Source organism: Streptomyces sp. SYSU D01066-1 (assembly GCF_054956795.1).
The window spans coordinates 249,666-305,139 of record NZ_JBUDHV010000003.1 but is presented as its reverse complement, the minus strand read 5'-3'; the positions used below and the strand labels follow the sequence as shown (position 1 = coordinate 305,139).

Below are 55,474 nucleotides of genomic sequence, written 5' to 3'. Positions count from 1 at the left end.
GACGGGCCCGCCCCCCCCCCGGGACACCCACCAACCCCGGCGCGGGGGGCCCCCGCCCGGGGGGGGGCCCCCCCCCCCCGACGGCATGTGCGGTGCTACTTGTCCACGCGGGTGAGGGCAGCTTCCCAGGGGCGCGGGGAACTGCGCGAGCGACCGCGTGCTGCCCGCACGTCACTCGAATGACGCAGCCCCACGGCGCCCCTTGCCGGTCAAGCTCGCCGCAGCGTCGGCTTCAGCTCCTTGAGCCGGCCGAGCAGGCCGTTCACGAACGACGGCGACTCGTCGGTCGAGAACTCCTTCGCCAGCTGCACCGCCTCGTCGAGCACGACGGCGTCCGGTGTCCCGTCGACCCAGATCAGCTCGTACGCGCCGAGGCGCAGGATGTTGCGGTCGACGACCGGCATGCGGTCGAGCGTCCAGCCCACCGCGTACTGGGCGATCAGCTCGTCGATACGCGTCGCGTGCTCCGCGTACCCCTCGACCAGCTCCATCGTGTACTCGCTCACCGGCGGCTGCCGGGTGTCGGACCGGGAGTGCCGTACCCAGTCCGCGAGGACGGTCAGGACGTCGGCGCCGCGCTGGTCGCCCTCGAAGAGGATCTGGAAGGCGCGCTTGCGGGCCGTGTTGCGGGCGGCCACGGTTAGCTGTTCACCCGGCCGAGGTAGTCGCTGCTGCGGGTGTCGACCTTGATCTTCTCACCGGTGGTGATGAAGAGCGGGACCTGGATCTGGTGGCCGGTCTCCAGCGTGGCGGGCTTGGTGCCGCCGGTGGAGCGGTCGCCCTGGACGCCGGGCTCGGTCTCCTGGACGGTCAGCTCGACGGCGGCGGGCAGCTCGACGAAGAGCACCTCGCCCTCGTGCTGGGCGACGGTGGCGGTGAAGCCCTCGATCAGGAAGTTGGCGGCGTCGCCGACGGCCTTGCGGTCGACGTGGAGCTGGTCATAGGTCTCCATGTCCATGAAGACGAAGTAGTCGCCGTCCATGTACGAGAACTGCATGTCGCGCTTGTCGACAGTGGCCGTCTCGACCTTGACACCGGCGTTGAAGGTCTTGTCGACGACCTTGCCGGAAAGCACGTTCTTGAGCTTGGTGCGCACGAAGGCCGGGCCCTTGCCGGGCTTGACGTGCTGGAACTCGACGACGGACCAGAGCTGGCCGCCTTCGAGCTTGAGCACCATGCCGTTCTTGAGGTCGTTCGTGGAAGCCACGGTTGCGGAATCTCCTGGACTGGACTGTGACGTGGACGACCCCGGGGCGAGCGCACAGCGCGAGGCTAGAGCGCGAGCAGCTCCTTGGTCGTGATGGTGAGTAGCTCGGGTCCGCCGTCCGCCTCGGGGCGTACGACGAGCGTGTCATCGATCCGGACACCGCCCCGGCCGGGGAGGTGGACCCCCGGTTCGACGGTGACCGGCACGCAAGCGTCCAGTTTACCCATGGCCGCCGGGGTCAATTGAGGGTCCTCGTCGATTTCGAGTCCGACGCCGTGGCCGGTGCGCACGGGGAGGTTCTCGGTGTACCCGGCGGAGTCCAGCACCTGGCGGGCGGCGCGGTCCACGTCACGGTGGGCGGCGCCGGGCACCAGGGCCTCCCGGCCGGCCCGTTGCGCGGCGAAGACGAGGTCGTACAGCTCGATCTGCCAGTCGGCGGGAGAGGTGCCGATGACGAACGTGCGGCCGATCTCGCAGCGGTAGCCGCGGTAGCCGGCGCCGAGGCAGACGGAGAGGAAGTCTCCCTCCTCCACCCGCCGGTCGGTGGGCCGGTGACCGGGGCGCCCGGAGTTCGGGCCGGTCCCCACCGAGGTCGGGAAGGCCGGGCCGTCGGCGCCGTGGTCGAGCAGGCGGCGCTCCAGCTCCAGGGCGAGGTGTCGCTCGGTACGGCCGACCAGGATCGATTCCAGCAGCTCGCCGAGGGCCTGGTCGGCGATCTCGGCGCCGATGCGCAGACAGGAGATCTCCTCCTCGTCCTTGACCACCCTCAGTTGTTCGACGGCCTGGCCCAGGTCGGCCAGGCGGAGCCGGGGAGCGACGGAGCCCATCGCGCGGTGCCGGGCCACGGTGAGGTGGTGTTCCTCCACGGCGAGGGAGTCGGCGCCCTGGGTCGCGGCGAGGCCGCCGGCGGCGACGGCGGGGTCGGCGCCGGGACCCGGCAGGACCCGCAGCCGCAGGCTCTCGTCGGGCCGCCCGTCGGCGGGACGGTCCTCCGGGGGCTCGCCGCACAGCAGCAGGTCCTCGGTGACCCCCAGCAGCAGGACGGCGCCGCGCGGGGCGGCACCGGCGAGATAGCGCACGTTGGCGGGCCGGGAGACCAGCGCCGCCGCGCTGCCGCCCGCGATGCAGCGTTCACGTAGGCGCGTCCGGCGGGCCGCGTACACCTCTGACATGAGCCGAGCCTAAGAGTTCCGCTCGGCGGACGCCGCTCAGGAGAGGCCGAGTGGGCGGTTTGCGCGCCGGCTGTCCGGAGAGAGGGGCGGGACGGGTGGGCGCTGTGCGGCGGCTGCCGGCCGGCGGGGGCCGAGTGCGCGGTTTTCCGCTTGCCCCGCGTGCGGGCGCGCTCCCGCGTCGCCGAGGCGACGCTCCCCTCGGCGATCGGCCCGTCGGGGGCCGGCCGCTCGCCGGTGGGGCCGGGCTCGCGGCCGGCCGCGCCCCCTGGGCCGGGACGGTTCCCCGCGCCGCCGGGGCCGCGGGCCCGGCGGCGGCCGACGTGGTGTGTGCCGGTCGGCGGGGGCCGGGCTCGCGGTCCCCCGGGGCCCCTTCCGTCAGGACGCGCCCCGTGTCACCAGCTCGGTGGGCTCGCCATCGAACGGGCCAGCACGTCGTCCAGGACGCGGGCGGTCTCGGGGACGTCGATCTGGGAGTTGTCGATGATCGGCAGGCCGGATCCGTACCAGCCGGCCATCCGGCCGTGGATGCGGGCGACCTCCTCGTCGGTGAGGCGGCGGTTGCCCGCCCGCTCGGCGTTGCGCTCCAGGACGACGTCCAGGCCGGGCAGCAGGACGACCGGGAGCAGGCCGGGTCCGACGTGCCGCTTCCAGCCGCCGAGGCCGACGACCGGGCGGTCGGGGAAGACGGCGTCGTCGAGGATGCAGGAGATGCCGTTGGCCAGGAAGTTGCGCGCGGCGAAGCCGCAGGTGCGGCGGGCCAGGCGGTACTGCGTCTCGGAGTGGTCGTTCCACCCGGACTGCGGGTCGGCGAAGCCGGAGCGGACCCACTCGCGCACGTCGTCGAGGCTGATGTGGGCGGTGGGCACCCGGCGGTGGTCCGCCCAGTACTTGGCGACGCTGGTCTTGCCGGCACCGGCCGGGCCGATCAGCAGCACGGCGAGGACGGTGGTCGCCGGGTCCGGGGCGGCGGCCGGGACGGGCGGCGCGCTGGGCGCGGACGCCGGCCGGCCGGGGGACGGCTGGACGTGCCCGGTGGTGTCCGGCGGGGGCGGGGCGGGCTGGGCGACGGGAGCGTGCTGGGGCGGCGGCGCGTGCGGTGGAACCGGCGGGGGCGGGACCGGCGGGGCCGCCGGGGGCGGTGGGGCCGCCGGGGGCGGCGGCACGGGGGCGGACGTCCGGTGCGCTCCGGGCGGAGGCTCCGGGTGATGTGCGGCCGGTGACCAGCCGGTGGCCGGTCCGTGCCCCGGCTGGTGGGGCGGCGGCAGCGGAGAACCCACTGCGTGCTGCATCCGGTGCCACTCCGTCTCGTTCTCGGGCTCGGTCCGCCGCCGGGACGCCGCGGCCGGTGCCGAAGGTCGGCACCGGCGCGGCCCCCTTCGGCTCACTCACCACGGGCGATGGGCGCTGACAGCGGGGCCGGCCCCGCCGCTGTCGCAGAACGGTACCGCCCCCGGCCGTCGTTTGGTGAACGGCCGGGGGCGGCCCCTGGTGCCCGGCGCGCGGAACGGATCGGGCGGCCGGCGCGCCGCGGTGCCTACTGCCCCACTTCACCGTAGGCGGCGAGGAGGACGGCGGGGTCGGGGCCCTCCAGGACGGTGGGCTTGGCCAGACCGTCCAGGACGATGAAGCGCAGCAGGTCGCCGCGGGACTTCTTGTCGATCTTCATGTTCTCCACCAGCTTGGGCCACTGGTCGTACCGGTAGTGCAGGGGCAGACCCACCGCTTCGAGGATGCTGCGGTGCCGGTCGGCGGTGGCGTCGTCCAGGCGGCCGGCGAGGCGGCCCAGTTCCGCGGCGAAGTGCATGCCGACCGCGACGGCGGCGCCGTGCCGCCACTTGTAGCGCTCGTTCTTCTCGATGGCGTGGCCGAGGGTGTGGCCGTAGTTCAGGATCTCCCGGCGGCCCGCCTCCTTCAGGTCGCAGGAGACGACCTCGGCCTTGACCCGGATGGCCCGCTCGATCAGCTCGGCGGTGTGCGGACCGGCCGGGGTGCGGGCGGCCTCGGGGTCGGACTCGATCAGGTCCAGGATCGCCGGGTCGGCGATGAAGCCGGCCTTGATGACCTCGGCGAGCCCGGAGACGTAGTCGTTGACCGGGAGCGAGTCCAGCGCGGCGAGGTCGCACAGGACACCGGCCGGCGGGTGGAAGGAACCGACGAGGTTCTTGCCCTCGGCGGTGTTGATGCCGGTCTTGCCGCCGACGGCCGCGTCGACCATGGCCAGCACCGTGGTCGGTACGGCGATCCAGCGCACGCCGCGCAGCCAGGTCGCGGCGACGAACCCGGCCACGTCCGTGGTGGCGCCGCCGCCCACCCCGACGACGACGTCGGTGCGGGTGAACCCGGACTGGCCGAGCGCCTTCCAGCAGTAGGCCGCGACCTCGGCGGTCTTGGCCTCCTCCGCGTTGGGCACCTGGATGGCGATCGCGTCGTACCCCTGGCCCGCGAGGTCGGCGCGCAGCGCGTCGCCCGTCTCGGCGAGCGCCTCGGGGTGGATGACGGCGACCCGCTTGGCCCTGGGCCCGACGAGTGCGGGCAGCTCGCCCAGGAGCTGCCGGCCCACCAGGACCTCGTACGCCTCGCTGCCCGCGGTGGCGCCGACCTGGATCCTTGTCACATGGTTCGCCACAACGTCCTCCGGCCGAGGGTCCGGGGCTTGTCCCCCGGGGGATACGGTCTTCAACTCCAGTGCGTCCAGGGCGGCTTCGGCGACCTCTTCGGGGGTGCGGCCGTCGGTCGGCACGGCGGCCGTGGCGACGGCCTCGTACAGGTGCCGTCTGGCCTCCATCAGCTCGCGCCACTGCTTGCGCGGGTTGACCGCGAGCAGCGGCCGGGCCGCGTTGAGGCCGGTGCGCTTGACCGCTTCCTCGACGTCCATCGAGAGGTAGACCACCCGGTGCCCGGCGAGCAGGGCGCGCGTCTCCTCGTCCAGGATCGCGCCGCCGCCCAGGGCGAGGACCCCGTCGTGCTCGGCGAGCGCCCGTCGCACGGCCGCCTTCTCGACGGCCCGGAAGGCGGCCTCGCCCTCGTCCACGAAGATCTCGGCGATGGCGCGGCCCTCGGCGGCGACGATGTCCTCGTCGGTGTCCCGGTAGCCCGTGCCGAGCCGCTCGGCGAGCAGCGCGCCCACGGTGGACTTGCCGACCCCCATCGGGCCGACCAGGACGATCAGCGGTGCGCTCATCGGATGGTCAGGGCGTCGAGGTAGGAGGTGACGTTGCGCCGGGTCTCGGGCACGCTGTCGCCGCCGAACTTCTCCGCGACCGCGTCCGCCAGCACCAGCGCGACCATGGCCTCGGCGACGATGCCGGCCGCCGGGACGGCGCAGACGTCGGAGCGCTGGTGGTGGGCGGCGGCGGCCTCGCCGGTGGCGACGTCCACGGTCTTCAGGGCGCGCGGCACGGTCGCGATCGGCTTCATCGCCGCCCGCACCCGCAGCAGCTCACCCGTGGTCAGCCCGCCCTCGGTGCCGCCGGAACGGCCCGAGGCGCGCTTGATGCCCTCAGGGGTGGTGAGGATCTCGTCGTGCGCCTTCGAGCCGGGCACCCGGGCCAGGTCGAAGCCGTCCCCGACCTCGACGCCCTTGATCGCCTGGATGCCCATGAGCGCGGCGGCCAGACGGGCGTCCAGCCGTCGGTCCCAGTGCACGTGCGAGCCGAGGCCGACCGGAACCCCGTACGCCAGCACCTCCACGACGCCACCGAGGGTGTCGCCGTCCTTGTGGGCCTGGTCGATCTCCTCGACCATCGCCCTGGAGGCGTCCGCGTCCAGGCAGCGCACCGGGTCGGCGTCCAGCTTCTCCACATCGGCCGGGGTCGGCAGCACACCGTAGGGCGCCTTGGCGGCGGCCAGCTCGACGACATGGCTGACGATCTCGATGCCGGCCGTCTCCTTCAGGTACGACCGCGCCACCGCGCCGAGCGCGACCCGGGCGGCGGTCTCCCGCGCGGAGGCGCGCTCCAGGACCGGCCGGGCCTCGTCGAAGCCGTACTTCTGCATGCCCGCGAGGTCGGCGTGGCCGGGCCTCGGCCGGGTCAGCGGGGCGTTGCGGGCGAGGCCGGCGAGGACCTCCGGGTCGACCGGGTCACCGGCCATGACCTGCTCCCACTTGGGCCACTCGGTGTTGCCCACCATGATCGCGACCGGGGAGCCCAGGGTCAGGCCGTGCCGGACACCGCCGAGGAAGGTGACCTCGTCCCGCTCGAATTTCATCCGAGCGCCGCGCCCGTAGCCGAGCCGCCGCCGCGCCAGGTGGTCCGCCACCATCTCCGTGGTGATCGGCACGCCGGCGGGAAGGCCCTCCAGCGTCGCGACGAGTGCGGGGCCGTGCGACTCCCCCGCGGTCAGCCAGCGCAACCTGCTCAACAGTGCTCCTCGGTGTTCGCGCCCTGTCCATCACGGCGCGACCGGGTGCGCGGCCCTGATCCGCCGGTCCCAATCCTCCCATGTCCCCCGATGTGACCTGGGCGGCGGTCCACCAACCGGACAGCGGACCGCCCGCGGACGCCTAACGGTCCGCCAGCGCCCGCTCGCCCGCGGTGCGCATGGCGGCCAGCGGGGCCGGGCCGCGCCCCGTCATCTGCTCCACCTGCAGCACCGCCTGGTGCACCAGCAGGTCGAGGCCGCTGACGACGGCCCCGCCGTGGGCCGACCAGCGGGCGGCCAGCGCGGTGGGCCAGGGCTCGTAGAGCACGTCGAAGAGGGTCGTGGGCATCTCCGGCACGGCGGCGGCCAGCGCGTCGGTGGTGCCGGCCGGGGTGGTGGCCACCACCAGCGGGGCACGCAGTGCCTGCTCGGCCCGCGACCAGTCCACGACGCGCACGTCGACGTCGAGCCGCTCGGCCCACTCGCGCATCTCGGCGGCCCGGGCCGCGCTGCGCACGTAGACGGCGACCTCACCCGTGCAGATCCGGGCCAGCGCGGCCAGCGCGGAGGAGGCGGTGGCGCCCGCGCCCAGGATCGCGGCGGACTCCACCTTCTCGACGCCGTGCTCGCGCAGGGCGGCGACCATGCCGGGGATGTCGGTGTTGTCACCGGTGCGGCGGCCGTCCTCGGTGAGGACGACGGTGTTCACCGCGTCCACGGAGGCCGCCGTGTCGCTGATCTCGTCGAGCAGCGGGATCACGGCCCGCTTCAGCGGCATGGTCAGCGACAGCCCGGCCCACTCGGGCCCCAGCTTCTCGACGAACCCCGGCAGGGCCGCCTCGTCCACCTCGAAACGCTCGTACGTCCACCCCTCCAGGCCCAGCGCGGCGTACGCGGCGCGGTGCAGCACCGGGGAGAGGGAGTGGGCGATCGGGGAGCCGAGGACGGCGGCCCGGCGGGCGTCAGTCGCCGGTGTTGGCATTGAACTCGTCCTTCAGTTTCTCGAACTCGGCGTTGGTCTTGGCGAACTCCGTGTTGCTCACGCCATCGGTGGCCACGAAGTAGATCCAGCCGTCGTCCGTGGGTTTGAGCGCGGCCTCCAGCGCCTCGGCACCCGGGTTGTCGATGGGGCCGGGCGGCAGGCCCTTGTGGTAGTAGGTGTTGTACGGGTCCGAGTTGCTGTTGATCTCGGACTCGCTGATGTGGATCTCACTCTGACCCATCAGGTAGTTGAAGGTCGAGTCGAACTGGAGCTTCTGGTTGGTCTCGTAGTTGTCGGGCTTGAGGCGGTTGTAGATGACCTCGGCCATCTTGCGGAAGTCCTCGTGGGTCTTGCCCTCGGCCTGCACCAGGCTGGCCACCGTCACGAGCTGCCAGGGCCCGTCGAGCCCCAGTTCCTTCGACTTCTTCTCGAAGCCGAGCTCCTCGTACTTGTCGGTGGCCCGCGCCACCATCTCCTTGAGCACCGCCTCGGGCTTCTGGCCCTTGGCCACGGAGTAGCTGGACGGGTAGAGGAAGCCCTCCAGCGGGTCCTTGACGTCGGCGTGGTTCATCGCCCAGTCGGGCAGGCCGAGGTCCTTCCACTCGGTCTCGGCGACCTTGGCGGTGGTGCCCTTGTCGACCTCGAGGCGTTCGTCGATGAGTTCGTAGACGGCGGCGCTGCGCTTGCCCTCGGCGATGATCAGCGTGTTGCGGCTCTCGGGGCTGAGCATCAGCTTCACGGCGCTCTCGGCGGACATCTCCTTCTGCATCGTGTAGACGCCGTCCTGGATGCCCTTGGCGTTCGGGTTGCTCTGCAGCGCCGCGATGAACGCGTCGACGCTCTTCACCACACCCTGGCGCTTCAGCACCTGGCCGATGACCGAGCCGCCCGCGCCCTTGGGGACCGTGACGGTCACCTGCGTGCCGTTGCCGTCCCCCGCGTAGTCGGGGGCCGCGCCGAAACGATCCTGGTAGAACTGGTAGCCGAAGTATCCGAATCCCGCCACGCCGCCGCCCAGCACCAGGCAGACCACGAGGCACGCACAACCGTTCCGCCGCTTCTTCGGCTTGCCCCCGCGGTTCCTGCGGTCACCGCGTCCGGGAGCGTCGTCCTCGGCCTCGTCGTCCCCGTCGCCGCCCGCGAAGAAGGCGTGTTCCCCCTGGTCGGGGCCCGGGTCCCAGTCGGTCTTCGCCGGCTCCGGCTCGCTGCGCCGCCGGCTCGGCGGCTCGGGGGGCGGATACGCCTCCGGGGTGCCGTAGTGGTCGGGCTGCTCCGTGCCGTAGGAGGCGGCGGCCTGCTGGGCGTACGGGTCGGCGGGGTCGGCCGGGTACACGGGCTGCTGCTGTCCGGCGGGCCAGCCCTCGGTGCCGTACTGCTGCTGGTCCTGTTGCTGCTGCGCCGGGTACTGCTGCTGGTCCTGTTGCTGCTGCGCCGGGTACTGCTGCCCTCCGTACTGCGGGTCGTACTGCTGCTGGCTGTACTGCCCGCCCTGCCCGCCGTCGTACTGCTGTCCGTCGTGCGGGTACTGCTGCTGGGCCTGGCCGTATCCGGCCTGGCCTCCGTTCTCGCCCCAGTCACCGTGCTGCTGATGCTGCGGGTGGTGCTGCGGCTGGCCGCCGTCGAAGGGCTGCTGTCCCGTGTGGGCCTGCTGCCCTCCCCACCCGCCGTCCCCGTACAACGGGTCCTCCGGGTGCCACGGTTCGGAGCCCTGGCCCCGGCCATACTCAGTCATGGATCCCCTAGAGCCGCGAGGCGGCGGTCACGCGGCTTCACGGACCGCTTGCCGTTCCGCCTCTCTCTGTGCGGAGGCTGTTCGAAGACCGCCGCATCGCGCGGAACGTTACCGTACAGCGATCAGATGACCACTTCGACGCCCTCGCCAGGAGGATTACCTGACACCCGTTCGGATTCAAGCGCCTGCTGAAGGATGATCACAGCGGCGGCCTGGTCGATGACCGAACGGCCCTTCCTGGAGTTCACCCCGGAGGCGCGCAGCCCCTGGCTCGCCGTCACGGTCGTCATCCGCTCGTCGACGAGCCGGACCGGGACGGGGGCGATGCCCCGGGCCAGCTCCTGGGCGAAACGGCGGACCTTGGCCGCCGCCGGGCCCTCGCCCCCCTTGAGGGAGCGGGGCAGGCCGGCGACGACCTCGATCGGCTCGTACTCCTCGACCAGCGCGCGCAGCCGCCGGTGGGCCGCCGGGAGGTCCCGGCCCGGGACCGTCTCGACGGGGGTGGCGAGGATCCCGTCGGGGTCGCACGAGGCGACCCCGATCCGGGCGTCCCCGACGTCGATGGCGAGCCGACGTCCTGTGCGCATTACTTCGCCGTCTCCGCGACCAGGCGCTCCACGGCGGCCACGGCGTCACCGATGGCGGCCGGGTTCTGGCCACCGCCCTGGGCGACGTCCGGCTTGCCGCCACCGCCGCCGCCGAGGGTCTTGGCGGCGGTGCGGACCAGGTCACCGGCCTTGAGACCGCGGTCGCGGGCGGCGTCGTTGGTGGCGATGACGGTGAGGGGCTTGCCGTTCACCGTCGTGAACAGGGCGACCACGGCGGCCCGGCCGCCCTGGATGCGGCCGCGCACGTCGAGGACCAGCTTGCGCAGGTCGTCGGCGGTGGTGCCGTCCGGGACCCGGCCGGTGACCAGGGCGACGCCCCGTACGTCCTGGGCGGACTCGGCGAGACCGGCGGCGGCCTGGAGGACCTTCTCGGCGCGGAACTTCTCGATCTCCTTCTCGGCGTCCTTCAGCTTGCCGAGCATGGCGGAGACCTTCTCCGGGAGCTCCTCCGGACGGCCCTTGATCAGCTCCTGGAGCTGGGCGACGACCGTGTGCTCACGGGCGAGGAAGTGGTAGGCGTCGACGCCCACCAGGGCCTCGATGCGGCGCACGCCGGAGCCGATGGACGACTCGCCCAGCAGCTTGACCAGGCCCAGCTGGGCGGTGTTGTGCACGTGGGTGCCGCCGCACAGCTCCTTGGAGAAGTCGCCGATGGTGACGACGCGCACCCGTTCGCCGTACTTCTCGCCGAACTCGGCGATGGCACCCTGCTTCTTGGCCTCGTCGATGCCCATGACGTCGGCACGCACGTCCAGGTCGCGGGCGAGCACCTCGTTGATCTTCTGCTCGACGTCGGTCATCACGGCCGTGGGAACGGCCGACGGGGAACCGAAGTCGAAGCGGAAGCGGCCGGGCTGGTTCTCGGAACCGGCCTGGGCGGCCGTCGGGCCCAGCGCGTCGCGCAGCGCCTGGTGGGTGAGGTGGGTGGCCGAGTGGGCGCGGGCGATGGCCTTGCGGCGCCGGTCGTCGATGGCGGCGTGCGCCTTGGCGCCCACGGTGATCTCACCGACCTGGACGACGCCCTTGTGGACGTAGACGCCCGGGACCGGCTTCTGGCAGTCGCGGACCTCGATGACGGCACCGGAGTCGGTCCTGATCCGGCCGGTGTCGCCGATCTGGCCGCCGCCCTCGGCGTAGAAGGGCGTGCGGTCCAGGACGATCTCGACCTCGTCGCCCTCGGTGGCGGCCGGCGAGGAGGCGCCGTCGACGAGGATGCCGACGACGGTGGACTCTCCCTCGGTGTCGGTGTAGCCGATGAAGTCGGTCTGCCCGGCGCGGTCGGCGATCTCCCGGTAGGCGCCGAGGTCGGCGTGGCCGGTCTTCTTGGCCTGGGCGTCGGCCTTGGCGCGCTCCCGCTGCTCCTTCATCAGGCGCCGGAAGCCGTCCTCGTCCACGGACAGGCCCTGCTCGGCGGCCATCTCCAGGGTGAGGTCGATCGGGAAGCCCCAGGTGTCGTGGAGCAGGAACGCCTTGTCGCCGGCCAGGACCGAGCCGCCGGCGGCCTTGGTGTCGGCGACGGCGGTGTCGAGGATGTTGGTGCCGGCCTTCAGCGTCTTGAGGAAGGCGTTCTCCTCGGCGACGGCGACCTTCTCGATCCGCTCCCGGTCGGTGATCAGCTCGGGGTACTGCTGCCCCATCATCTCGATCACCGTGTCGATCAGGTCCTTGACGACCGGACCGGTGGCGCCGAGCAGGCGCATGTTGCGGATGGCGCGGCGCATGATGCGGCGCAGCACGTAGCCGCGGCCCTCGTTGCCCGGCGTGACGCCGTCGCCGATGAGCATCACGGAGGTGCGCATGTGGTCGGTGACCACGCGCAGCGAGACGTCCGAGTCGTGGGCGTCGCCGTAGGAGACACCGGTCAGGTCGGTGGCCTTCTTGATGACGGCCATGGAGGTGTCGATCTCGTACATGTTCTGCACGCCCTGCAGAATCATGGCGAGCCGCTCCAGCCCGAGGCCGGTGTCGATGTTCTTGCTCGGCAGGTCCCCGAGGATCTCGAAGTCCTCCTTGGAGGTGCCCTCGCCCCGCTCGTACTGCATGAAGACGAGGTTCCAGATCTCCACGTACCGCTCGTCGTTGACGGCCGGGCCGCCCTCGGCGCCGAACTCGGGGCCGCGGTCGTAGTTGATCTCGGAGCAGGGGCCGCAGGGGCCGGGGACGCCCATGGACCAGTAGTTGTCCTTCTTGCCCAGGCGCTGGATGCGCTCGGACGGGACGCCGACGACGTCGTGCCAGATGCGCTCGGCCTCGTCGTCGTCCTGGTAGACGGTGATCCACAGGCGCTCGGGGTCCAGGCCGTAGCCACCCTTGTCCTGGGGGCTGGTGAGCAGCTCCCAGGCGTACTTGATGGCGCCTTCCTTGAAGTAGTCGCCGAAGGAGAAGTTGCCGCACATCTGGAAGAACGTGCCGTGCCGGGTGGTCTTGCCGACCTCTTCGATGTCCGGCGTGCGCACGCACTTCTGCACGCTGGTGGCGCGGTCGAAGGGCGGCTTGACCTCGCCGAGGAAGTACGGCTTGAAGGGCACCATGCCGGCCGGGACCAGCAGCAGAGTCGGGTCGTCCGCGATGAGCGACGCCGACGGGACGACGGTGTGCCCGCGCTCCTCGAAGAAGCTCAGCCAGCGGCGGCGGATCTCGGCCGACTCCATCAGTGGTCCTCATTCCGGTTGTACGAGTACGTCGTCCTGTCGATGTACTTCGAGGTGGTCGGGTCGTTGCGGTTCTCGATGGCGGCGTACCGCCGGGGCGCCGGGAGCTCCCGGGCGGCGGGGGCGCCGAGACCGAGCGCGTCGCCCAGTTCGGCCTCCCGCTGGGCCATGTTGTCGCGCACCTCGAGCGCGAAGCCCACGGCGCGGTCCTTGAGCCGGCCGCCGGCCTCGATCGCCTTGTTCGCCGCGCTCACGGCGAGATTCTCGGGGGTGAGCTGCTTGAGCTTCCGGTTGACCTTGGTGGTGGCCCACACTCCGGCGGCGACGCCGGTGGTGAACCAGAACGTACGGCGGAACATCGCTGGGTCAGTCCTTCTTCCGCTTGGCCCGCCGCGTCGCCGGGACGGTACGGCCGACCACGACGGTGCGCCTGGCTGTCCTGTCCGGCACGTCCTCCTTGCGGCCGCCCATCGCCCGGCGCACGCCGTAGCCGAAGGCCGCGACCTTGACCAGGGGGCCGCCGAAGGTGGAGGCGACGGTGGTGGACAGCGCCGAGGCGTTGGACGTGACCTCCTGGACGTCGGAGGCGATCGCGTCGACCCGTTCGATCTGGGTCTGCGCCGAGCGCACCGCCGCGGAGGCGTCGGCCAGCAGCGGGACGGCCTGGTCGGTCACGTCCGCCACGAGCTTGGTGGTCGCCTTGAGCGTCTGGGCCAGCCTCACCAGTGCGACGGCGAGGAAGGAGACCAGGATCGCCCAGAAGACGGCCACCAGGATCCCGGCCACCTCGCCACCGGACACTGTGTGCACCCGCTCCCTGAAACGTGCCAGAACTTCACGTACGTCGTGAACATCGAGATCATCGAGAACACGAAAAGTCGTGCACCGAGCCTATCGCGCCGGGGATGGGGGTCCGTACCGCATTACCGTCCTCCTGCGGCGCAGCGGCACGGGACGTTTGTACGCAGTGCGCACGCTTCAGTACGCTGCGTCTCCTATGCGTGATCAACGGCATGACGGGACGTCCCCGGCCGGGAACCTGCCGCTGGAACTGGACGCCTTCGTGGGACGCGCGGCGGAACTCTCCGAGCTGGACGACGCGCTGCGCGGCGCGCGGCTGGTGACGGTCACCGGGGTGGGCGGGGTGGGCAAGTCGCGGCTGGCGGAGCGGGCCGCCGCGCGGTCGGCGCCCCGGGACGGGGTCTGGCGGGTGGACCTGGCGCCCGTGCGCGACGCGGAGTTCGTCGACTACGCGGTGGTGGAGGCGCTCGGCCTGACCGACCACACCACCCGGACGCCCCGCGAGACCCTGCTCGCCCACCTCGCCGAGCGCGAGGTGCTGCTGCTGCTCGACGGAACCGAGCACCTGGTGGACCCGTGCGCCCGGCTGGTGACGGAGCTGCTGGGCCGGGCCGCCGGGCTGCGGGTGCTGGCGGTGGGGCGCCGGCCGCTGGCCGTCTCCGGCGAGCGGCTGTTCCCGCTGGCGCCGCTGACCGGGGAGGAGGCGGTGTCCCTGCTGACGGTGCGCGCCGCGCAGCACGGGGTGGAGATCGGCGGCGGGGACGGCGCCGAGGTGCGGGAGCTGTGCCGGCGGCTGGACGGCATCCCGCTGGCGATCGAGCTGGCCGCGGGACGGCTGGGCGTGCTGACGCCGCGGCAGGTGCTCGGCCGGCTGGACGACCGGTTCCGGCTGCTGGCCGGGGGGAACCGGGCGGCGCTGCCCCGGCACCGGGCGCTGCGCACGGCGATCGGCTGGAGCCATGAGCTGTGCACGCCCGGGGAGCGGCTGCTGTGGGCGCGTCTTTCGGTGTTCGCGGGGCGGTTCGACCTGGAAGCCGCGGAGTACGTGTGCGGCGGCGACGGGCTGCCCGCCGACGAGGTGCTGGACGTGCTCTCCGCGCTGCTCGCCCAGTCCGTGCTGACCCGCGAGGAGACACCGGCCGGGGTGCGCTACCGGATGCTCGGCACGGTGCGGGCGTACGGCGCGGAGTGGCTGGAGGCGACCGGCGACGCGGCGCGGCTGCGGCGGCGGCACCGCGACTGGTACGTGGGCCTGGCGACCTGGTGCGAGCTGGAGTGGTTCTCGCCGCGCCAGCCGGAGGTCGCCGCGCGGATCGAGGCGGAGCTGCCGAATCTGCGCGCCGCCCTGGACCACTGCCTGTCCGATCCGGACGGAGCGCACCTGGGCCAGTACCTGGCGGGTTCCCTGTGGTTCCACTGGGTGGGCTGCGGGCGGCTCGCGGAGGGGCGGCACTGGCTGGAGCAGGCGGTGCGGCTGGACGCGGAGCGGACCGCGCGTGAGCAGTCCCGGCTCAAGGCCCTGTGGGTGCTGGCGTACGTGACGGTCCTGCAGGGCGACACGGCGTCCGCGCGGGCGACGCTCGAGGAGTGCCACCGGGAGGCGGAGCGGGCCCGCAACCCGACGGCGCTGGCGTACGCGGTGCACCGCTCGGGCTGCCTGGCGCTGATCACCGACGACATGACGGGCGCCGAGGCGCTGCTGCGTTCCGCGCTGGCGCGGTACCGGGAGATCGGCGAGCTGAACAGCAATGTGCTGATGGCCCAGGTCGAGCTGGCGATGACCCGGGCCTTCCAGGGCGATCTGGCGGACGCGGTGCGGCTGTGCGAGGACGTGCGCCGGGTGTGCGACGACCACGGCGAGCGCTGGGCGCGCGCCTACGCGCTGTACGTGCTGGCGTACGCGGCCTGGAGCGACGGCGACGCGGGCGGGGCCCGGCGGCTGCTGACCGTCTGCCTGGGCGATGCCCACGGCTTCCGTGACCTGCTGGGTTCGGTGCTGTCGCTGGAACTGCTGGCCCTGGTCACGGTGACGGAGGGGGACGCGGCGGAGGCGGCGGTGCTCCAGGGGGCGGCGGGGCGGCTGTGGCCCGCGGTGGGCCTGCAGTTGTTCGGCTCGGCGCACTACAACGCGCCGCGCGAGCTGTGCGAGGCGGCGGCCCGCGACCGGCTGGGCGACGGGGCGTACGAGGAGTGCCTGCGCCGGGGGGCCCGGCTGGGCCGGGAGGAGGCGGTGGCCCGGGTGCTGCGGCGGTCCGAGGCACCGGCGGAGCCGCCGGGGCCGCGGCGTCCCGCGCGGCCGACGAGGGCACCGGGGACATGACGAGGCCCGCCGTCCCGCCCGCCCACGGGGGGCTGGCGGGACGGCGGGCCCGAGTACCGCGGCCGGCCGGGATCAGCGGGCGTAGTACTCGACGACGAGCTGCTCGTCGCAGATCACCGGGATCTCCTTGCGGTTCGGCTCACGGTCCAGGCGGAACGCCAGGGCCTTGAGGTTCACCTGGAGGTAGCGCGGGGTCTCGCCGTCGGGGGCGAAGCCGCCCTCGCGCGCGACCTGGAACAGCGTCTTCTCCTTGGAGCGGTCGCGGACCTGCACGACGTCGTCGGGGCGGACGCGGAAGGACGGCTTGTCGACCTTCTGGCCGTTGACCGCGATGTGGCCGTGGACGACCATCTGGCGGGCCTGGTAGATCGTGCGGGCGATGCCCGAGCGCAGGACCAGCGCGTCGAGGCGGCGCTCCAGCTCCACGATCAGGGCCTCACCGGTCTTGCCCTGGACCTTGGAGGCACGCTCGTAGGCGCGGACGAGCTGACGCTCGGAGACGTCGTACTGGGCACGCAGACGCTGCTTCTCCAGCAGACGGACCTTGTAGTCCGAGTTCTGCTTGCGGCCGCGGCCGTGCTCACCCGGCGGGTAGGGGCGGGCCTCGAAGTACTTGACGGCCTTCGGCGTCAGCGCGATGCCGAGGGCACGCGACTTCTTGACCTTGGGGCGGGACTGGTTCGCCACTGTCTCTCATTTCCTAGTGTTCGGCTTGCCAGGGTTGAGGGAGGTCGCATCCGCAGCCGGGGAAACCCGCCGGGTCCGCGGGGGACCTGTCGGGCAGCCGCTCCCTGGTCTGGGCACATACGTGCAGCACGCGAGTGGCCCACCGACCGGTCCCGTCCTGCGACGGGGGGTGGTGGGCTGCCCGCGACACCTTCGACGGTGCGCGACGCTCCTGGAACCCGCTGGGGGTTCCGGCCGGTTGTCCCGCTCTGACGGCACGGGACTCGGCACTCCGATCGAGTCTACAGGGCGCTCAGGGCCTCTTTCGACCGAGGTGCCTCCTGGTCCACTCCACGGCGTCCGCGTACCGCGCCTCGCCGCCGTGCCGGGTCGGGGTGTAGTACTCGCGGTCCTTCAGGGCGTCCGGGGCGTACTGCTGGGGCGCGATGCCCTCGGGCAGGTCGTGCGGGTAGACGTACCCCTGTCCGTGGCCGAGCCTGCCCGCGCCCTGGTAGTGGCTGTCGCGCAGATGGGCGGGGACGGCCCCCGCGTGTCCCTTGCGCACGTCCTCCAGGGCGGCGCCGATCGCGGTGGTCGCGGCGTTGGACTTGGGCGCCAGGGCGAGGGCGATGGTGGCGTGGCTGAGGGTGAGGGCCGCCTCGGGGAAGCCGATCATGGCGACGGCCTGAGCCGCCGCGACCGCGATCGGCAGCGCGTTCGGGTCGGCGAGGCCGATGTCCTCGCTGGCGGAGATCATCAGGCGGCGGGCGATGAAGCGGGGGTCCTCGCCGGCCTCGATCATGCGGGCCAGGTAGTGCAGGGCGGCGTCGACGTCGGAGCCGCGGATGGACTTGATCAGGGCGCTGGCGATGTCGTAGTGCTGGTCGCCGTCGCGGTCGTAGGCGACCGCCGCCCGGTCGACGGTCGCCTCCAGCGTGGCCAGGGTGATCTCCGGCTCGCCCTTGTCCAGCGCGGCCCCGGCGGCCGCTTCGAGGGCGGTGAGGGCGCGGCGGGCGTCGCCGCCGGCGATGCGCAGCAGGTGGTCCTCGGTGTCCCCGGGCAGGGTGACGGCGCCCTTGAGGCCCCGGTCGTCGGTGAGGGCGCGGCGCAGCAGGCCGCGGACGTCGTCGTCGGTGAGGGGTTCGAGGGTGAGCAGGAGGGAGCGGGAGAGGAGGGGGGAGATCACCGAGAAGTACGGGTTCTCCGTGGTCGCGGCGATCAGCGTCACCCAGCGGTTCTCCACGGCGGGCAGGAGGGAGTCCTGCTGGGCCTTGCTGAAGCGGTGGATCTCGTCGAGGAAGAGGACGGTCTCCTTGCCGTACCCGCCGACCGCGCGCCGGGCGCCGTCGATGACCGCGCGGACCTCCTTGACGCCCGCGGTGATCGCCGACAGCTCCACGAAGCGCTTGTCGGTGGCCTTGGAGACGACGTACGCCAGGGTCGTCTTGCCGGTGCCGGGCGGGCCCCAGAGGATCACCGAGGAGGGGCCCGCGGGGCCGGACGCCCCCTCGCCGACCAGGCGGCGCAGCGGGGAGCCGGGCTTCAGCAGGTGCCGCTGGCCCACGACCTCGTCGAGGGTGCGCGGACGCATCCGGACGGCCAGGGGGCTGCCTGCCGGGTCCTTCTCCTGGCGTTCTTCTGCGGCGGCGGTGAACAGATCGGGCTCCACGCCCGAAACCCTAAATCACCGCGCCGACAACGCGACAGGCGCCGCCGGCCGGGCCCGTGGGGCCCGGCCGGCGGCGCCCGGGGGCGGTGCGGGTCAGCTGGTCCAGAAGTCCCACCAGCGGGTCAGGACCAGCATGCCGATGACGCCGATGTGCAGGACCGGCAGCACCCAGGTGAACTCGCCGAAGAAGCCGCGCAGCCAGTTCGGCGCGGGCAGGAAGCCCTTGCGCACGTTGAACGAGGTCACGTACCAGAACATGACGATCGTGGCGACCCAGGCCAGCGAGCACCACAGGCACAGCGCGTTGATCCGGTACAGGGACTGGAACTGCAGCCAGGTGCAGAAGCCCACCCCGAACAGGGTGCCCGCGTTGAAGGTGAGCCAGTACCAGCGCGGGAAGCGGGCCCGCGCCAGCAGGCTCATGCCGACGCAGATCACGACGGCGTAGGCGGCCAGGCCCAGCATCGGGTTCGGGAAGCCGAAGGCGGACGCCTGGTCGCTCTCCATGACGCTGCCGCAGGAGACCACCGGGTTCAGGCTGCACCCGGGGACGAAGGTGGTGCCGGCGACCTTGGCCTCCAGCAGCTTGAACTTGTCGATCGTGATGACCCACGCGGCGAGCAGTCCGGCGGCGCCGGTGATCACCAGCATCACGGCGAACGCGCGGCTGCCGCCCGCCGCACCCGGCGCGACGGCACCGGCTCCGGACGCGGGCTCGGGGTCCGTGGAGACGTCTCTGACTGTCGTCTTGCTCATCACGCCGATTCCGTCACTTGAGGTCTCGTCTTCTTCGGGCACGGTCATTGTGCCGCACCCGCGCGCGTGTCCACCGTTCGACGGGGACAAGGGAGGACGCCCCGTCGTCCCCGGGGGTGCGGTTCCGGACAACGCTTGAACCACGAGCGCACAGGCGGACGAACCGCCGTGGACGTGCCGGGGCCGCGCGAGCGGTACGGCGGCGTCACCGCGGTGGGCGGCGTGGACCCCGGTGTCCGCGCGGATGAGGTGTCGTCCGGCCCGCCCGGGCCCGGTCCGGGGGCGGGAGCGCGACGGTGGGATCCCCCGAGGCGGCCCGTCCGGGGAAGGCGGCGAGGTCCGGGGGCTGGGTGCGGACCCGGCGCACGGCACGCGCGCGCGGCGGTCCCGGGCCGGGTTCGTCCGGCAGGACGAACCCGGCATCCGCGGAGTTGACGGTCCGGCGCTTCGCCCGGTACCGCTCCCGGCCGCGCGGCCCCGAGGAGGCCGTCGGCCCGGAGGCCGGGGCGGCCGGACCGGGGGGCTCTCGGGCGGCCGGCGCCGCCGCCTCGGCGTGGCGCCCGGTGTCCCGGCGGTGCGCACCGGCTGCTCCCGGGCGGGCCGGCGGCCGGTTCCGGCCAGGCCGCCCGGCGCCGGTTCCGGGAGCCGGTCCGGGCCCTGGCGGACGAGGGCACCGCCGTCCTTTCGACCACGCGCTGCCCGGAGGAGGCGGAGTCCCCCGCCGGCCGGCTCGCGGCGGCCGGGCGGTCGCCGGGGACGTGACCGCCGGCCGGCCGGCCGCGCACCGGGCCGGCGCGGCCACGGCTGTCCGCACGGGAGCCTGCGGTGCTCCGGCCGGCGGCCGAGGGGCGCACCGGCGCCGGGACCGGCCGCCGGACCACGCGGCGGTGCCGCACACCGGCTCAGCGCCGGCGGGCCCGCCGCGGGGACGGCGTCCGCGGGCGTCGCCGGCGAGTCCGGCGTCGAGGACCGTACGCGGCCCTCACCAGCGCCCCGCGGCACGGGCGCTGGAGCGGTGGCCGTGCCGCACCGGGCGTGCGACGGGCTCAGCCGAGCCGGGACTCCAGCTCCGCCACGATCTCGTTGACGCCGATCGCGGTCTGCTCGCCGGACTCCATGTCCTTGAGCTGGACGACGCCCTCGGCGAGGTCGCGTTCGCCGGCCACGATCGTGTAGCGGGCGCCGCTGCGGTTGGCGTTCTTCATGGCGCCCTTGAGGCCCTTGTCGCCGTAGCAGAAGTCGGCGGCGACGCCGTTCTTGCGCAACTCGGTGACCTTGGTGAACAGCACGCGGCGGGCCTGCTCGCCGAGCGGTACGGCGAAGACGGAGGTGGTGGCGGGGAGGTCCAGTGCGACGCCCTCGGCCTCCAGGGCCAGGACCGTGCGGTCGACGCCGAGGGCCCAGCCGACGGACGGCAGCGCGGGGCCGCCGATCATCTCGGAGAGGCCGTCGTAGCGGCCGCCGCCGCCCACCGCGGACTGGGAGCCCAGGCCGTCGTGGACGAACTCGAAGGTGGTGCGCGTGTAGTAGTCCAGGCCGCGCACCAGCTTCGGGTCGTCCTCGAAGACGACACCGGCGGCCGTGATCAGCTCGCGGACCTCCTCGTGGTACGCCTTGCACCGGTCGCAGAGGTGGTCGCGCAGCAGCGGCGCGTCCCCGAGCTGCTTCTGCACCGACTCGCGCTTGTCGTCCAGGACCCGCAGCGGGTTGATGTCGGCCCGGCGCAGGGTCTCCTCGTCCAGGTCCAGGCCGCGCAGGAACTCCTGGAGGGCGGCCCGGTAGACGGGGCGGCACTCCTTGTCGCCCAGGGAGTTGAGCAGGATGCGGAAGTTCCGCAGGCCCAGCGAGCGGTACGCCTGGTCGGCCAGAATGATCAGCTCGGCGTCGAGCGCCGGGTCCTCGGCGCCGATCGCCTCGGCGCCGACCTGCGAGAAGTGGCGGTAACGGCCCTTCTGGGGACGCTCGTAGCGGTAGTAGGAGCCGGAGTACCAGAGCTTGACGGGAAGGTTGCCCGTCTTGTGCAGGTTGGCCTCCAGCGTCGCGCGCAGCACGGAGGCCGTGCCCTCGGGACGCAGGGCGAGCCGGTCGCCGCCCTTGGTCTCGAAGGCGTACATCTCCTTGGTGACGATGTCGGTGGACTCGCCGACGCCGCGGGCGAACAGCTCGACGCTCTCGAAGCCGGGCGTCTCGATGTAGCCGTAGCCGGAGTCGCGCAGCGGGGCCGCGATCGCCTCACGGACGGCGAGGTACTTCGCCGAGTCGGGCGGCAGCAGGTCGTACGTGCCCTTGGGGGCCTTGAAGGTGCTCACGGAAGGTCTCTCGTCACATTCCTCGTCGGGGAGCCTCGGGGGCTTCCTGGCCGGAAGCCGCCTGCCGCAGATACGGGTTGGCGGCGCGCTCCTGGCCGATGGTCGTCTGGGGACCGTGTCCGGACAGCACCACGGTCGTGTCGTCGAGCGGCAGGACCACGCGGGTCAGGGACTCGAGCATGTCGTCCATGGAGCCGCCGGGCAGGTCGGTGCGGCCGATGGAGCCGGCGAACAGCAGGTCGCCCGAGAACAGCACCGGCGGGACGTCCGCCGCCTCGGGCAGGCCGAAGGTCACCGACCCCTTGGTATGGCCCGGAGCGTGCGCCACGGTCAGCTCCAGCCCCGCCAGCTCCAGCTTCGCGCCGTCGGCCAGCTCCCGTACGTCGTCCGGCTCCCCCACGCTCAGCTCGCCCATCAGCGGCATCCCGATGGACCGGCCGAGGCCCTTCTCGGGGTCGCTCATCATGTAGCGGTCCGCCGGGTGGATCCACGCGGGCACGTCGTTGGCTCCGCACACCGGGACGACCGAGGCCACGTGGTCGATGTGGCCGTGGGTGAGGACGACGGCGACCGGCTTGAGCCGGTGCTTCTTCAGCGCCTCCCCGACTCCCTGGGCGGCCTGGTGGCCGGGGTCGATGATCACGCACTCCTCGCCTGCGGCCGGGGCGACGAGGTAGCAGTTCGTCCCCCAGGCCCCGGCGGGGAACCCGGCAATGAGCACGATCGTCCTTCGTTGTGTCGATACGGGTGGCTTGTGAACGGGCTGCGCCCGTGGTCAGAGCCTACCGGCGGTGCCGATTCCTCAGCGAACCCATATACGGTACGGGGCTAACGCAGGCGGTCGGCCCACGAGCACGCAGACGTACCGGTCGGCACACGAAGACGCATAGGAGACAACCCGGTGGTCAGCCAGGAACAGCGGCGGCGTCAGCTCGCCCGGGAGAAGTTCTTGCGGCAGCAGCAGCGGCGCACCGCCGCGCGACGCAAGGCGCGGGTGCGGAACTCGGTGATCGCGTCGGTGCTCGGTGTGGTGCTGGTGGGCAGCCTCGCGCTGTACACGACCGGCACGCTGAAGGGCGACGACGACAAGGAGAACGCGAGCGCCGAGGCGTCGCCCAGCGCGTCGGCGTCCAAGGCCCCCGACCCGTGCGACAAGGCCGCGGCGGGCAAGGCCTCGACGAAGACCTGGAAGAAGGAGCCGGCGATGTCCATCGACAAGTCGGCGGACTACACCATGACGCTGGACACGACGTGCGGCGAGATAGACATCGCCCTGAAGGCGTCGGCGGCGCCGCACACCGTGAACTCGTTCGACTTCCTCGCCGGGAAGGGCTTCTTCGACCACTCCACGTGCCACCGGCTCACCACCAGCGGCATCTACGTGCTCCAGTGCGGCGACCCGACCGGGCAGGGCACCGGCGGTCCCGGCTACACGATCCCGGACGAGAACCTGAAGGACAAAAGCCTGAAGGACAACATCTACCCGGCGGGCACGGTGGCGATGGCCAACACCGGGCAGGCGGACACCGGCGGCAGCCAGTTCTTCCTGGTGTACCAGGACAGTGAGCTGCCGCCCAGCTACACCCCGTTCGGCACGATCTCGGACGCCGGCATGAAGGTGCTGAAGAAGATCGCCGCCGCGGGCGAGAGCACCGGCGCCGGTGACGGAGCGCCGAACGCGACGGTCGTGATCGACAAGGCGACCGTCACGAAATCCTGACTGTCGACCGCGGGATTTCGGTCGTGCGGGATGCGGACAGGTCACCCGCCGGTCGCCTATGTTGGCGGTGACGAAACTGTGGACGATGCCCGGGGGTGGGAAAGCCCTCCGCAGGCATCATGTGGAGGAGGCGCTGTGAGCAGCGACCCGTGGGGCCGCGTCGACGAGACGGGGACCGTGTACGTGCGTACGGCCGACGGCGAGCAGGTGGTCGGTTCCTGGCAGGCCGGCTCGCCCGATGAGGCGCTGGCCTACTTCGAGCGCAAGTACGAGGGCCTGGTGGTCGAGATCGGCCTCCTCGAGAAGCGGGTGCGGACCACCGACCTGTCGTCGAAGGACGCCCAGGCCGCGATCCAGCACCTGCGCGAGCAGGTCGACGCGCACCATGCGGTGGGTGACCTGGACGCGCTCAGGAAGCGGCTGGACCAGCTCGTGGAGCTGGTGGACAAGCGGCGCGAGGAGCGCAAGGCGCAGCGGGCCAAGCAGTCCGACGAGGCCCGCCGGGCCAAGGAGGAGCTGGTCACCGAGGCCGAGCAGCTGGCCGCGTCCGACCAGTGGCGGGCGGCCGGTGAGCGGCTGCGGGCGCTGGTGGACACCTGGAAGGGCCTGCCGCGGCTGGACCGCAAGTCCGACGACGAGCTGTGGCACCGCTTCTCGCACGCCCGGTCGGCGTTCTCCAAGCGGCGCAAGCAGCACTTCGCGCAGCTCGACGCGCAGCGCGAGGAGGCCCGCCGCACCAAGGAGCGGCTGGTCGGCGAGGCGGAGGCGCTGTCGGGTTCGACGGACTGGGGTCCGACGGCCGCCCGCTACCGCGAGCTGATGGCCGAGTGGAAGGCGGCGGGCCGCGCCCAGCGCGAGCACGAGGACGACCTGTGGAACCGCTTCCGCGGCGCCCAGGACGTCTTCTTCGCCGCGCGCAGCTCGGTCTTCGCCGAGCGGGACGCGGAGCAGTCCGAGAACCTCAAGCTCAAGGAGGAGCTGGCCGAGGAGGCCGAGAAGCTCCTGCCGGTCACCGATCTCAAGGCGGCCCGCGCCGCGTTCCGTGCGATCAACGAGCGCTGGGAGGTCATCGGGCACGTCCCGCGCGACGCCCGGCCGAAGGTCGAGGGCCGGATGCACGCGGTGGAGCGGGCGCTCCAGGAGGCCGAGGAGACCGAGTGGCGCCGTACCAACCCGGAGGCACGCGCGCGTGCCGAGGGGCTGACCGGCCAGCTCCAGGCCGCCGTGGACAAGCTCCATCAGCAGATCGAGCAGGCCCGCGCGCAGGGCAACACCGCCCGCGCGGACAAGCTCCGGCGTGAGCTGGAGGGCCGTCAGGCGCTGCTGGACCAGGCGCTGAAGGGGCTGCAGGAGTTCGGCGGCTGACAGCCGTGCACGAGAGGGGCTCCCGTACGGCCGTACGGGAGCCCCTCTCGTGTGTCCTCCTGGTGTCTTCTACGACGGTCTGCGCGCCGAGGTCACCCGGTACACGTCGTAGACGCCCTCGACGCCCCGTACCGCCTTCAGGACGTGCCCCAGGTGCTTGGGGTCGCCCATCTCGAAGGTGAAGCGGGAGGTGGCGACCCGGTCGCGGGAGGTCTGGACGGCCGCGGAGAGGATGTTGACGTGCTGGTCGGACAGGACGCGGGTGACGTCCGACAGCAGCCGGGAGCGGTCCAGCGCCTCGACCTGGATGGCGACCAGGAAGACCGAGGACTGGGTGGGCGCCCACTCGACCTCCAGGATGCGCTCGGGTTCGCGGGAGAGCGAGTCGACGTTGACGCAGTCGCTGCGGTGCACGGAGACACCGCTGCCCCGGGTGACGAAGCCGATGATCGGGTCGCCGGGCACGGGGGTGCAGCAGCGGGCCAGCTTGACCCAGACGTCGTCGACGCCCTTGACCACGACACCGGGATCGGCGTTGCTGCGCCGCTTGCGGCCGCGGCCCCGCGACGGCACCGCCTCGTCGATCTCCTCGCTGGCCGCCTCCTCGCCGCCGAGCGCCTGGACCAGCTTCTGGACGATGTTCTGCGCGGAGACGTGGCCCTCGCCGATCGCCGCGTACAGCGCGGAGATGTCGGAGTAGCGCATCTCGTGGGCGAGGGTGACCAGGGAGTCGCCGGTCAGGATGCGCTGGATGGGCAGGTTCTGCTTGCGCATGGCGCGGACGATGGCGTCCTTGCCCTGCTCGATGGCCTCGTCGCGGCGCTCCTTGGAGAACCAGGCGCGGATCTTGTTGCGGGCCCGCGGTGACTTGACGAAACCGAGCCAGTCGCGGGACGGTCCGGCGCCGGGCGCCTTGGAGGTGAAGACCTCCACCAGGTCGCCGTTGTCCAGGGTGGACTCCAGCGGGACCAGCCGCCCGTTGACCCGTGCTCCTATGGTGCGGTGGCCGACCTCGGTGTGGACGGCGTAGGAGAAGTCGACGGGGGTGGCGCCGGCCGGGAGCGCTATGACGTCGCCCTTGGGGGTGAAGACGAAGACCTCGTTGCGGGACAGGTCGAAGCGCAGGGACTCCAGGAACTCGCCGGGGTCCTCGGTCTCCTTCTGCCAGTCGAGCAGCTGGCGCAGCCACGCCATGTCGTTGAGGTGGTCGTCCTTGCCGGTGGTCCGGGGGACGTCGGAGCGCACCTTGGAGGCGCCGGCGACGGCCTCCTGCTTGTACTTCCAGTGCGCGGCGATGCCGTACTCGGCGCGGCGGTGCATGTCGAAGGTGCGGATCTGGAGTTCGACCGGCTTGCCGCTGGGGCCGATGACCGTCGTGTGCAACGACTGGTACATGTTGAACTTGGGCATCGCGATGTAGTCCTTGAACCGCCCCGGAACCGGGTTCCAGCGGGCGTGGACCGTGCCGAGCGCGGCGTAGCAGTCGCGGACGGTGTCCACCAGGACGCGGATGCCGACCAGGTCGTAGATCTCCGCGAAGTCCCGGCCGCGGACGATCATCTTCTGGTAGACGCTGTAGTAGTGCTTGGGGCGGCCGGTGACGGTCGCCTTGATGCGGGCGGCGCGCAGGTCCTGCTGGACCTCGTCGGTGACGATCGCCAGGTACTCGTCGCGCTTGGGGGCGCGCTCGGCGACCAGGCGGACGATCTCGTCGTACATCTTGGGGTAGAGGATCGCGAAGGCGAGGTCCTCCAGCTCCCACTTGATGGTGTTCATGCCCAACCGGTGGGCGAGCGGCGCGTAGATCTCCAGGGTCTCGCGCGCCTTCTTCTCCTGCTTCTCGCGCTTGAGGTAGCGCATGGTGCGCATGTTGTGCAGGCGGTCGGCGAGCTTGATGACCAGGACGCGGGGGTCCTTGGCCATGGCGACGACCATCTTGCGCACGGTCTCCGCCTGGGCGGCCTCGCCGAACTTGACCTTGTCCAGCTTGGTGACGCCGTCGACGAGCAGCGCGACGACGTCGCCGAAGTCACGGCGCAGGTCCTCCAGGCCGTACTCGGTGTCCTCGACGGTGTCGTGCAGCAGGCCGGCCATCAGCGTGGCCGGGTCCATGCCCAGTTCGGCGAGGATGGTGGTGACGGCGAGGGGGTGCGTGATGTACGGGTCGCCGCTCTTGCGCTTCTGGCCGCGGTGCCAGCGCTCGGCGACCTGGTAGGCCCGCTCGATCTGGCGCAGGGTCGCCGTCTCGATCTTGGGGTCGTTGCCGCGGACTATGCGCAGCAGGGGCTCCAGGACCGGGTTGTACGGGTTGGCGCGCTGAACGCCGAGACGGGCCAGACGGGCGCGGACGCGGTTGGAGGAGCCGGTGCGGGCGGGCTGGTTCGCGGGGGCGCGCACCACGGGCGCGTTGCGCGGGCGCTCGGGAGGGGCCGGCTTCGGGCGTGCCTGCTGGTCCGCGGTCTTGTCGACGGGCGCGGACTGGGTGTGCTGGAGCGTCCCGCGGCTGTCGTTCTTCGCGTGCGGGGTGCTGGGCGCGGGCTTGGCCGCGGGCGCCGAGGCCGACTCGGGCTTGGCGGCTGTCAGTGGCTGGGCCTCGTCTGGCAAGAGGGCTCCTCGTGCGCGATCCGGGTCCCCCGGTCAGGCTCCGGAAACCCCATGGTAGCCATCCCGGGTGCCGGGGTGGCCCGCAGGCCGCTGTGAGACCCGCCTGCGGGAGGAACGCGTGGGGCGGGCGCCGGATTCCTCCGGGCCCGCCCCTTGCGTGTCCGGCCGGTGTCCCGCCGGCCGCGGCGGGGTTATCCCACGGTGAGCAGCGCGTGCAGCGGGGCGCCGTCCAGTTCCGGCTCCAGGCGGGCCCGTCCGTCCAGGAAGCCCAGCTCCATCAGGACGGCCACGCCCGCGGCGCGCGCCCCGGCCCGGCGGATCAGCCGGAGCGACGCCTGCGCGGTACCTCCGGTGGCCAGGACGTCGTCGACGACCAGGACGCGGTCGTCGGGGCCGAGGTCCTCGGCGTGGATCTCGATCTCGGCCGAGCCGTACTCCAGGTCGTACGCCTGGCCGAGGGTGGCTCCGGGGAGCTTGCCGGCCTTGCGTACGGGGATGAAGCCGAGGCCGGCGCGGACGGCGGCCGGGGCGCCGAGGATGAAGCCCCGGGCCTCCAGGCCGACGACCTTGGTGGCGCCGGTGTCCTGGGCGATGGCGGCCAGGGCGTCGGTGAGGGCGCCGAACGCCTCCGGGTCGGCGAGCAGCGGGGTGATGTCCTTGAACACCACGCCGGGCTCCGGGTAGTCCGCCACGTCCCGGATGCGGCTGAGCAGCAGCTCCTGGAGGCCGGTCACCGGCGCTTCCCCGAGGGTCGGCCGCGGCCCCGGGTGCGGGACGCGGGCTGGTCGCGGGGTCCGACGACGGCGGGGGCGGCGTCCTCGGGCCCGTCGTCGGCGTACGGGCCGTCCGCGCGGGCGCCGGTGCCCTCGACGGGCTCACCCTTGGAGGCGGCCTGGGCGCGCTTGGCCAGGACGCGCTTCCTGAGCGCCTTCATCTGCGGCTCGCGCTCCTTGAGGTCGGCGACGAGCGGCGTGGCGATGAAGATCGAGGAGTACGCGCCGGCCGCGAGGCCGACGAACAGCGACAGCGAGATGTCGTTGAGCATGCCGGCGCCGAGCACACCGCCGCCGATGAAGAGCAGGCCCGCCACCGGCAGCAGCGCCACCACCGTGGTGTTGACGGAGCGGACCAGGGTGCTGTTGATCGACCGGTTGGCGATCTCGGCGTAGGTCCAGCGGCTCTGCTTGGTGACGTCCCTGGTCTGTTCCTTGAGGCTGTCGAAGACGACCACCGTGTCGTACAGCGAGTAGCCGAGGATGGTCAGCAGACCGATCACCGTGCCCGGCGTGACCTCGAAGCCGACGAGGGCGTAGATGCCGACGGTGATGGTGATGTCGTGGATCAGGGCGACAAAGGCAGCGAGTGCCATCCGCCACTCGAAGGCGATCGCCAGGTAGATCACCACCAGGACCAGGAAGATCCCCAGGCCCTGCCACGCCTTGTCGGCGATCTGCTTGCCCCAGCTGGGGCCGACCAGTTCGGCGTTGATCTGCTCGGCGTCGACCTTCAGGTCCTCGGAGAGTTCCTTCTTGATCCGGTCCGACGTGCCGGTGTCGATGCCGGCGATCTGGATGCGCAGGCTGCCGTCGCCGAGCTTCTGGACGATCGCGTCGTGGCCGGAGGCCGTCTCCGCGTGCTCCTCGGCCTGGGCGACCGAGACGCTGGTGTTCTTCGGTGTGGTGAAGACCGCGCCGCCCTGGAACTCGATGCCCATGTGCAGGCCGCGCACCGCCAGGCCGACGATGGCCGTGATGGTGATCAGGATCGAGATGCCGTACCAGAGCTTGCGGTTCTTGACGAAGTCGTAGCCGACCTCGCCGTGGTGCAGCTTGGCGCCGAGCTCGCCGAGTTTCGACATCGCTCACGCCTCCTTCGGGTCGACAGGGCCGGCGGGACGGGGGTGGCGCGTGCGGCGGATCGGCGGCTTGGCGCCGAGGCTCTTCGGGTCGAGCCCGGACCACTTGTGGCCGCTCGCGAAGAACTTCCGGCGGGCCATCAGCGTCAGCAGCGGCTTGGTGAAGAGGAACACGACCACCACGTCGAGCAGGGTGGTCAGGCCCAGCGTGAACGCGAAGCCCTGGACCTTGCCGACGGAGACGATGAAGAGGACCGCGGCGGCGAGGAACGACACGAAGTCGGAGACCAGGATGGTGCGCCGGGCGCGCGGCCAGCCGCGCTCGACCGCGGGGCGCAGCGAGCGGCCCTCGCGGATCTCGTCCCGGACCCGTTCGAAGTAGACGATGAACGAGTCCGCCGTGATGCCGATGGCGACGATGGCGCCGCAGACGGCCGGCAGGTTCAGCGCGAAGCCGATGGTCGGGCCGAGCAGCGACATGATGACGTACGTCAGGATCGCGGAGACCAGCAGCGAGAGCAGGGCGATGAACGACAGGCCCCGGTAGTAGAAGAGCAGGTAGAGCACGACCAGGGCGAGGCCGATGGCGCCGGCGATCAGGCCGGCCTCCAGCTGGTCACCACCGAGCGCGGCGGTGACGGTGTTGACGCTGTCCTCCTCGAAGCTCAGCGGGAGGGCGCCGTAGGAGAGCATGTTGGCGAGGTTCTGCGCCTCCTCCTGCGTGAAGCTGCCGGAGATCTCGGCGTTGCCGCCGGTCAGCGCCTGGCTGACGTACGGGTCGGAGACGACCTCGTTGTCCAGGACGATCGCGAACTGGTTCTGCGGCGACTGGTTCTGCGCCAGCTTGCCGGTGATGCTCGCGAACTTCTTGGCGCCGCCGTCGGTGAAGTCCATCGTGACGGTCCAGCCGGCGGCGGTCTGGGTGTTGAAGACGGCCGAGGCCTTGTCGACGTCCGTGCCGTCGACCTCGGCGGGGCCGAGGATGTACTTCTGCCACTGGCCCTGCGCGTTCTGGCCGCAGGCCACCATGGACTCGTCGTCCTTGGCGCCGTCGCCGGCCTTGGCGCGCTGTGCCGCGTCGGTGCAGTCGAGCTTGGTGTACGCGGCCTGCAGCGCGCTGTCGTCCGCGGAGGCGGACGCGCTGGCACTGGCGCTGGCGCTCGGGGACGCGGAGTCCGAGGCGGAGGCGCTGGCGGAGCCGGTCGCCGACGGGGTGGCGTCGGCCTTCAGGGCGTCGGTGAGGGCGCGGCCCTGGGAGGTGGCGGACGCCGAGGCGCTGTCGGAGGGCGAGGCGCTCTCGTCGCCGTCGGTGGCCTTCTCCGAGGCGCTCTCGGAGGCGTCGGGCGACGCGGAGGCGTCGGCGGAGGCGCTGGCCGAGGGGCTGGCCGTGGCGGCCGCGCCGGAGACCTCGGTGGCGAGGACCGGGCGGAAGTAGAGCTTGGCGGTGGTACCGACCTGCTCCCGGGCGTCCTCGGAGTTCGTCCCCTTGGGGATGTTGACGATGATGTTCCGGTCGCCCTGGGTCTGTACCTCGGCCTCGGAGACACCCAGACCATTGACACGGCGTTCCATGATCTCGACCGCGGTGTCCATGTTGGTCTTGTTGATCGCGGATTCCTGGCCGGGCTCCGATTCGGCCCGGAGCGTGATGCTCGTGCCGCCGGCCAGGTCGATACCGAGACGCGGAGTGGTGTGCCCGGAGGCGAACATCCCTCCGGTGAGCGCCACGATGGCGATCAGGATCAGGGCCAGCGAGCGCCCCGGCTTGCTCTGGGCGCTCGCGTTCCGGCCCTTTTTAGGTGCTGCCACCTTCTCGTACTCCCTCTCGGGCCGTCTCGCGCGTCGGTGCGCCGACGGCCATGACATGGTGTCGGGATCCCGCGGGAACCGCGCATGTCCGAGGGCGCGCGGGCCGTGCCCGCACGCCCCGGGGCACGGTTACTTGGCCTCGGAGTCGCCCTCGGACTTCTTCAGCGGCTCGTCCCTCTTCGCCTCGGCGGGCGCGGCGTCCGCGACGGGCTCGTCCTTCTTGCCCAGCTCGACCTTGTCGTCGGCGGCGTCGGCGGCGGAGTCGTCGGACCCGGTGAGGGAGGAGGCGTCGTCGGGGACGAGGTCCTCGTCGGCCTTCAGGTCGTGCTCGATGCCGTGGACGATGCGGTTGTACTCGTCGTCGCTCAGGACGGCACCGATGGCGTTCTTGGCGAAGAGCAGCTCGACGCCCGGACCGGCGTCGAGGAGGACCGTGTCCTCGTTGACCTCCTTGACCGTGCCGTACATGCCCCCGATGGTGCGGACACCGGAGCCGGGCTGCATCTGGTTCCGCATGTCGGCGGCCTGCTGCTGCTTCTTCTTCGCCGACCGGGTCATCAGGAACATGGCCCCGATGAGCACGATGAACGGGAGGAGGGTCATGAGACTCACGGGTCGGTACTTCCTTCACACGACCGCGATGTGAGCGGCCTGATGGTTGGGGGTGTCGTACGCAGCCGGCAAGGACGGCATCGGCGGAGTCTAGGCGAGTCCGCGCGCAGGGAACAACGCACAGGATGGCACCGGGGTTCCCTCTCGGGCCAGTGCCCCCGCCGTCACGGCCCCCTCACCCCTCCCCCGTGCCTCCCTCATGCCCCGAACAGGTCCCCTTGTCCGTTTCCCGCGGCCGCCGAGCCGGGCGGGGTGAGGCCGAGGTGCGCCCAGGCGGCGGGGGTGCCGATCCGGCCACGCGGCGTACGGGCCAGCAGGCCCTCGCGGACCAGGAACGGCTCGGCGACCTCCTCGACCGTCTCGCGCTCCTCCCCCACCGCCACCGCCAGCGTCGACAGCCCGACCGGGCCGCCGCCGAACAGCTTCAGCAGGGCCTCCAGGACGGCCCGGTCGAGCCGGTCCAGGCCGCGGGCGTCGACCTCGTAGACCGCCAGGGCCGCCGCCGCGATGTCACGGGTGATCACGCCGTCGGCCTTGACCTGGGCGTAGTCGCGGACCCGGCGCAGCAGGCGGTTGGCGATGCGGGGGGTGCCGCGGGAGCGGCCGGCGATCTCGGCGGCGCCGTCGGTGTCGATCTCGACGTCGAGGAGACCGGCCGAGCGGTGGATCACGCGCCGCAGTTCGGCCGGCTCGTAGAACTCCATGTGGGCGGTGAAGCCGAAGCGGTCGCGCAGCGGGGGCGGCAGCAGGCCGGCCCGGGTGGTGGCGCCGACCAGGGTGAACGGGGGCAGCTCCAGGGGGATGGCGGTGGCGCCGGGGCCCTTGCCGACGATGACGTCGACGCGGAAGTCCTCCATCGCCATGTAGAGCATCTCCTCGGCGGGCCGGGACATGCGGTGGATCTCGTCGAGGAAGAGGACCTCGCCCTCCTGGAGGGAGGAGAGGATCGCGGCGAGGTCGCCGGCGTGCTGGATGGCGGGTCCGGAGGTGATCCGGATCGGGGCCTCCATCTCGGCCGCGATGATCATCGACAGGGTGGTCTTGCCGAGGCCGGGGGCGCCGGAGAGCAGGACGTGGTCGGCGGTGGCGCCGCGCGCGCGGGCGGCGCGCAGGACGAGGTCGAGCTGTTCGCGGACCTTCTCCTGGCCGATGAACTCGTCCAGGTCCTTGGGGCGCAGGGCGGCCTCGACGGCCTGGTCGTCGCGGTCGGCGGCCGGGCCCACCAGCCGCTCGGCGGCGCCGGTGCCGCCGGCGGTGGTGTCGTCGTCCCAGTTCATGAGTGGTCTGCCTCGGTTCTCGCTACGGTCGCTACGGCTGGGGGGACAGTCGGCAAGGCGGCTGTCCGGGCGGCTATCGGGCGCGGTTCAGCGTCTGCAGGGCCGCCTTGAGCAACGCGCCCACCTGGGGCGTACCGCCCGCCGCTTCCGCCTGCGGGGTGACGGCGGCCACGGCCTCGTCGGCCTCGCGGGCGGCGTATCCGAGGCCGACGAGCGCGGCGTGCAGCTGGTCGCGCCAGCCGGTGGAGACCGGGGCGCCGGCGGCCGGGGCGCCGGCCGGCTCGCCGAGGCGGTCCTTCAGCTCCAGGAGCAGCTTCTGGGCGCCCTTCTTGCCGATGCCGGGGACGGCGGTCAGCGCCTTCTCGTCACCGGTGGAGACGGCTCTGCGCAGGGCGTCGGGGCTGTGCACGGCCAGCATGGCCTGGGCGAGGCGGGGGCCGACGCCGCTGGCGGTCTGGAGCAGCTCGAAGACCTGGCGCTCGTCGTCGTCGGCGAAGCCGTACAGGGTGAGGGAGTCCTCGCGGACCACCAGGGAGGTGGCGAGCTTGGCGGACCGGCCGACGCGCAGCGTGGAGAGCGTGTTCGGCGTGCACTGGACGGCCATGCCGACGCCGCCGACCTCGACCACCGCGGCGTCGGGGGCGAGGGCGGCGACCGTGCCGCTGACGAAGGCGATCATGCGGGGTGGCCTTTCGGTACGGAGCGGGCGTGCCGGGCGACCGCCTGCTGGAGCCGGTTCTGGGCGGGGGCCCGCCAGATGTGGCAGATGGCGAGGGCGAGGGCGTCGGCGGCGTCGGCCGGCCTGGGCGGGGCGGCGAGCCGCAGCAGCCGGGTCACCATGGCGCCGACCTGCGCCTTGTCGGCGCGGCCCGATCCGGTGACGGCGGCCTTGACCTCGCTGGGCGTGTGCAGGGCGACGGGGATGCCGCGCCGGGAGGCGCACAGGATGGCGACGGCGCTGGCCTGGGCGGTGCCCATCACCGTGCGCACGTTGTGCTGGCTGAAGACGCGCTCCACCGCGACGTACTGCGGGCGGTGCTCGTCGAGCCACTGCTCGATGCCCTGCTCGACGGCGACGAGGCGGTGGCCGAGGTCGGCGTCGGCCGGGGTGCGCACGACCCCGACGCCGATCATGGTCAGCGGGCGGCCCGCGACTCCCTCGACCACGCCGACCCCGCAGCGGGTCAGTCCCGGGTCGACTCCCAGTACGCGCACGCCGCCCCCTTCCCTCGATCACCTGTTTGTGCAGGCTATCGGGTGCCACTGACAGAGCGACGGGCCGACGGGGGGTGTCCCGCCGGCCCGCTCGAGCCCGTGCGCGCGTTACGCGTCGACCTTCTCCATGACCTCGTCGCTGACGTCGAAGTTGGCGAAGACGTTCTGCACGTCGTCGCTGTCCTCCAGGGCGTCGATCAGCTTGAAGATCTTGCGCGCGCCCTCCTCGTCCAGCTCGACCTGCATGGTCGGGACGAAGTTGGCGTCCGCCGACTCGTAGTCGATGCCGGCGTCCTGGAGGGCGGTGCGGACCGCGACCAGGTCGGTGGCCTCGCTGATCACCTCGAAGGTCTCGCCGAGGTCGTTGACCTCCTCGGCGCCCGCGTCCAGGACGGCGCCGAGGACGTCGTCCTCGGTCAGCTCGCCCTTGGGGACGATCACGACGCCCTTGCGGTTGAACAGGTACGACACCGAGCCGGGGTCGGCCATGTTGCCGCCGTTGCGGGTCATGGCGACGCGCACGTCGGAGGCGGCGCGGTTGCGGTTGTCGGTCAGGCACTCGATGAGCACCGCGACGCCGTTCGGCCCGTAGCCCTCGTACATGATCGTCTCGTAGTCGGCGCCACCGGCTTCGAGGCCGGCGCCGCGCTTGACCGCGGAGTCGATGTTCTTGTTCGGGACCGACTGCTTCTTCGCCTTCTGGATGGCGTCGTACAGCGTCGGGTTGCCGTCGACGTCGGCGCCGCCCATGCGGGCCGCGACCTCGATGTTCTTGATCAGCTTCGCGAAGAGCTTGCCACGCTTGGCATCGATGACGGCCTTCTTGTGCTTCGTCGTGGCCCATTTAGAGTGGCCGGACATCTGCCTGTCTCCTTCGCGTAACCCATCTACTGAACGAACCCCAGAGATCCTACAAGGCGTCCACCGCGCCCCGGGCGCGCACCAGGTCGGTGAACAGGCGGTGCACGCGGTGGTCACCGGTGAGCTCCGGGTGGAACGAGGTGGCCAGCGCGTTGCCCTGGCGGACCGCGACGATGTGGCCGTCGTGCTCGGCCAGCACCTCGGCCGCCGCGCCGACGGACTCCACCCAGGGCGCGCGGATGAAGACGCCCTCCACAGGATCGCCGTCGACGCCCTTGATGTCGACCGCCGCCTCGAAGGACTCGTTCTGCCGGCCGAAGGCGTTGCGGCGCACGATCATGTCGATGCCGCCGACCGTCTCCTGGCCGGAGCGCGGGTCGAGGATCTTGTCGGCGAGCAGGATCATGCCGGCGCAGGTGCCGTAGACGGGCAGGCCGTCGCGCACGCGCGCGCGGAGGGGTTCCATCACCCCGAAGAGGACGGCCAGTCTGGAGATGGTGGTGGACTCACCGCCGGGCAGGACCAGGCCGTCGACCCCGGCGAGTTCGCCGGGACGCCGCACGGGCCTGGCCTCGGCGCCGGCCGCGGCCAGGGCGGCGAGGTGCTCCCGTACGTCGCCCTGGAGGGCCAGGACGCCGATGACAGGTGTGCGGCTCACGGCGCTCACCAGCCGCGGGCGGCGTACCGCTCGCTCTCGGGGAGGGTGTCGCAGTTGATGCCGACCATGGCCTCGCCGAGGTTGCGGGACGCGTCCGCGACGACCTCGGGGTCGTCGTAGAAGGTGGTCGCCTTGACGATGGCGGCGGCGCGCTTGGCCGGGTCGCCGGACTTGAAGATGCCGGAGCCGACGAAGACGCCCTCGGCGCCGAGCTGGCGCATCAGGGCGGCGTCGGCCGGGGTGGCCACACCGCCGGCGGAGAACAGCACCACCGGGAGCTTGCCCAGCTCGGCGACCTCCTTGACCAGCTCGTAGGGGGCGCGCAGCTCCTTGGCGGCGGCGTACAGCTCGTGGCTGTCGTATCCGCGCAGCCGGGCGATCTCGTTCTTGATCTGACGCAGGTGGCGCACCGCCTCGACGACGTTGCCGGTGCCGGCCTCGCCCTTGGAGCGGATCATCGCGGCGCCCTCGGCGATGCGCCGCAGCGCCTCGCCGAGGTTGGTGGCGCCGCAGACGAAGGGGGTGGTGAACGCCCACTTGTCGGAGTGGTTGACCTCGTCGGCCGGGGTGAGGACCTCGGACTCGTCGATGTAGTCGACACCGAGGGACTGCAGGACCTGGGCCTCGACGAAGTGGCCGATGCGGGACTTGGCCATCACCGGGATGGAGACCGCGCCGATGATGCCCTCGATCATGTCCGGGTCGGACATCCGGGCCACGCCGCCGTCCTTGCGGATGTCGGCCGGGACGCGCTCCAGGGCCATGACCGCGACGGCACCCGCGTCCTCGGCGATCTTCGCCTGCTCCGGGGTGACGACGTCCATGATCACGCCGCCCTTGAGCTGCTCGGCCATGCCGCGCTTCACGCGGGCGGTGCCGGTCTCGGGAGCCTGGTTCTCGCAGTGGGTGCTGGACACGGAAGACCTCGCTGAAGGGGTGAGGGGTTTCTGCAGCACTGAGGAAACGTGAACGGAGCAGGCCACAGCAAGGGCCAATGGGAAGGCGGTGGATCGTTTTGCGGCGGGTCGCGGGTCAGGCGGCGCGGTCGACCAGGGCCGTCGGCGGCTCGTCGTCCATCTCGAAGGCCAGCGGGAACGGGGCGTGGCCGGCCAGCCGGAACCAGCGGACCTTGCGGTGCTCGCGCAGCCGGCGGGCGGCGCCCACGGCGTCGTTGTGGAAGCGGCGGGCCATGGGGACGCGGCGGACCGCCTCGGTCAGCTCACCGGCCGCCTCCTCGCCGCCGGGCGCCTCGCGCAGGGCCGCCACCTGGTGCGCGTCCCCGAACACCGCCCGCAGCGCCTGGCTCAGCTCGCTCTCGGCGACCTCCCGCTGCTCCTCCTCGCTCTGCCGGGCGGCGTGCGCGGCCTCGTACAGGACGATCGAGGCGGCCGGGTCCAGGACGCCGGAGGTGGCCAGTTCCTGGGCGACGGAGGCCCGGCGCAGCAACTGGGCGTCGAGCGCGGCGCGGGCGGCGTCGATCCGGGCGTGCAGGCGGTCGAGGCGGCCCGCCGTCCAGCTCAGGTAGAGGCCGATCGCCACGAGGGCCACGGCGATCCAGATCAGGGTTGTGGTCACGCTGCGCCAACTTACCGGGCCGCTTGGCGGCCGGGTTCCCCCGTGGCCCCCGCGGGAGCCGCGTCCCCGGCTCCCCTGCGGCCTGACCGGCCTCGTCCTCGAGCGCCGCGCGGGCCGGAGAGCCGGGCCCGGCCGTGCGGCACCGCCGGCTCCCCTCCCGCTCAGTTCCCGCTCAGTCCCGCGCCAGCCCGAACCGCGCCCGCAGCCCCGTCGCCCGCTCGTCCGCCGCCACCGCCGCCGCGCCCGCCGTCACCGTCTCGTAGACGGACATGATGTCCGCGCCCACCGTCGACCAGTCGAAGCGCCGCACGTGCGCGCTGCCCCGCTCCCGCAGCTCTGCCAGCCGCGCCGGGTCCTCCAGGAGCCGTACGGCCGTCGCGGCCAGCGCCTCGGCGTCCTCGTTGGGGAACAGCTCCCCGGCCGCTCCCCGGTCCAGCACCTGGGCGAAGGCGTCGAGGCCGGAGGCGAGCACCGGGGCGCCCGCGGACATCGCCTCGACCAGGATGATCCCGAAGCTCTCGCCGCCGGTGTTGGGCGCCACGTACAGGTCGACGCTGCGCAGGAAGCGGGCCTTGTCCTCGTCGCTGACCATGCCGAGGAACTCCACCCGGTCGCGCAGCGCGGCGGGCAGGGAGGCGACCGCCTCCTCCTCGTCGCCGCGGCCGGCGATCAGCAGCCGGGTCCCCGGGCGGGCGGCGAGGATCTTCGGCAGGGCCCTCATCAGCACCGGCAGGCCCTTGCGGGGCTCGTCGATGCGGCCGATGAAGCCGATGGTGCCGCCCTGCCACTCGGGCCGGGGCTCGGCCTTGGCGAAGAAGTCGACGTCGACGCCGTTGGGGATGACGACCGCGTCGCCGCCCAGGTGCTCGACCAGGGTGCGGCGGGCGTACTCGCTCACCGCGATCCGGGCGCTGATCTTCTCCAGGGCCGCCTGCAGGATGGAGTACGCGGCGATCATGGCGCGGGAGCGCGGGTTGGACGTGTGGAACGTGGCCACGATCGGGCCCTGCGCCGCCCAGCAGGCCAGCAGGCCCAGCGACGGCGAGGTCGGCTCGTGGATGTGGATGACGTCGAACGCGCCGTCGTGCAGCCAGCGCCGCACCCGCGCGGCGCTCAGGAACCCGAAGTTCAGCCGGGCCACCGAGCCGTTGTACGGCACCGGCACCGCGCGGCCCGCGGAGACCACGTACGGCGGCAGCGGGGTGTCGTCGTCGGCCGGGGCCAGGACGGACACCTCGTGGCCGAGCCGGATGAAGTACTCGGCGAGGTCGCGGATGTGGAACTGGACGCCGCCCGGCACGTCCCAGGAGTACGGGCAGACGATGCCGATCCTCATGAGGTCCCCCTCGCGGGGCCGAGGTCGGCGAGCCACAGGCGCTGCAGCATGTGCCAGTCCTCCGGATGCTCGGCGATCCCCGTGGCGAAGGCGTCGGCCAGCGCCTGTGTCATGACGGACGCCTTCTCGCGCCGGTCGCCCGACTCGGGTACCCCGACGGGCGGGTGGACCCGGCCCCGCATGACGGGCGAGTCGTCGTACCACAGGGTCACGGGCAGCAGGGCCGCGCCGGTCTGCTGGGCGAGCAGCGCCGGGCCGCCCGGCATCCGGGCCGGCTCGCCGAAGAAGTCGACCTCGACGCCGGAGGCGGACAGGTCGCGGTCGGCGACCAGGCAGACCAAGCCGCCGGCCCGCAGCCGCCGGGCCAGGGTGCCGAACGCCGCGCCGCCGGTGTGCGGCAGGACCTCCATGCCGAGGCCCTCGCGGTAGGCGACGAAGCGGTCGTAGAGGGTCTCCGGCCTCAGGCGCTCGGCGACCGTGGTGAAGGGGATGCCCAGCTCGGTGGTGAGCCAGGCGCCGGCCAGGTCCCAGTTGGCCAGGTGCGGCAGGGCGACGACCACGCCCTTGCCCGCGTCCATGGCCTCGGTGAGGTGGCGCAGGCCCTCGACGGTGACGCCGGCCGCGATCCGCTCGCGGCTCCAGGCGGGCAGCCGGAAGGACTCCATCCAGTACCGCAGGTACGAGCGCATCCCCGCGCGGGAGAGCGCCGCGAGCCGCTCGGGGCCCGCACCGGGCACCACGCGCGCGTAGTTGCGCTCCAGCCGCAGCACACCCTGGCCGCGCCGCTTCCAGGCGAGGTCCGCGACAGTGCGGCCGAGCCGCGTGGCGACCGGCTCGGGCAGCTTCTTCACGGTGCTCCAGCCGGCGCCGTACAGCGCGTCGGTCAGCCGCTCCTGGGCGCTCACTTGGCCGCCTCGCTCCCCCGCGCCTCGTGCGTGGCCGCGGCCTGGGCCTCGGCGGACTCCCGGCGGACCGTGACGACCCGCTGGATCAGCGTGACGAGGCTGCCGACGGCGACGATCCACAGGGCGACGGGCAGCAGGTACTGGATGCCGGGCACGCCGAACGCGTGCAGGCCCGCGAGACCGGCCGCGACCAGGGAGACGACGAGCCGCTCGGCGCGCTCCACCAGTCCGTTGACGGCGACCGGCAGGCCGATCGACTCGCCGCGCGCCTTGGTGTACGACACCACCTGGCCGCTGGCCAGGCAGAAGATGGAGACGGCGCAGAGCACGTCGTCGTCGCCGCCGCCCGCGTACCAGAGCGCGAAGCCGCCGAAGATCGCCCCGTCGGCGACCCGGTCGAGGGTCGAGTCCAGGAAGGCGCCCCAGCGGCTGGAGCGGCCGAGCTGGCGGGCCATGTTCCCGTCGACCAGGTCGGAGAAGACGAAGAGGGTGATCACCACCGTGCCCCAGAAGAACTCGCCCCTGGGGTAGAAGACCAGCGCCCCCGCGACCACACCCGCGGTCCCGACGAGCGTGACCGTGTCCGGGCTGACCCCCCGGCGGATGAGAAACGCGGCGAACGGTGTGAGGACACGCGTGAAGAATGCACGCGCGTACTTGTTCAGCATGGCCTTCCCGACGGTCGGTGTCGCCGCGCGGCCCCTGCTGGCCGCCGGCTGGCCCATCGTAGCCACGCGCGCGCGTGGGTGGCGGCCGGGCACCCGGACCGCCGGCCGGGGCCGGGCGCGCGGCGGGGCCGGGTCCCCCGTCGTCCTTCGTATGGACGCGGCGTGGCGGGAGTGGAAAGCTCGAAGGACCGCGGGCGTCGCCAAAGCCGCTCGCACGCGGCCCACGCGTGTCCGCGCCCCCGGTGACCTCACCGCGCACGGGAGGCAGGGTCATGGGCGACAAGGCACACACACATCCCGGAGCCGCCGGCAGGGCACAGGCGGCCGACCGTCCCGCGTCCGTACGGAACGTGGTGCTGGTCGGCCACCGCGGGTCGGGCAAGACGACTCTGGTGGAGGCCCTCGCGCTGACCGCGGGGGCGCTGAACCGGGCGGGCCGCGTCGAGGACGGCGGCTGCGTCTCCGACTACGACGAGATCGAGCACCGCCAGCAACGCTCCGTACAGCTCTCGCTGGTCCCCGTCACCTGGGACGGCATCAAGGTGAACCTCCTCGACACCCCCGGGTACGCCGACTTCGTCGGTGAGCTGAGGGCCGGTCTGCGGGCGGCGGACGCGGCCCTCTTCGTCGTCTCGGCCGCGGACGGCGTGGACGGCTCGACGCGCATGGTGTGGGAGGAGTGCGCGGCCGTCGGCATGCCGCGCGCCATCGTGATCACGCACCTGGAGGCCGCGCGGGCCGGCTTCGAGGAGACGACCCAAAGCTGCGCCGAGGCGTTCGGGGCCGACGACCCCGACGCCGTACTGCCGCTCTACCTGCCGCTGCACGGACCGCGGCAGCCCGACGGACACGCGCCCGTGACCGGTCTGACCGGCCTGCTGACGCGGAAGCTGTTCGACTACTCGACCGGTGAGCGCGAGGAGTCCGAGCCGGGCGCGGAGCAGCTGCCGCTGATCGAGGAGGCCCGCAACCGGCTGATCGAGGGCGTCATCGCGGAGAGCGAGGACGAGACCCTCATGGACCGCTACCTGGGCGGCGAACCGGTCGACGTCAAGACGCTGATCCAGGACCTGGAGCGGGCCGTGGCGCGCGGGGCGTTCTTCCCTGTCCTGGCCGCCGCCCCCGCCGCCGAGGGCGCCCGGCAGGGCCTGGGCACGGTCGAACTGCTGGAGCTGATCACCCGCGGCTTCCCGACGCCGCTGGAGCGCGAGGCGCCCCGGGTGACCACCCCCGACGGCCGGTCCCGCACGCTGCGGCCGTGCGACCCCGACGAGTCGCTGGTCGCGGAGGTCGTCAAGACCTCCTCCGATCCGTACGTCGGCCGGATCTCCCTGGTCAGGGTGTTCTCCGGCACCCTGCGCGCCGACCAGACCGTGCACGTGTGCGGGCACGGGCTGACCGACCGGGGGCACGAGGACCACGACGTCGACGAACGCGTCGGCGCCCTGTCGACCCCCTTCGGCAAGCAGCAGCGTCCGGTCTCCCACGTCATCGCGGGCGATCTGGCGTGCGTGGCGAAGCTGGCCCGCGCGGAGACCGGCGACACGCTGTCCGCGAAGGACGACCCGCTGCTGATGGAGCCGTGGCGGATGCCCGACCCGCTGCTGCCGCTCGCCATCCGGGCGCGCGCCAAACCCGACGAGGACAAGCTCTCCCAGGGGCTGGCCCGCCTGGTCGCCGAGGACCCGACGATGCGCCTGGAGCACAACCAGGACACCCACCAGGTGGTCCTGTGGTGCCTGGGCGAGGCGCACGCGGACGTCGCCCTGGAGCGGCTGCGCGGCCGGTACGGCGTCCAGGTCGACGTCGTACCGCACCGGGTGGCGCTGCGGGAGACGTTCGGCGCGAAGGCGGCCGGGCGCGGGCGGCACGTCAAGCAGTCCGGCGGGCACGGGCAGTACGCCGTCTGCGAGATCGAGGTGGAGCCGCTGCCGGGCGGCTCGGGCATCGAGTTCGTCGACAGGGTGGTCGGCGGCGCGGTGCCCCGGCAGTTCGTCCCCTCCGTCGAGAAGGGCGTGCGCGCGCAGGCCGCCAGGGGCGTCGCCGCGGGCCATCCGCTGACCGACGTGCGCATCACGCTGGTGGACGGCAAGGCGCACTCGGTGGACTCCTCCGACGCCGCCTTCCAGACGGCCGGCGCGCTGGCGCTGCGGGAGGCCGCCGCCGACGCCGGGATCCAGCTGCTGGAACCGGTGGCCGAGGTCGGCGTGCTGGTCGGCGACGACTACGTGGGCGCGGTGATGAGCGACCTGTCCGGGCGGCGCGGCCGTCTGCTCGGCACCGAGCGGACGGCGGGCGGACGCACCCTGGTACGGGCCGAGGTACCGGAGATCGAGATCGGCCGGTACGCGGTGGACCTGCGTTCCCTCTCGCACGGCACGGCCCGTTTCGACCGCCGCTACGCACGGCACGAGCCGATGCCGCCGCAGGTCGCGGCACGGGTCCGGGAAGGGGCGCGAGACGGCGGATGACCGGTGCGAGGCGCACTCCGGCGGTCCGCGCGCCCCGCGCCGCGCTCCAGGCCGGCGGGCGGTTCACACCGTCCGCCGACGGGCGCCCGCGCCGGGGGATACGCTGATGACCTGATCAACAGGTGTGCGGAGCACGGAAGTCGGGAAAGCCGCTTGAGCGAGAGCGGTTTCGATCTGGGGGCGGGAATGACCGACGGCGGTTACGCGGACTTCTTCGGGCCTCAGGTGCCCCGGGCGGGAGACGCGAGCCAGACGCCCACCTTGGCGCTGGCGTCGGCGGCCTACCGGGACAGTCCCGTGGAGGACATCAAGAAGGCCGACAACGAGTGGCACCAGACGGCCGTCAACGCGGGCCGCCCCTGGGCCACGATCTTCAAGCCCAACCTGGGTGAGGCGTTCGCCCAGGCGGTGGTCGGCCGCATGCTGGGCAGCGGGCGCAAGCCCCTCATCCAGTCCTTCGGCATCGAGCCGCAGGTCGTCGTCGAGCACTGTCTGGCGGCCAACCGCATCCGCAAGGAGCGCGACCGGAAGCTGACCGCCGTCATGGCGGTGTGCGGGCTGCTCTTCCTGCCCGGTCTGCTGGTCTGGCTGCTCGTCTTCCAGATCCGCGGCACGGTCGCCAAGTCGGAGAACAAGCAGACCGGCGCCCTCGGCACCGTCCTGCTCGTGGCGGTGGGCGCGCTGGCCGTGCTCTTCGTCCTCAAGATGCCGTTCGGCGGTTTCTGGGGCTGGTACGGGCGGCTGGCGGCCGTGATGCCGGTCGTCGGCTGGTTCTGGGCCAAGCGGATCTGCGAGAGCACGGCGAAGGACCTCAGGGAGCGCTGGGGGAGCCTGGTCAAGGGCGCCAGCGTCGCGGCCAGGATCCCGGAGGCGGTGCCCAGCAACCCCAACGAGACCGCCGCCGAGGAACTGCGCCAGTCGCTGGCCAGGCTGGGCGCCGAGCAGCAGTCCAACTCGGTCTTCTACGCCGGTCCCAAGGGCATCCTGGGCATGGGCACCCGCTGGGGCAGCTGGCAGCTGGCCGAGGAGCTGGTCCCGGCGGACCCGGCCCGGGAGATCCACCCGTTCCGCAGCTGGGACGTCATACGGTCCATCCACGACCAGCTCAGCCAGCTGGAGCGCGGCCCGCTGAACACCAACGGCTTCACCAAGCCGTCGGTGCGGCACTGGATCGTCACGCCGATCGCGGAGGGCGCGGGGGCGGTGTCCCGTCCGGAGGGCGCGGACGTCGAGGCGTACCAGGTCAAGCCGCACGCCGTCCAGGAGATCTGCAACAACCAGCAGTTCGGCGCCGGCGACCGGCACTACCTGGGCGTGCAGTGGACCCTGTGGGACGGGCAGTTGGTCATCACCATGATGATCACGGTGACGGTGCTGCACTCGACGCTGCGGATCGAGGTCACCGGCCACGCCCTGGGTCCGGTGAACGGCCTGTTCATGGGCGGGCCCTCGGCCCCCTCCAAGACGGTCACCAAGTCGTTCAAGCCCTGGGAGACCCGCAAGGTGATGCTCCCGCTGGTCAACACCCAGGAAGTGGTACGGCTCGCCGCCCGCGCCCCGTTGACCTTCTACCCGCCGGCGCTGAACTGGCTGGGCGGCACGATCTCGCTGCCCGAGCCGTTCGGCCTGCGGCACGCCTGGGCCGACCAGCCCTGGCGGCACCGCTTCATGGCCGACGACGCGCTGCGGGCGGCGACCCCGGTGCTGCGGGTGGTGCACCGGGCGGCGATCAAGGTGCTGGAGGAGAACGGCGTGGACACCGAGAAGTTCGGCGCGCGGTCGGCGTTCCTCAGCGGGGCGGTGCAGGACCCGACGCCGGGGAAGGCCGACACGTACAACGCGTAGGCCCCGCTTCGGCGCGGAGGCCCGGTAGCGGGGGCTACGCCTGCGGCCACGCCTCCGCCAGCATCTTGCGGGTGTCGCCCAGCAGCTGCGGCAGCACCTTGGTGTGCCCGACCACCGGCATGAAGTTGGTGTCGCCGCCCCAGCGGGGCACGACGTGCTGGTGGAGGTGGGCGGCGATGCCCGCGCCGGCCACCGAGCCCTGGTTCATGCCGATGTTGAAGCCGTGGGCGCCGGAGGCGGTGCGCAGGGCCGTCATCGCCTGCTTGGTCAGCTCGGCCAGCTCGGCGGTCTCCTCGCCCGTCAGCTCGGTGTAGTCGGCGACGTGCCGGTAGGGCACGGCCATCAGGTGGCCGCCGTTGTACGGGTAGAGGTTGAGCACCGCGTAGACGTGCTCGCCGCGCCGGACGACCAGGCCGTCCTCGTCGGACGCGGCCGGGATCGAGCAGAAGGGGCAGCCGTCGCCGGCGCCCGGGCCGCTCGGCTTGTTCTCGCCCTGGATGTAGGCCATCCGGTGGGGTGTCCACAGGCGCTGGAACGCGTCCTGCGTCCCCACTCCCAACTGCTGCTCCGGCTCACTCGTCATGCGTGCAGCATATGGCGTCCGCCCGGGCGGACGGGAAAGGCCCCCGGTCACCCGGGGGCCTCGCCGTCGGTCCGGCCGGTCCGTCGGCCGGCCGGTCAGACCTGCGTGCGCTCCTCGACGACCTTGGCGATCTTCGCGAGGGCGTCCTCGACGGGGATGCCGTTCTCCTGGGAGCCGTCGCGGTAGCGGAAGGAGACGGCGCCGGCCGCCATGTCCTCGTCGCCCGCGATGACCATGAACGGCACCTTCTGCTTCTGGGCGTTGCGGATCTTCTTCTGCATCCGGTCGGAGGACGCGTCGACCTCGACGCGCAGCCCCGCCGCCCGCGCCTTCTCGGCGAACTCCTGGAGGTAGGGCACGTGCGCGTCGCCGATCGGGATGCCGAGCGCCTGGACGGGGGCCAGCCAGGCCGGGAAGGCGCCGGCGTAGTGCTCCAGCAGGACGCCGAAGAACCGCTCGATGGAGCCGAACAGCGCGCGGTGCAGCATGACGGGCTGCTGGCGGGAACCGTCCGCGGCGGTGTACTCCAGGCCGAACCGCTTGGGCTGGTTGAAGTCGACCTGGAGGGTGGACATCTGCCAGGAGCGGCCGATGGCGTCCTTGACCTGCACGGAGATCTTTGGCCCGTAGTACGCGGCGCCGCCCGGGTCCGGGATCAGCGGGAGGTTCTGCTTCTCGGCGGCCTGGCGCAGGGCCTCGGTGGCCTCCTCCCAGTCCTCGTCCGAGCCGATGAACTTGTCGGAGTCGTCACGGGTGGACAGCTCCAGCTCGAACTCGGTCAGGCCGTAGTCCCGCAGCAGGTCCAGCACGAAGGTCAGGAGCGTGTCCAGCTCCTGGGGCATCTGCTCCTTGGTGCAGTAGATGTGCGAGTCGTCCTGGGTGAAGCCGCGCGAGCGGGTCAGGCCGTGCACGACGCCCGACTTCTCGTACCGGTACACGGTCCCGAACTCGAAGAGGCGCAGGGGAAGTTCACGGTAGGAACGGCCGCGCGACTTGAAGATCAGGTTGTGCATCGGGCAGTTCATCGCCTTGAGGCGGTAGTTCTGCTCGTCGAACTGGATGGGCGGGAACATGCCCTCCGCGTAGTGCGGCAGGTGCCCGGAGACCTCGAAGAGGTGCTCCTTCGAGATGTGCGGGGTGTTCACGAACTCGTACCCGGATACCTCGTGCCGGCGGCGCGAGTAGTCCTCCATGACCTTGCGGATCACACCGCCCTTGGGGTGGAAGACCGCGAGGCCGGGGCCCAGCTCGTCGGGGAAGGAGAACAGGTCCAGCTCGGCGCCGAGCTTGCGGTGGTCGCGCTTCTCGGCCTCGGCGAGGAAGTCCAGATGCGCCTTGAGTTCGTCCTTGGACGGCCAGGCGGTCCCGTAGATCCTCTGGAGCTGCGGGTTCTTCTCACTGCCGCGCCAGTAGGCGGCGGCGGAGCGCATCAGCTTGAACGCCGGGATGTTCCGGGTGGTCGGCAGGTGCGGGCCGCGGCACAGGTCCTTCCAGCACAGCTCGCCGGTCTTGGCGTCGAGGTTGTCGTAGATGGTCAGCTCACCGCCGCCCACCTCCGCGTCGGCGCCGTCGGCGGCCTGCGCGGCGTTGCCCTTGAGGCCGATCAGCTCCAGCTTGTACGGCTCGTCCGCCAGTTCCTCGCGGGCGGCGTCGTCGCTGGTGACCCGGCGGGAGAATCGCTGGCCCCGCTTCTGGATCTCCTGCATCTTCTTCTCGACGCGCTTGAGGTCCTCCGGGGTGAAGGACTCCTTGACGTCGAAGTCGTAGTAGAAGCCGTCCCGGATGGGCGGGCCGATGCCCAGCTTGGCCTCGGGGAACAGCTCCTGGACGGCCTGCGCCATGACGTGCGCGGTGGAGTGGCGCAGGATGTTCAGACCGTCCTCGGAGGAGATCTCGACGCCCTCGACGGTCTCGCCGTCCTGCACCTCGTACGCGAGGTCCTTCAGCTCGCCGTCCACGCGGGCGGCGACGACCGAGCGCTCGCCGGGGAAGAGGTCGGCGGCCGTGGTGCCCGTCGTCACCACGCGTTCTTCCCGCTCGGAATCGCGTTGGATGATCACACGGACGTCTGACACCGGTCTCTCCTGACTGAAGTGGGTCGCGGCGCCATACCGGAGCGCTCGCACGAGGGCGATCGTACCGACCCGGCCCGGCCGACCGCGAAACAGATATCCGGTCCGGGTGCCGGTTCACTCCCCGGCACGGGCCCCCGAAGGGGCCGGGGCCCTCCTGGAGCGCCTCGGGCGGCCGGTCCCGGCCCGCGTCATGATCGCGCACAGTCTCCGGCCGGGGAGCGGCCCGGCGGGCGCGGCGGTGTCCGGTACGCCGCCTCGGGCCGCGCCTCGCCGGCGGCCCCGTCGCCGACGGTGTGCCCGGGGGCGCCGCGGCCGCGGGCGGGCGGCCTTCCGGAGGGGGTGCTCCCGCGCCGCGGTCGCCGCACCGCGAGAGTCCCGCCCCCGTCGCGCCCTTGCGGCGTACGGCGTGAACAGGCCGGGTATCACCGGAGCGGGCAGCGGACGGGGTGTCGACTGCCAGAGGTGATCGAGGGGTTGTGGTGGTATGACGTGCTGGTACGAAGGACCCCTGGCCGCGTTCGACACGCAGACCACGGGTGTCGACGTCGAGAACGACCGGATCGTGTCGGCCGCCGTCGTCGTCCAGGACGCCCCGGGCGTCCGGCCGCGGGTCAGCCGCTGGCTGGTCGACCCGGGCGTCCCGGTGCCCGAGGCGGCGACCGCGGTGCACGGGCTGACGGAGGAGCACCTGCAGCACAACGGCCGCTGGCCGGCGCCGGTGATGTACGAGGTGGCGGAGGCGCTGGCGGAGCAGGCGCGGGCCGGACGGCCGCTCGTGGTGATGGACGCGCCGTTCGGTCTGACGCTGCTGGACCGGGAGTTGCGGCGCCACCGCGCCTCGTCGCTGGGCCGCTGGCTGGAGCGGACGCCGCCGCACGTCCTCGATCCGCGGGTGCTCGACACCCACCTGGACCGCTGCCGCAAGGGCCGCCGCACCCTCACCGCCCTGTGCGCGCACTACGGCGTCCCGCTGGAGGGGGCGCGCGACGCGGCGGCCGACGCGCAGGCGGCGCTGGAGGTGGTACGGGCGGTGGGGCGCCGGTTCGCGGGGCGGCTGGGGCGCCTTTCCCCCGCCGAGCTGCACACGCTCCAGGCGGTGTGGCACGCGGCACAGGCGCGGGGCCCGCAGGCGTGGTTCGCGGCCGGTGGCACCGACGAGGCGGCCGACCCGGCGTGGCCGCTGCGTCCGGACCTGTCGGCGGTGGCCTGAGGGCGGGGCACGGGATGCAAAGAACCGGTCCGCCGTACGGCGGACCGGTTCTCCCGGTGGGCGATACTGGGTTCGAACCAGTGACCTCTTCGGTGTGAACGAAGCGCTCTCCCACTGAGCTAATCGCCCGGGAACGCACTGAACAATACAGGTCCGGCCGGGCTTCCTTCAAACCGCTGCCAGGTGGGCGGCCAGTCCGCGCCGTCCGGCCCGCATCATCAGCGTGTGGTTGGCGCGGAAGAAGGCCCGGCCGGGGACGGCGAGCCGGCGCAGCAGCGGCTTGCGGACGTCGACCTCCTGGTCGTAGCGGACGAGGGTGCCGGTCCCCTGGGGGGTGACCGTCCAGCGTGCCCAGCCCTCGATGTCGCCGTGGAGCGAGACCTCCAGTACGCCGGCCTCCGGGTCGCGCCGCTCCTCCCGCAGGACCTGGGTGAGGTCGTACGGGAGGAGCGAGCGGACGCGGACGGTGCCGCTGGTGGCGTCGAGGCGGGTGACCTCGCGGACCTGCGGCCACCAGCGGGGGTAGTCCTCGATCCGCTCCAGGGCGCGGTAGACGGCCGGGGCGGGCGCGGGCAGGGCCCACAGGCTGCGGAAGCGGTAATGGTTCCAGTCCACGTCCGCAGCCTGCCCGCGCGAAAGCGGGTTACGGCATCCGGTCGCCCAGCAGGGCGAGGTTCTCGATGGCGGCGAGGCCGTAGAGAGCGGTGTCGTTGGTGGAGACCCAGGCCGCCTCGCTGCCGGGCACCAGCGCCGTCGGGCCGCTGATCTCCTCCGTCGTCCAGGGGGACGACTCCGTGTAGCCGTCGGAGTTGTAGAACTTCTCCCACGCGCGCGTGGCGAGCTTTTCGTCGCCGGTCCGTACGGCGGCGTAGGCGTCGAGGCGGGAGTGGCCCTGGAAGAGGATCAGGGAGCCGAAGTGGGAGCCGTAGCGGGCGGCCTGTTCGGTCTTGGTGGCGTTGAAGTAGCGGCAGTAGTCGTAGTACGCCTCGTTGAACTCCGGGATGTCGACGAGGTCGATGAGTTCGGCGCACAGTTCGTTGAGGCCGAAGACGGCGGACAGGTGGGAGACGCCGACCACCGGCTGCTCGGCCACGGCGAACTCGCCGGTGTCGAGGTCGTACAGGCCGCTGCCCTGGACGAAGCCGTTGGGCTGGGCGGCGATGCCCTTCATGGTGGACACCACCCGGGCCTTGGCCTTCTCCCACTTGGGGCCCTTGCGTTCCCACTCGGTCAGCCAGGCCGACACCAGGCCGCTCCAGTCGGTGCCGAAGCCGATCGACAGGGCGTGCCGGTCGGGGGTGTAGGGCTCGGTGCGGATCTTGCGGGTGGGGTCGAGGACGAGGAACGTCTCGTCGGAGTCGACGTTGGCGTGCATGAGGTCGCCGACGCGTTCGTCGGCGGTGAGGAAGTAGTAGAAGCGGCGGTAGGTGGTGTTGGCGATGCGCTGCTGCTTGGCGCTGTCGGCGTAGTGCTGGACGCCGTGCCGGGTGCCCAGGCCCGCCCACTTGCCCAGGTGGTAGACGTCGACCTCGCCGGTGTGCCGGGTCATCGCCTCGGCGAAGCGGAAGATGTCGGCGCGGCCGGAGCGCAGGTAGGCGTACCAGAGCCAGAGGTCCGGGGACAGCTCCGAGTTGTCCCAGGCGTAGCCGCCGACGTCGTAGCGCCACTGGTGGCGGACGGTGTCGTACGTGTGCATGATGTCGCCGTAGTCCCAGAAGCCGTACCAACGGCGCTGCTCCACCTGGTCCTTGTAGTAGGTGAAGAGGAAGTCGAGGTGGTCCTCGATCTTCGCCTTGGCCGGGGTGGAGCGGTCGGGCTCGGCGTACAGGCCCTTGCCGAAGACGCCCGCCTTGATGAGCTGGGCGGGCGGGGCGGCGAGCTGGGGCAGGACGCGGACGGCCTCGACCTGTTCGGCGAGGGCCTCGGGGGCGGGGGTGGCGGCGTTGGCCCAGAAGAGGAGTTCCGAGGTGCGGGCGATGCCGTAGGGGGTGCCGAACCCCGGCTCGTAGTCCTCGTAGGTGATGTTGAGGCCCTCGAGCTGCTCGGCGTAGGTGTCCTGGCCCATGCCGTCGTGGTAGAAGCGCAGGTCCATGGGCTGGGCCTCGGGCGACCAGAGCCAGAGGGTGACCTCGGCCTCGTCGGTCTGCGCGTCGCGGATGTCGAGCTGGGCGGGGTACTTCTCCCAGAAGTCGCGCAGGCCGAAGGAGAGACCGCCGCTGACGCCGCCGACGTAGCCGAAGCCGGAGGCGCGGCGTCCGCCGCCGGCGCCGATCCAGCCGTGGCCCTTCGTGGTGCGCTTGCGCAGGGTGAAGCCGTCGGCGGAGAGCTGGGAGAGGGTGTAGTCGCCCCACTCGGAGATGTACTGGAGGCGGGTGGTGACCCGCTGGTCCCAGGTGGCGGGGTCGGGCAGCTTCTCCCCCGCGTACTGCGCGGCCTGGACGGCGGCGCCCGGGTCGCGGCGCAGTCCGGTGATGCCCTTGACGGCCTCGCGCAGCAGGCCGGTGCCCTCGCCGCCGATGCGGATGTGGCGGTCGTAGGCGGCGTCGCGCATCGGCACGGTGAAGCGGACGCCGAGGCCCCGGATGAAGTCGCCGGACGCCTTGCCGGGTTCCTGGGTGCCGTCGAAGGTGATGGTGTGCACCATGCGGAAGGAGTCGGCGCCCGCGTAGAAGTAGAGGCGGAGGGAGAAGGGGAGCCAGCTGCGGCCGCCCTTGCGGTGCTTGCCGTCGATGCGGACGACGGCGCGGACCGGGCCCTCCTGCTCGACCTCCACCTCCGAGATCGCGCCGTCGAAGCGCTCGTACTTGACCGTGCCCTGGTCGCCGTCCTCGATCTCGGGCTGGCGCAGCAGGACGAGGCGGCCGTTCCTGGCGATCTCGGTGGCGCCCCGGGTGACGGACTTGACGAGGGCGGAGCCGTCGGTGCCGATCCGCGCGGTGATGACGCCGGTCGATATGTCGATTCCCCCGCCGCGCCGGGTGACGGTGACCTTCTTGTCGGGGGCGGCCGGGGTGCCGGTGGTGAGGGTGAGTTTGCCGGAGCCCGAACCGACCGCGTGCGCCGTCCACTTCAGGGAGCCGTCCGGCCAGTACGCGAGCGGCCAGGACTGGGTGGGTACGGCCTTGCCGTCGGCGTCGGTGAGGGCGAAGGTCTGGTCCGGCTGGTGGGTGCCCCTGGGCCAGGGAACGCCGACAGTGGAGCCGGGGGCGGCGCCCAGGCCGCCGTCCTCCAGCCAGTCGAGGGTGACGGGGGCGTCGTCGGCGGTGTCGGCGGCGGGCGCGGCCTGGGCCTCGCGGGTGCCCAGGGCCCAGCTGAACTGGGCGGCGGCTCCGGCGACGGCGGCGGCCTTCAGGAGGGATCTGCGGGGGATGGGAGACACGGCTCTTCCTTCCTTGCGGGTGCGAGGGGTATGTCAAGGGCATGACAGACGGAGGCGCGGCGCGCGGGGCGCCGCTCCCCTGGGGGAGGTTCAGCCACGGCCGTACCGGTTCTCCACCGCGACGGCCGCCGCCGCGACGGCCCCGAGGACCGGGACCGCCAGCGGCGCGACGAAGAGCGCGGAACCGGCGACGACCGCCAGTCCGCAGACGATCAGCAGGGAGCCGGCGGGGTCGCGCAGGGTCCGGCGGCCGGCGGCGGCGAGCAGCGCGCGCCAGGACGCGCCGGGCGTCCACACCGCCGCCGCGCGCAGCCCCGCGACCACCAGGGCGAGCAGCGCGAGCAGGCCGACCGCCCCGGCGAACGGGCCGCCGGGCAGCCCGGCCCGCGCGGCCTGGACGTCCACCCAGACCGCGCCCGCCGCCGCCCACCCGGCGAGCCCGACGGCCCACCCGCGGCGCACGGCCGCCCGGAAGTCGGCGGCGAACTCCCGTCCCCCGCCGCCCTCGTGGGCGGCCCGGCGGCGCAGGTGCCGGGCGCCGGCGGCGAAGGCCGCGGGGCAGGTGACGACGCCGAGGCAGGCGACAGCGATCCACACCCCGGTGAGCATGCACTCGGCGAGGACGGCGAAGCGTTCGCCGCCGAACACCGGCTCCTTGCGCGCCTTCACGCGTGTCCCAGCCATACCGGCCGCCTCACTTCAGTCCCGAGGTCGCCATGCCGTCGATGAGATAGCGCTGGAAGGCCATGAAGAAGGCGACGACCGGGATCAGCGCCACCAGCGACATCGCGATCATGCTGCCGTAGTTGGAGATGCCCTCCTGGTCGCGGAACATCATCAGCCCGAGCGAGACGGTGTACTTGGAAGGGGTGTTGAGGTAGATCAACGGCCCCATGAAGTCGTTCCAGGTGTTGATGAAGGTGAAGATGGCGCTGGTGATGAGGGCGGGGCGGCACAGCGGCAGCACGATGGACCAGTAGGTCCGCAGGTGCCCGCAGCCGTCGAGCTTGGCTGCCTCGTCCAGCTCGCGCGGCAGCCCGCGCATGAACTGCACCATCAGGAAGACGAAGAACGCCTCCACGGCCAGGAACTTGCCGACCACCAGCGGCACGAGGGTGTCGACGAGTTCGAGCTTGCGGAACAGCACGTACTGCGGGATGAGCAGCACGTGGTACGGCAGCAGCAGCGTGCCGATCATCAGGGTGAACAGCAGGTTCCGCCCGGCGAACCGGATCTTGGCGAAGGCGTAGGCCGTCAGCGAGCTGGACAGCACCACGCCGACCACGGCGAGCACCGCGTATGTCAGCGAGTTGACGAAGAAGGTGCTGACGGAGATGCCGGAGATGCCGTCGGCGAGTCCGGAGAAGTTGGCCCAGACCGGCTTGGCGGGCAGCAGGTCGAGACTGGCGATGATGTCCTTGCTCGGCTTGAACGCCGCGCCGACGACCCAGATCACGGGGTACAGGACGACCGCGAGGACGACGAGCGCGCCCACGTGCCAGGCGATCGACCCGGTGCGCCGCCGGTCGTCCGCGGTGCGTGCGGCGGGGCTGGTGGCGGTGGTCACTTGGCGGCCTCCTCGTAGTGCACCCACTTCTTCTGCGACCAGAACAGCACCGCCGTCACCAGCGCCACCGCGACCACCAGCGTCCAGGCCATCGCGGAGGCGAAGCCCATCTGGGCCTCCTTGAAGCCCTTCTGGTAGAGGTAGCAGGTGTAGACGAGGGTGGCGTCGGCCGGCCCGCACCGGGTGTCGGAGACGACGTAGGCGGAGCCGAACACCTGGAACGCGTGGATGGACTCCAGCAGCACGTTGAAGAACAGCACCGGGGAGATCATCGGCAGCGTGATGTTCCAGAACCTGCGGAGGGGCCCCGCTCCGTCCACCTCGGCCGCCTCGTACAGCTCCCGCGGGACCTGCTTGAGGCCGGCCAGGAAGATGACCATCGGTGCGCCGAACTGCCAGATGCTCAGCGCCACCAGGGCGTAGAGGACGTAGTCCGGGTTGCCGATCCAGCCGCCCACGTCCAGGCCGAAGACCTTCTGGCCGCGGTCCACGATCGCGTCGTCCGAGAACAGCGCCCGCCACACGAAGCCCACCGAGACGCTCGCGCCGATGAGCGAGGGCAGGTAGAACGCGGCCCGGTACAGGCCCTGCCCGCGCCGCTTCTGCGCGAGCAGCATCGCGACGCCGAGCGCGAGGAGCAGTTTCAGGGGAGTGGCCACGACGACGTACTTCAGGGTGACCCCGACCGACTTCTGCCAGCGCGGGTCCTGGAACATCGTGGTGAAGTTGTCCAGCCCCACCCACTGCGGCGGCGTGAACAGGTTGTAGCTGGTGAACGCGTAGTACAGCGAAGCGATCATCGGTCCCGCCGTGAGCAGCGCGAACCCGGCGAGCCACGGCGACATGAAGAGGTAGCCGGCGAGGTTCTCGCGGCGCCGCCCGCGCCGCCCGGCCGCGGGGGCGGCGGACCGCCTCCCCCCGGCCGGGGGCGCGGGCGCTTCCTTGACGAGCGTCATGGTCGTACGTCCCCTCAGCCCGCGAAAGCGGCCTTGGCCTCGTTGAACAGCGTCTTGGCGGCGTCGGCCGGCTTGGCCTTGCCCTGGGCGACCTCACCGCCGATGCGCAGGAACGCCGCCTCGATGACGTCGGAACCGGACGGGTGCGGGGTGATCTTCCCGAGCAGCCCGGCGGCGGCGACCTCCTCCTCGTACGCCTTGACGCCCTTGTTGTTGTCGTCGGTGGGGGTGAACGCCTCGTACTGCTCGCTGGTGGCGAGGATGCCCCGGTCGTAGCCCATGATCTTGCCGACCTCGGGGTCGTGGACCATGAAGTCGATGAACTGGGCGACTTCCTTGGGGTGCTCGGTGCCGCTGAAGGCGCTCAGCATCAGCGAACCGAGGTACTGGCCGGTGTCCTTGCCGTTCGTGGTCGGGATCGGCGCGAGCCCGTAGTCCGACTCGCCCTCGCCCTCGTAGCGGATGGAGAAGTTGTCCCAGGTGAACTCGCCCGCGGCGAGCCCCGCCGACAGGCCCGACTTGGGCTTGACCTGCTCGATCTTCTTCGGGTCGGCGACCAGCCCGGACCGTACGCGCTTGTAGCCGTCCTCCCACCACTGCGTCAGGTCGTCCTCGGTGAAGCCGAGACCGGTCTCGGTGTAGAAGGCCTTGCCGTTCTGACGCAGATACAGGTCGTAGAGGTACATGACGCTGAAGTAGCCGGTGTCGCCGGCGATCTTCAGCTTGTCCTGGATGGTCTGGAGCGCGTCGAAGTACTCGCCCCAGGTCCAGCCCGGCTTCGGCTCCAGGCCCGCCTTCTCGAACGCCTTGAGGTCGATGACGAGGGCCATGGTGTTGGCGCCGGCGGGTACGCCGACCTGCTTGCCGTCGACCTGACCGACGGTCAGGACGTTGTTGCGGAAGTTCTCCAGGCTGAGATTTCCCGCGTCGGCCTGGGTCTTGAGGTCCATCAGGACACCGCGCTTGTCGTACTTGCGCAGGAAGGTGACGGAATTCTGGAAAACGTCCGGCGGATTTCCGCCGGAGGCCTGCGTCTGGAACTTCTCCCAGAACGCCTCGTAGTCCGTGAATTCCGGCTTGACCTTGATCTTCGGGTACTTCTTCTCGAAGAGGGCGATCGTCTTCTTGATGGCGATGGCCCGCGGTTCGCCACCCCACCAGGCGTAACGGATCGTCACCGTACCGTCCCCCGGACCGCTGCCGCCACCGCACGCGGTGGCCGTCGCACCGAGCCCGACGGCGGCCAGCGAGGCCCCCGTCGCCTTGAGGACCGTCCGCCTTCCGATCCGCCCCTCGGCATTTCCGCCCTGCTGCATATGAGCCTCCCCGCGACGCTGCGTTCGCCCCATGAATCGTTTCAAGTAAGCGCTTGCTGCCACAAGGTACGGAGGGCCCAGGGGCGCGTCAATGATTCGGACAGGAATTGATGTCCGGCAAGGGCCGGGCCGCCGCACGGCGGCCACCGCCGCGCCGGCCCGCGCCGGCCGGGAAAACCCAGGTCCGCGTGGCGCGGTCGACGGACCGAACAGCACCGGGCCGGGCCGGCCGGCCGCGCGGGAAGGTCACGGTTGGATGAAGGCCGGCCGAGCCGTCGCCCGGCGGCCACAACGACGAGGCGGGCCCGGGCCCCCAGCGGTGGCCGGGCCGCCGGGGGGGCCCGGGGGGGGGAAGGGGGTGGGCACCCGGGGCGCGC

Annotated in this window: 46 protein-coding genes and 1 tRNA gene; 6 read left to right on the top strand and 41 right to left on the bottom strand. The window is 72.2% G+C overall.

Going from position 1 to position 55,474, the window contains the following annotated elements; translation table 11 throughout:
* Nucleotides 1–209: 209 nt before the first annotated feature.
* The 12 genes from nusB to ACY1JF_RS05060 form a co-directional block, all read right to left on the bottom strand.
* Complete coding sequence (gene nusB, locus ACY1JF_RS05115; protein WP_215167937.1) at nt 210–638, bottom strand: transcription antitermination factor NusB; 429 nt, start codon at nt 636–638, stop codon at nt 210–212.
* Nucleotides 639–640: 2 nt separating this feature from the next.
* Nucleotides 641–1,207 (bottom strand): elongation factor P, encoded by a 567-nt coding sequence (gene efp, locus ACY1JF_RS05110; RefSeq protein ID WP_383509690.1) that lies wholly within the window; start codon nt 1,205–1,207, stop codon nt 641–643.
* A 65-nt stretch (nt 1,208–1,272) separates the two neighbouring features.
* Nucleotides 1,273–2,379 carry an aminopeptidase P family protein gene (locus tag ACY1JF_RS05105; RefSeq protein WP_462703739.1) on the bottom strand — a complete coding sequence of 369 codons (1,107 nt, stop codon included), beginning with the start codon at nt 2,377–2,379 and terminating at the stop codon, nt 1,273–1,275.
* 392 nt (nt 2,380–2,771) lie between these two features.
* Nucleotides 2,772–3,668, bottom strand: a complete 897-nt coding sequence (locus ACY1JF_RS05100) for a Pro-rich N-terminal domain-containing protein (protein ID WP_462703738.1) — start codon at nt 3,666–3,668, stop codon at nt 2,772–2,774.
* Nucleotides 3,669–3,913: 245 nt separating this feature from the next.
* On the bottom strand, nt 3,914–5,560 hold the full coding sequence (aroB, locus tag ACY1JF_RS05095; protein WP_462703737.1) for a 3-dehydroquinate synthase: 1,647 nt from the start codon (nt 5,558–5,560) through the stop codon (nt 3,914–3,916).
* Nucleotides 5,557–6,741, bottom strand: coding sequence for a chorismate synthase (aroC, locus tag ACY1JF_RS05090; protein ID WP_462703736.1), 1,185 nt, complete (start codon nt 6,739–6,741; stop codon nt 5,557–5,559). The genes aroB and aroC overlap by 4 nt, the downstream gene beginning before the upstream one ends.
* A 142-nt stretch (nt 6,742–6,883) precedes the next feature.
* A complete protein-coding gene (locus ACY1JF_RS05085; protein WP_462703735.1) occupies nt 6,884–7,723 on the bottom strand; it encodes a shikimate dehydrogenase in 840 nt (279 codons plus the stop codon).
* Nucleotides 7,704–9,455 (bottom strand): endolytic transglycosylase MltG, encoded by a 1,752-nt coding sequence (gene mltG / locus ACY1JF_RS05080; RefSeq protein ID WP_462703734.1) that lies wholly within the window; start codon nt 9,453–9,455, stop codon nt 7,704–7,706. Before mltG ends, ACY1JF_RS05085 begins: the two co-directional genes overlap by 20 nt.
* A 122-nt stretch (nt 9,456–9,577) precedes the next feature.
* Nucleotides 9,578–10,042, bottom strand: coding sequence for a Holliday junction resolvase RuvX (gene ruvX / locus ACY1JF_RS05075; protein ID WP_462703733.1), 465 nt, complete (start codon nt 10,040–10,042; stop codon nt 9,578–9,580).
* The gene (gene alaS, locus ACY1JF_RS05070; protein WP_462703732.1) at nt 10,042–12,714 is read right to left on the bottom strand and encodes an alanine--tRNA ligase; all 2,673 of its coding nucleotides are present in this window, start codon (nt 12,712–12,714) and stop codon (nt 10,042–10,044) included. Before alaS ends, ruvX begins: the two co-directional genes overlap by 1 nt.
* Complete coding sequence (locus ACY1JF_RS05065; RefSeq protein ID WP_462703731.1) at nt 12,714–13,073, bottom strand: hypothetical protein; 360 nt, start codon at nt 13,071–13,073, stop codon at nt 12,714–12,716. Before ACY1JF_RS05065 ends, alaS begins: the two co-directional genes overlap by 1 nt.
* Before the next feature lie 7 nt (nt 13,074–13,080).
* Nucleotides 13,081–13,524 carry a DUF948 domain-containing protein gene (locus ACY1JF_RS05060; protein WP_462703730.1) on the bottom strand — a complete coding sequence of 148 codons (444 nt, stop codon included), beginning with the start codon at nt 13,522–13,524 and terminating at the stop codon, nt 13,081–13,083.
* Between the two features lie 187 nt (nt 13,525–13,711).
* On the opposite strand from ACY1JF_RS05060, the gene ACY1JF_RS05055 reads away from it, so the two are divergent.
* On the top strand, nt 13,712–15,835 hold the full coding sequence (locus tag ACY1JF_RS05055) for an ATP-binding protein (protein ID WP_462703729.1): 2,124 nt from the start codon (nt 13,712–13,714) through the stop codon (nt 15,833–15,835).
* A gap of 72 nt (nt 15,836–15,907) precedes the next feature.
* On the opposite strand, the gene rpsD is transcribed toward ACY1JF_RS05055, so the two are convergent.
* From rpsD to ACY1JF_RS05030, 5 genes are all read right to left on the bottom strand, one after another.
* On the bottom strand, nt 15,908–16,522 hold the full coding sequence (rpsD, locus tag ACY1JF_RS05050) for a 30S ribosomal protein S4 (protein WP_215168626.1): 615 nt from the start codon (nt 16,520–16,522) through the stop codon (nt 15,908–15,910).
* A gap of 292 nt (nt 16,523–16,814) precedes the next feature.
* The gene (locus ACY1JF_RS05045; RefSeq protein ID WP_462703728.1) at nt 16,815–18,170 is read right to left on the bottom strand and encodes a replication-associated recombination protein A; all 1,356 of its coding nucleotides are present in this window, start codon (nt 18,168–18,170) and stop codon (nt 16,815–16,817) included.
* 93 nt (nt 18,171–18,263) lie between these two features.
* The gene (locus ACY1JF_RS05040) at nt 18,264–18,926 is read right to left on the bottom strand and encodes a vitamin K epoxide reductase family protein (protein WP_462703727.1); all 663 of its coding nucleotides are present in this window, start codon (nt 18,924–18,926) and stop codon (nt 18,264–18,266) included.
* A 1,046-nt stretch (nt 18,927–19,972) separates the two neighbouring features.
* On the bottom strand, nt 19,973–21,235 hold the full coding sequence (gene hisS, locus ACY1JF_RS05035) for a histidine--tRNA ligase (protein ID WP_462703726.1): 1,263 nt from the start codon (nt 21,233–21,235) through the stop codon (nt 19,973–19,975).
* 13 nt (nt 21,236–21,248) lie between these two features.
* Entirely contained in the window at nt 21,249–21,956 is a 708-nt protein-coding gene (locus ACY1JF_RS05030) for an MBL fold metallo-hydrolase (RefSeq protein ID WP_462703725.1), read from the bottom strand.
* A gap of 180 nt (nt 21,957–22,136) precedes the next feature.
* Here ACY1JF_RS05030 and ACY1JF_RS05025 point away from each other — a divergent pair, with 180 nt between their 5' ends.
* Nucleotides 22,137–22,955: a peptidylprolyl isomerase gene (locus tag ACY1JF_RS05025; protein ID WP_462703724.1), complete on the top strand. Its 819-nt coding sequence runs from the start codon at nt 22,137–22,139 to the stop codon at nt 22,953–22,955.
* A gap of 135 nt (nt 22,956–23,090) precedes the next feature.
* Nucleotides 23,091–24,320: a DUF349 domain-containing protein gene (locus ACY1JF_RS05020; protein WP_462703723.1), complete on the top strand. Its 1,230-nt coding sequence runs from the start codon at nt 23,091–23,093 to the stop codon at nt 24,318–24,320.
* Between the two features lie 69 nt (nt 24,321–24,389).
* Here the strand turns inward: ACY1JF_RS05020 and relA are convergent, their stop codons facing one another.
* From relA to pgsA, 15 genes are all read right to left on the bottom strand, one after another.
* A complete protein-coding gene (relA, locus tag ACY1JF_RS05015; protein WP_462703722.1) occupies nt 24,390–26,924 on the bottom strand; it encodes a GTP pyrophosphokinase in 2,535 nt (844 codons plus the stop codon).
* 191 nt (nt 26,925–27,115) lie between these two features.
* Complete coding sequence (locus ACY1JF_RS05010) at nt 27,116–27,658, bottom strand: adenine phosphoribosyltransferase (protein WP_462703721.1); 543 nt, start codon at nt 27,656–27,658, stop codon at nt 27,116–27,118.
* Nucleotides 27,655–28,782 (bottom strand): protein translocase subunit SecF, encoded by a 1,128-nt coding sequence (gene secF / locus ACY1JF_RS05005; protein WP_462703720.1) that lies wholly within the window; start codon nt 28,780–28,782, stop codon nt 27,655–27,657. The genes ACY1JF_RS05010 and secF overlap by 4 nt, the downstream gene beginning before the upstream one ends.
* Before the next feature lie 3 nt (nt 28,783–28,785).
* Entirely contained in the window at nt 28,786–30,588 is a 1,803-nt protein-coding gene (gene secD / locus ACY1JF_RS05000) for a protein translocase subunit SecD (protein ID WP_462703719.1), read from the bottom strand.
* A gap of 129 nt (nt 30,589–30,717) precedes the next feature.
* Nucleotides 30,718–31,200, bottom strand: coding sequence for a preprotein translocase subunit YajC (gene yajC / locus ACY1JF_RS04995; RefSeq protein ID WP_462703718.1), 483 nt, complete (start codon nt 31,198–31,200; stop codon nt 30,718–30,720).
* 197 nt (nt 31,201–31,397) lie between these two features.
* Nucleotides 31,398–32,477: a Holliday junction branch migration DNA helicase RuvB gene (gene ruvB / locus ACY1JF_RS04990; protein WP_462703717.1), complete on the bottom strand. Its 1,080-nt coding sequence runs from the start codon at nt 32,475–32,477 to the stop codon at nt 31,398–31,400.
* Nucleotides 32,478–32,550: 73 nt separating this feature from the next.
* Entirely contained in the window at nt 32,551–33,156 is a 606-nt protein-coding gene (gene ruvA / locus ACY1JF_RS04985; RefSeq protein ID WP_462703716.1) for a Holliday junction branch migration protein RuvA, read from the bottom strand.
* Nucleotides 33,153–33,692 (bottom strand): crossover junction endodeoxyribonuclease RuvC, encoded by a 540-nt coding sequence (gene ruvC, locus ACY1JF_RS04980; protein WP_462703715.1) that lies wholly within the window; start codon nt 33,690–33,692, stop codon nt 33,153–33,155. The genes ruvA and ruvC overlap by 4 nt, the downstream gene beginning before the upstream one ends.
* Before the next feature lie 108 nt (nt 33,693–33,800).
* A complete protein-coding gene (locus ACY1JF_RS04975) occupies nt 33,801–34,553 on the bottom strand; it encodes a YebC/PmpR family DNA-binding transcriptional regulator (protein WP_215168641.1) in 753 nt (250 codons plus the stop codon).
* 49 nt (nt 34,554–34,602) lie between these two features.
* Nucleotides 34,603–35,211 carry a pyridoxal 5'-phosphate synthase glutaminase subunit PdxT gene (gene pdxT, locus ACY1JF_RS04970; RefSeq protein WP_462703714.1) on the bottom strand — a complete coding sequence of 203 codons (609 nt, stop codon included), beginning with the start codon at nt 35,209–35,211 and terminating at the stop codon, nt 34,603–34,605.
* A 5-nt stretch (nt 35,212–35,216) separates the two neighbouring features.
* On the bottom strand, nt 35,217–36,128 hold the full coding sequence (pdxS, locus tag ACY1JF_RS04965; protein ID WP_462703713.1) for a pyridoxal 5'-phosphate synthase lyase subunit PdxS: 912 nt from the start codon (nt 36,126–36,128) through the stop codon (nt 35,217–35,219).
* A gap of 115 nt (nt 36,129–36,243) precedes the next feature.
* Complete coding sequence (locus ACY1JF_RS04960; protein WP_462703712.1) at nt 36,244–36,786, bottom strand: LemA family protein; 543 nt, start codon at nt 36,784–36,786, stop codon at nt 36,244–36,246.
* Nucleotides 36,787–36,958: 172 nt separating this feature from the next.
* Nucleotides 36,959–38,122 (bottom strand): glycosyltransferase family 4 protein, encoded by a 1,164-nt coding sequence (locus ACY1JF_RS04955; RefSeq protein ID WP_462703711.1) that lies wholly within the window; start codon nt 38,120–38,122, stop codon nt 36,959–36,961.
* Nucleotides 38,119–39,027, bottom strand: a complete 909-nt coding sequence (locus ACY1JF_RS04950) for a phosphatidylinositol mannoside acyltransferase (protein WP_462703710.1) — start codon at nt 39,025–39,027, stop codon at nt 38,119–38,121. Before ACY1JF_RS04950 ends, ACY1JF_RS04955 begins: the two co-directional genes overlap by 4 nt.
* Complete coding sequence (gene pgsA / locus ACY1JF_RS04945; RefSeq protein ID WP_462703812.1) at nt 39,024–39,752, bottom strand: phosphatidylinositol phosphate synthase; 729 nt, start codon at nt 39,750–39,752, stop codon at nt 39,024–39,026. Before pgsA ends, ACY1JF_RS04950 begins: the two co-directional genes overlap by 4 nt.
* Before the next feature lie 215 nt (nt 39,753–39,967).
* On the opposite strand from pgsA, the gene ACY1JF_RS04940 reads away from it, so the two are divergent.
* Nucleotides 39,968–42,166: an elongation factor G-like protein EF-G2 gene (locus ACY1JF_RS04940; RefSeq protein ID WP_462703709.1), complete on the top strand. Its 2,199-nt coding sequence runs from the start codon at nt 39,968–39,970 to the stop codon at nt 42,164–42,166.
* Between the two features lie 186 nt (nt 42,167–42,352).
* Nucleotides 42,353–44,011 (top strand): hypothetical protein, encoded by a 1,659-nt coding sequence (locus tag ACY1JF_RS04935; RefSeq protein ID WP_462703811.1) that lies wholly within the window; start codon nt 42,353–42,355, stop codon nt 44,009–44,011.
* Between the two features lie 34 nt (nt 44,012–44,045).
* Here the strand turns inward: ACY1JF_RS04935 and ACY1JF_RS04930 are convergent, their stop codons facing one another.
* Entirely contained in the window at nt 44,046–44,594 is a 549-nt protein-coding gene (locus ACY1JF_RS04930; protein ID WP_462703708.1) for an HIT family protein, read from the bottom strand.
* Nucleotides 44,595–44,689: 95 nt separating this feature from the next.
* Nucleotides 44,690–46,669: a threonine--tRNA ligase gene (thrS, locus tag ACY1JF_RS04925; protein ID WP_462703707.1), complete on the bottom strand. Its 1,980-nt coding sequence runs from the start codon at nt 46,667–46,669 to the stop codon at nt 44,690–44,692.
* A gap of 484 nt (nt 46,670–47,153) precedes the next feature.
* Between thrS and ACY1JF_RS04920 the strand changes: the two genes are divergently transcribed.
* Nucleotides 47,154–47,879, top strand: coding sequence for an exonuclease domain-containing protein (locus ACY1JF_RS04920; protein ID WP_462703706.1), 726 nt, complete (start codon nt 47,154–47,156; stop codon nt 47,877–47,879).
* 57 nt (nt 47,880–47,936) lie between these two features.
* Here the strand turns inward: ACY1JF_RS04920 and ACY1JF_RS04915 are convergent.
* The 7 genes from ACY1JF_RS04915 to ACY1JF_RS04885 all read right to left on the bottom strand — a co-directional run bounded on the left by ACY1JF_RS04915 (nt 47,937) and on the right by ACY1JF_RS04885 (nt 55,097).
* Nucleotides 47,937–48,008, bottom strand: a tRNA-Val gene (locus ACY1JF_RS04915).
* A gap of 39 nt (nt 48,009–48,047) precedes the next feature.
* On the bottom strand, nt 48,048–48,494 hold the full coding sequence (locus tag ACY1JF_RS04910; RefSeq protein WP_462703705.1) for an SRPBCC family protein: 447 nt from the start codon (nt 48,492–48,494) through the stop codon (nt 48,048–48,050).
* A gap of 28 nt (nt 48,495–48,522) precedes the next feature.
* Entirely contained in the window at nt 48,523–51,258 is a 2,736-nt protein-coding gene (locus ACY1JF_RS04905; protein ID WP_462703704.1) for an exo-rhamnogalacturonan lyase family protein, read from the bottom strand.
* A gap of 90 nt (nt 51,259–51,348) precedes the next feature.
* Nucleotides 51,349–51,942 (bottom strand): hypothetical protein, encoded by a 594-nt coding sequence (locus tag ACY1JF_RS04900; protein WP_462703703.1) that lies wholly within the window; start codon nt 51,940–51,942, stop codon nt 51,349–51,351.
* A 10-nt stretch (nt 51,943–51,952) separates the two neighbouring features.
* Nucleotides 51,953–52,825 carry a carbohydrate ABC transporter permease gene (locus tag ACY1JF_RS04895; protein WP_462703702.1) on the bottom strand — a complete coding sequence of 291 codons (873 nt, stop codon included), beginning with the start codon at nt 52,823–52,825 and terminating at the stop codon, nt 51,953–51,955.
* Nucleotides 52,822–53,781, bottom strand: a complete 960-nt coding sequence (locus ACY1JF_RS04890) for a carbohydrate ABC transporter permease (protein WP_462703701.1) — start codon at nt 53,779–53,781, stop codon at nt 52,822–52,824. The genes ACY1JF_RS04895 and ACY1JF_RS04890 overlap by 4 nt, the downstream gene beginning before the upstream one ends.
* Nucleotides 53,782–53,795: 14 nt before the next feature.
* The gene (locus ACY1JF_RS04885; protein ID WP_462703700.1) at nt 53,796–55,097 is read right to left on the bottom strand and encodes an ABC transporter substrate-binding protein; all 1,302 of its coding nucleotides are present in this window, start codon (nt 55,095–55,097) and stop codon (nt 53,796–53,798) included.
* Between the last annotated feature and the right edge of the window lie 377 nt (nt 55,098–55,474).

Bases quoted from the DNA above. Each gene is read 5' to 3' on its own strand.
- ACY1JF_RS05105 (WP_462703739.1), bottom strand. From the start codon at position 2,379: ATGTCAGAGGTGTACGCGGCCCGCCGGACGCGCCTACGTGAACGCTGC.
- ACY1JF_RS05100 (WP_462703738.1), bottom strand. From the start codon at position 3,668: ATGCAGCACGCAGTGGGTTCTCCGCTGCCGCCGCCCCACCAGCCGGGG.
- aroB (WP_462703737.1), bottom strand. From the start codon at position 5,560: ATGAGCGCACCGCTGATCGTCCTGGTCGGCCCGATGGGGGTCGGCAAG.
- ACY1JF_RS05085 (WP_462703735.1), bottom strand. From the start codon at position 7,723: ATGCCAACACCGGCGACTGACGCCCGCCGGGCCGCCGTCCTCGGCTCC.
- mltG (WP_462703734.1), bottom strand. From the start codon at position 9,455: ATGACTGAGTATGGCCGGGGCCAGGGCTCCGAACCGTGGCACCCGGAG.
- ruvX (WP_462703733.1), bottom strand. From the start codon at position 10,042: ATGCGCACAGGACGTCGGCTCGCCATCGACGTCGGGGACGCCCGGATC.
- alaS (WP_462703732.1), bottom strand. From the start codon at position 12,714: ATGGAGTCGGCCGAGATCCGCCGCCGCTGGCTGAGCTTCTTCGAGGAG.
- ACY1JF_RS05065 (WP_462703731.1), bottom strand. From the start codon at position 13,073: ATGTTCCGCCGTACGTTCTGGTTCACCACCGGCGTCGCCGCCGGAGTG.
- ACY1JF_RS05055 (WP_462703729.1), top strand. From the start codon at position 13,712: ATGCGTGATCAACGGCATGACGGGACGTCCCCGGCCGGGAACCTGCCG.
- ACY1JF_RS05040 (WP_462703727.1), bottom strand. From the start codon at position 18,926: ATGAGCAAGACGACAGTCAGAGACGTCTCCACGGACCCCGAGCCCGCG.
- secF (WP_462703720.1), bottom strand. From the start codon at position 28,782: ATGTCGAAACTCGGCGAGCTCGGCGCCAAGCTGCACCACGGCGAGGTC.
- ruvB (WP_462703717.1), bottom strand. From the start codon at position 32,477: ATGAACTGGGACGACGACACCACCGCCGGCGGCACCGGCGCCGCCGAG.
- ruvA (WP_462703716.1), bottom strand. From the start codon at position 33,156: ATGATCGCCTTCGTCAGCGGCACGGTCGCCGCCCTCGCCCCCGACGCC.
- ACY1JF_RS04975 (WP_215168641.1), bottom strand. From the start codon at position 34,553: ATGTCCGGCCACTCTAAATGGGCCACGACGAAGCACAAGAAGGCCGTC.
- ACY1JF_RS04955 (WP_462703711.1), bottom strand. From the start codon at position 38,122: ATGAGGATCGGCATCGTCTGCCCGTACTCCTGGGACGTGCCGGGCGGC.
- pgsA (WP_462703812.1), bottom strand. From the start codon at position 39,752: ATGGGCCAGCCGGCGGCCAGCAGGGGCCGCGCGGCGACACCGACCGTC.
- ACY1JF_RS04940 (WP_462703709.1), top strand. From the start codon at position 39,968: ATGGGCGACAAGGCACACACACATCCCGGAGCCGCCGGCAGGGCACAG.
- ACY1JF_RS04935 (WP_462703811.1), top strand. From the start codon at position 42,353: ATGACCGACGGCGGTTACGCGGACTTCTTCGGGCCTCAGGTGCCCCGG.
- ACY1JF_RS04930 (WP_462703708.1), bottom strand. From the start codon at position 44,594: ATGACGAGTGAGCCGGAGCAGCAGTTGGGAGTGGGGACGCAGGACGCG.
- ACY1JF_RS04920 (WP_462703706.1), top strand. From the start codon at position 47,154: ATGACGTGCTGGTACGAAGGACCCCTGGCCGCGTTCGACACGCAGACC.
- ACY1JF_RS04900 (WP_462703703.1), bottom strand. From the start codon at position 51,942: ATGGCTGGGACACGCGTGAAGGCGCGCAAGGAGCCGGTGTTCGGCGGC.
- ACY1JF_RS04890 (WP_462703701.1), bottom strand. From the start codon at position 53,781: ATGACGCTCGTCAAGGAAGCGCCCGCGCCCCCGGCCGGGGGGAGGCGG.
- ACY1JF_RS04885 (WP_462703700.1), bottom strand. From the start codon at position 55,097: ATGCAGCAGGGCGGAAATGCCGAGGGGCGGATCGGAAGGCGGACGGTC.